At 43.5% G+C, this 57,671-nt stretch carries 42 protein-coding genes and 1 pseudogene (1 of these 43 running past the window's edge); 13 read left to right on the top strand and 30 right to left on the bottom strand.

Going from position 1 to position 57,671, the window contains the following annotated elements; translation table 11 throughout:
- Positions 1–187: 187 nt before the first annotated feature.
- The 3 genes from DWZ47_RS03945 to DWZ47_RS03955 all read right to left on the bottom strand — a co-directional run bounded on the left by DWZ47_RS03945 (position 188) and on the right by DWZ47_RS03955 (position 7,277).
- Positions 188–2,293, bottom strand: a complete 2,106-nt coding sequence (locus tag DWZ47_RS03945; RefSeq protein WP_004296868.1) for a sensor histidine kinase — start codon at positions 2,291–2,293, stop codon at positions 188–190.
- Between the two features lie 84 nt (positions 2,294–2,377).
- Positions 2,378–3,910 (bottom strand): RagB/SusD family nutrient uptake outer membrane protein, encoded by a 1,533-nt coding sequence (locus DWZ47_RS03950; protein WP_117512359.1) that lies wholly within the window; start codon positions 3,908–3,910, stop codon positions 2,378–2,380.
- Positions 3,911–3,914: 4 nt separating this feature from the next.
- The gene (locus DWZ47_RS03955; protein WP_117512360.1) at positions 3,915–7,277 is read right to left on the bottom strand and encodes a SusC/RagA family TonB-linked outer membrane protein; all 3,363 of its coding nucleotides are present in this window, start codon (positions 7,275–7,277) and stop codon (positions 3,915–3,917) included.
- Between the two features lie 429 nt (positions 7,278–7,706).
- Between DWZ47_RS03955 and kduI the strand changes: the two genes are divergently transcribed.
- The 3 genes from kduI to DWZ47_RS03975 all read left to right on the top strand — a co-directional run bounded on the left by kduI (position 7,707) and on the right by DWZ47_RS03975 (position 10,849).
- Positions 7,707–8,549, top strand: coding sequence for a 5-dehydro-4-deoxy-D-glucuronate isomerase (kduI, locus tag DWZ47_RS03965; protein WP_004296872.1), 843 nt, complete (start codon positions 7,707–7,709; stop codon positions 8,547–8,549).
- A gap of 40 nt (positions 8,550–8,589) precedes the next feature.
- A complete protein-coding gene (locus tag DWZ47_RS03970; RefSeq protein WP_004296873.1) occupies positions 8,590–9,393 on the top strand; it encodes a gluconate 5-dehydrogenase in 804 nt (267 codons plus the stop codon).
- A gap of 214 nt (positions 9,394–9,607) precedes the next feature.
- Entirely contained in the window at positions 9,608–10,849 is a 1,242-nt protein-coding gene (locus tag DWZ47_RS03975; RefSeq protein WP_008647016.1) for a DUF4861 domain-containing protein, read from the top strand.
- A gap of 241 nt (positions 10,850–11,090) precedes the next feature.
- On the opposite strand, the pseudogene DWZ47_RS31290 reads toward DWZ47_RS03975, so the two are convergent.
- The 17 genes and pseudogenes from DWZ47_RS31290 to DWZ47_RS04075 form a co-directional block, all read right to left on the bottom strand.
- A pseudogene (locus DWZ47_RS31290) lies at positions 11,091–11,552 on the bottom strand (lipocalin family protein).
- Positions 11,553–11,601: 49 nt separating this feature from the next.
- On the bottom strand, positions 11,602–12,321 hold the full coding sequence (locus DWZ47_RS03985; RefSeq protein WP_004307811.1) for a hypothetical protein: 720 nt from the start codon (positions 12,319–12,321) through the stop codon (positions 11,602–11,604).
- Positions 12,322–12,426: 105 nt separating this feature from the next.
- Complete coding sequence (locus DWZ47_RS03990; protein ID WP_004296878.1) at positions 12,427–13,062, bottom strand: outer membrane beta-barrel protein; 636 nt, start codon at positions 13,060–13,062, stop codon at positions 12,427–12,429.
- Positions 13,063–13,082: 20 nt separating this feature from the next.
- Positions 13,083–13,574 (bottom strand): hypothetical protein, encoded by a 492-nt coding sequence (locus DWZ47_RS30595; protein WP_004307812.1) that lies wholly within the window; start codon positions 13,572–13,574, stop codon positions 13,083–13,085.
- Positions 13,575–13,673: 99 nt separating this feature from the next.
- Positions 13,674–13,904, bottom strand: coding sequence for a hypothetical protein (locus DWZ47_RS04005; RefSeq protein WP_004296881.1), 231 nt, complete (start codon positions 13,902–13,904; stop codon positions 13,674–13,676).
- A gap of 695 nt (positions 13,905–14,599) precedes the next feature.
- The gene (locus DWZ47_RS04020) at positions 14,600–15,214 is read right to left on the bottom strand and encodes a polysaccharide deacetylase family protein (protein WP_004296883.1); all 615 of its coding nucleotides are present in this window, start codon (positions 15,212–15,214) and stop codon (positions 14,600–14,602) included.
- Between the two features lie 108 nt (positions 15,215–15,322).
- Entirely contained in the window at positions 15,323–18,736 is a 3,414-nt protein-coding gene (locus tag DWZ47_RS04025; RefSeq protein ID WP_117512361.1) for a DUF2723 domain-containing protein, read from the bottom strand.
- 540 nt (positions 18,737–19,276) lie between these two features.
- Positions 19,277–20,113: a metal ABC transporter ATP-binding protein gene (locus DWZ47_RS04030; protein WP_008770478.1), complete on the bottom strand. Its 837-nt coding sequence runs from the start codon at positions 20,111–20,113 to the stop codon at positions 19,277–19,279.
- 36 nt (positions 20,114–20,149) lie between these two features.
- Positions 20,150–21,079: a metal ABC transporter solute-binding protein, Zn/Mn family gene (locus DWZ47_RS04035; RefSeq protein WP_009041165.1), complete on the bottom strand. Its 930-nt coding sequence runs from the start codon at positions 21,077–21,079 to the stop codon at positions 20,150–20,152.
- Positions 21,080–21,117: 38 nt separating this feature from the next.
- Complete coding sequence (gene mnmD, locus DWZ47_RS04040) at positions 21,118–21,918, bottom strand: tRNA (5-methylaminomethyl-2-thiouridine)(34)-methyltransferase MnmD (protein WP_117512362.1); 801 nt, start codon at positions 21,916–21,918, stop codon at positions 21,118–21,120.
- Between the two features lie 44 nt (positions 21,919–21,962).
- Positions 21,963–22,442, bottom strand: a complete 480-nt coding sequence (locus DWZ47_RS04045; RefSeq protein ID WP_117512363.1) for a YqaA family protein — start codon at positions 22,440–22,442, stop codon at positions 21,963–21,965.
- Positions 22,427–23,437, bottom strand: coding sequence for a hypothetical protein (locus DWZ47_RS04050; RefSeq protein WP_009041166.1), 1,011 nt, complete (start codon positions 23,435–23,437; stop codon positions 22,427–22,429). The genes DWZ47_RS04045 and DWZ47_RS04050 overlap by 16 nt, the downstream gene beginning before the upstream one ends.
- A gap of 114 nt (positions 23,438–23,551) precedes the next feature.
- Complete coding sequence (gene purD / locus DWZ47_RS04055; RefSeq protein ID WP_117512364.1) at positions 23,552–24,826, bottom strand: phosphoribosylamine--glycine ligase; 1,275 nt, start codon at positions 24,824–24,826, stop codon at positions 23,552–23,554.
- 68 nt (positions 24,827–24,894) lie between these two features.
- On the bottom strand, positions 24,895–27,093 hold the full coding sequence (locus tag DWZ47_RS04060; RefSeq protein WP_117512365.1) for a S9 family peptidase: 2,199 nt from the start codon (positions 27,091–27,093) through the stop codon (positions 24,895–24,897).
- Between the two features lie 14 nt (positions 27,094–27,107).
- Complete coding sequence (locus tag DWZ47_RS04065; RefSeq protein ID WP_004296702.1) at positions 27,108–27,668, bottom strand: ORF6N domain-containing protein; 561 nt, start codon at positions 27,666–27,668, stop codon at positions 27,108–27,110.
- 145 nt (positions 27,669–27,813) lie between these two features.
- Positions 27,814–29,253: a class I SAM-dependent RNA methyltransferase gene (locus DWZ47_RS04070; protein ID WP_087321068.1), complete on the bottom strand. Its 1,440-nt coding sequence runs from the start codon at positions 29,251–29,253 to the stop codon at positions 27,814–27,816.
- Positions 29,254–29,269: 16 nt separating this feature from the next.
- Positions 29,270–30,175, bottom strand: a complete 906-nt coding sequence (locus DWZ47_RS04075; RefSeq protein ID WP_004296704.1) for a serine O-acetyltransferase — start codon at positions 30,173–30,175, stop codon at positions 29,270–29,272.
- A 123-nt stretch (positions 30,176–30,298) separates the two neighbouring features.
- On the opposite strand from DWZ47_RS04075, the gene DWZ47_RS04080 reads away from it, so the two are divergent.
- Positions 30,299–32,350, top strand: a complete 2,052-nt coding sequence (locus DWZ47_RS04080; protein ID WP_117512366.1) for a tetratricopeptide repeat protein — start codon at positions 30,299–30,301, stop codon at positions 32,348–32,350.
- A complete protein-coding gene (locus DWZ47_RS04085; RefSeq protein WP_004296706.1) occupies positions 32,347–33,126 on the top strand; it encodes a LytR/AlgR family response regulator transcription factor in 780 nt (259 codons plus the stop codon). Before DWZ47_RS04080 ends, DWZ47_RS04085 begins: the two co-directional genes overlap by 4 nt.
- An 88-nt stretch (positions 33,127–33,214) precedes the next feature.
- On the opposite strand, the gene DWZ47_RS04090 is transcribed toward DWZ47_RS04085, so the two are convergent.
- Positions 33,215–33,610 carry a DUF3836 domain-containing protein gene (locus tag DWZ47_RS04090; RefSeq protein ID WP_004296707.1) on the bottom strand — a complete coding sequence of 132 codons (396 nt, stop codon included), beginning with the start codon at positions 33,608–33,610 and terminating at the stop codon, positions 33,215–33,217.
- Between the two features lie 390 nt (positions 33,611–34,000).
- Positions 34,001–36,850: a DNA polymerase I gene (gene polA / locus DWZ47_RS04095; protein ID WP_117512367.1), complete on the bottom strand. Its 2,850-nt coding sequence runs from the start codon at positions 36,848–36,850 to the stop codon at positions 34,001–34,003.
- Between the two features lie 88 nt (positions 36,851–36,938).
- Between polA and DWZ47_RS04100 the strand changes: the two genes are divergently transcribed.
- Entirely contained in the window at positions 36,939–37,913 is a 975-nt protein-coding gene (locus DWZ47_RS04100; protein ID WP_004296710.1) for a polyprenyl synthetase family protein, read from the top strand.
- Here the strand turns inward: DWZ47_RS04100 and DWZ47_RS04105 are convergent, their stop codons facing one another.
- The 8 genes from DWZ47_RS04105 to DWZ47_RS04140 form a co-directional block, all read right to left on the bottom strand.
- On the bottom strand, positions 37,914–38,594 hold the full coding sequence (locus DWZ47_RS04105; RefSeq protein WP_008023795.1) for a DUF1266 domain-containing protein: 681 nt from the start codon (positions 38,592–38,594) through the stop codon (positions 37,914–37,916).
- 396 nt (positions 38,595–38,990) lie between these two features.
- A complete protein-coding gene (gene deoC / locus DWZ47_RS04110; RefSeq protein WP_009001400.1) occupies positions 38,991–39,893 on the bottom strand; it encodes a deoxyribose-phosphate aldolase in 903 nt (300 codons plus the stop codon).
- Positions 39,880–40,218 carry a nucleotide pyrophosphohydrolase gene (locus tag DWZ47_RS04115; protein WP_004296714.1) on the bottom strand — a complete coding sequence of 113 codons (339 nt, stop codon included), beginning with the start codon at positions 40,216–40,218 and terminating at the stop codon, positions 39,880–39,882. The genes deoC and DWZ47_RS04115 overlap by 14 nt, the downstream gene beginning before the upstream one ends.
- 19 nt (positions 40,219–40,237) lie before the next feature.
- Positions 40,238–40,690 carry a D-aminoacyl-tRNA deacylase gene (gene dtd, locus DWZ47_RS04120; protein ID WP_008023798.1) on the bottom strand — a complete coding sequence of 151 codons (453 nt, stop codon included), beginning with the start codon at positions 40,688–40,690 and terminating at the stop codon, positions 40,238–40,240.
- 170 nt (positions 40,691–40,860) lie between these two features.
- Positions 40,861–42,696 carry an excinuclease ABC subunit UvrC gene (gene uvrC, locus DWZ47_RS04125; RefSeq protein ID WP_117512368.1) on the bottom strand — a complete coding sequence of 612 codons (1,836 nt, stop codon included), beginning with the start codon at positions 42,694–42,696 and terminating at the stop codon, positions 40,861–40,863.
- Positions 42,697–42,765: 69 nt separating this feature from the next.
- On the bottom strand, positions 42,766–43,296 hold the full coding sequence (locus tag DWZ47_RS04130; RefSeq protein WP_004296718.1) for an adenine phosphoribosyltransferase: 531 nt from the start codon (positions 43,294–43,296) through the stop codon (positions 42,766–42,768).
- A gap of 50 nt (positions 43,297–43,346) precedes the next feature.
- Positions 43,347–45,233 (bottom strand): tRNA uridine-5-carboxymethylaminomethyl(34) synthesis enzyme MnmG, encoded by a 1,887-nt coding sequence (gene mnmG, locus DWZ47_RS04135; protein WP_022199980.1) that lies wholly within the window; start codon positions 45,231–45,233, stop codon positions 43,347–43,349.
- 787 nt (positions 45,234–46,020) lie between these two features.
- The gene (locus tag DWZ47_RS04140) at positions 46,021–46,659 is read right to left on the bottom strand and encodes an HU family DNA-binding protein (RefSeq protein WP_117512369.1); all 639 of its coding nucleotides are present in this window, start codon (positions 46,657–46,659) and stop codon (positions 46,021–46,023) included.
- Between the two features lie 309 nt (positions 46,660–46,968).
- Between DWZ47_RS04140 and DWZ47_RS04145 the strand changes: the two genes are divergently transcribed.
- The 7 genes from DWZ47_RS04145 to DWZ47_RS04175 form a co-directional block, all read left to right on the top strand.
- Positions 46,969–48,279 carry a VapE domain-containing protein gene (locus tag DWZ47_RS04145; RefSeq protein ID WP_004298019.1) on the top strand — a complete coding sequence of 437 codons (1,311 nt, stop codon included), beginning with the start codon at positions 46,969–46,971 and terminating at the stop codon, positions 48,277–48,279.
- Positions 48,280–48,647: 368 nt separating this feature from the next.
- The gene (locus DWZ47_RS04150) at positions 48,648–49,217 is read left to right on the top strand and encodes an RNA polymerase sigma-70 factor (RefSeq protein WP_004298021.1); all 570 of its coding nucleotides are present in this window, start codon (positions 48,648–48,650) and stop codon (positions 49,215–49,217) included.
- A gap of 244 nt (positions 49,218–49,461) precedes the next feature.
- Complete coding sequence (locus DWZ47_RS04155) at positions 49,462–50,676, top strand: FecR family protein (protein ID WP_004298022.1); 1,215 nt, start codon at positions 49,462–49,464, stop codon at positions 50,674–50,676.
- A 51-nt stretch (positions 50,677–50,727) separates the two neighbouring features.
- Entirely contained in the window at positions 50,728–54,084 is a 3,357-nt protein-coding gene (locus DWZ47_RS04160) for a SusC/RagA family TonB-linked outer membrane protein (RefSeq protein ID WP_004298023.1), read from the top strand.
- A 14-nt stretch (positions 54,085–54,098) separates the two neighbouring features.
- Positions 54,099–55,622 carry a RagB/SusD family nutrient uptake outer membrane protein gene (locus DWZ47_RS04165; RefSeq protein ID WP_004302963.1) on the top strand — a complete coding sequence of 508 codons (1,524 nt, stop codon included), beginning with the start codon at positions 54,099–54,101 and terminating at the stop codon, positions 55,620–55,622.
- A gap of 21 nt (positions 55,623–55,643) precedes the next feature.
- A complete protein-coding gene (locus tag DWZ47_RS04170) occupies positions 55,644–56,390 on the top strand; it encodes a DUF4843 domain-containing protein (RefSeq protein ID WP_004298027.1) in 747 nt (248 codons plus the stop codon).
- Between the two features lie 18 nt (positions 56,391–56,408).
- Positions 56,409–57,671, top strand: the 5' portion of a protein-coding gene (locus DWZ47_RS04175; RefSeq protein ID WP_022199979.1) for a PKD-like family lipoprotein. Its footprint extends 411 nt past the window's final position; 1,263 of the gene's 1,674 nt are visible here — the first part of the coding sequence; it begins with the start codon at positions 56,409–56,411; the stop codon falls past the right edge of the window.

A 57,671-nucleotide genomic window follows, 5' to 3' on the forward strand; every position in this document is an offset into this window, starting at 1 on the left:
AGAACTGTAAAATATAAAAGAGGTTGTGCCAACGTTTTGACACAACCTCATTCGGTTCTTCCATATATGGAAATATATGTTTTGATAATGTGTTATTATGTCTTGATTTTTATATAACTCATATTGCTTTTTTCTTTTTCTGTTCCTCAAAGATACAAAATAAAAAGAGGAAAGTCAATAGCTAATCTTATTTTAATGGAAGTATAAGCAGAAAACGTGCACCATTGGTGTAGCTCTTGTCTACTTTGACTTCTCCATGTAATCGTTCGGCTATGGTGCGGCATATATTCAGTCCCAGTCCTGATCCCTGTTTGAACTCATCCAACTTCTTGAAGCGTTCGAATACACTATCCATCTTATCGGCAGGGATGCCCGGCCCGGTGTCGCTGACAGAGAACGTGATTCTGTCGGGATACTCGGTCAGTGAACAATGCAGATGGATTTCCCCTTTTTCTGTGTGCTTCTCTGCGTTGGTAAGGAAGTTGATAAGCACTTGTTGCAGGCGTTGTTCATCTGTGGTGATCTGGAAATCGTCTGCCACTTCGGAGGTATAATAAAGCTTCACTCCTTCCGCTTTTCGATCCATTACGGTAGAGAGTATGAGCCTGCACATTTCGTTGCAATGGCAGGAAGTCAGGTTCATGGTGTATTTGCCGCTTTCCAGTGCGGAAAGGTCAAGAATATCGTTGACAAGCGTGGTGAGCAGTTCGGAGTTGTGTTGGACGAGCGAGCTGAATTCTAGCTTTTCCTCATCTTCCAATGGCAGATCCGGGTTGGATAATAATTGTGAGAATCCTACGATGGCATTGAGCGGGGTACGGATTTCGTGGCTCATGTTCTGCATGAAATGAGTCTTCATCTTGTCTGCCTGTTCGGCACGGTCGCGGGCAATCGTCAGTTCTTCGTTCTTCTCTTGCAGTTGTCTGATTGATTTTCTGCGTAGATAAAGGTAGAGCGTGAGGGCTATGGCAAAGAAACAGAAGAATATCAGGATGAATTTCAATATCATCAGCTGGCGTTCGGATTCTGCCTGTTTAGCTACCATAAGACTCTGTGTACGTTCGGTTTCCGCTTTGAATTGTGCGAGCTCCAGGTTACGGTTTTTTAGTAGTAGCTCGTTATTTTCGGCGTTCATCTTCTCGATTTCCACTTGCGATTTCGTTTGCTGCAGTTCGAGCGTTGTCTTTTGCAGGTTTAATTGTGTGTTTTCCAGCTGCAAGGCTTGCGCTTTTCTTTTCAGTTGTTCGTTGCCGATACGCACATTCAGTTCCGACAGGTCGGCAGTCTGTATGAGTTGGTTCAGAGAATCCTGTAAACTCTGGAGCTTCTGAAGCGCTTGGTAAGCGTCTTTGTACTTCTGCTCTTTTGCGTAAATATTTGCCTGAAAAGCTATTCTCTCATGTAAGATAGAGGTGGAGTCGGCGAGAGCATGCGCTTTATCATATTGTTGGTTGAGTATATAATTGTATATCTTCAACTTATTCAGTTCATTCCTTCTGGTTTCACCATGTTTTTCGGTCGCTTTTAAACATTCCTGATAATAGCTTTTGAATTCCTCCTCCCTGTCGAGCGCGTATAAAAGTGTGCATTTGCGCAGCATACAGGCATATTTGTTGGTTGAAGTCTTGGCACACTTGATTCCTTTCTCGGCATTTTCGTAGGCTGCTTCATATTGTTTCAGGTTTTGTTGGAGCATGGATATGTTCCAGTATATATAAGATATATCCTGCTCAGGGAGCTTCTCCTGTGTGTATACCAGTGATTGTTGGTAGTAATCCAGTGCCGTCCGGTTTTCCCTGCGCGCAAAGTAAATGTTTCCCATCATTCGCAGGCAAGTGGAGATACCGTAGGGATAGTCGTCGGCAAATGCCTGTTCTTTAGTCAATTCAGCCTCCTGGAGCGCACGCAGGGTATTACCTGTGTTCATCAGGTAATTAACTTTGTAGATGCTGCCAAAGTAGTAATATTGCAGGTAGTTGTTCTTTCGGGATATCTCCTGAAGCCTGCTGATTGCTTTCTCCAGTAATTCCGTTTTCCCATTATTGAAATAGTAGATTACCGGAATGGTAAGAGCGAGGCATTGTGCCTTTTTATCGTTGATCCGGATGGCTTTGGTATAGATAGTATCAGCTATTTCCAGTCCGGTTGCGTTGTTACGGTGTTTAGTTGCCTCCTCATAAAGTAGATAAAGAGAGTGGTCTATCTTGTACGGATTGTCCTGCGCCTTGGTTGGAAGGAGAGATCCGATAAAGGTGAACAACAAACATATACTGATGTACCTGACTATTTTCATCTTGATAACTATGGATTTACAGTGTTCTTATTGTTTATTTATGGCATTGTTATATTCGTATTCTTTGGCGGGAATCACCCACATCTAGTTGTTGGCGTCTTCCGGGTTGATAGTTACGGCTGCGTTGGTCATGTAGTTTCCTCCATCTTCGAAGGTGTGGCGTACGATGGTGTCTTTGCGCCGTTTGAAGTCAAACCAGCTGAATCCTTCGCCCCATAGTTCGATGCGGCGGTAGAACTTTATTTCGTCGAGCAGTGCCTGACCGCTCTTGTCGCAAGTATATTGAGGGTCGCGTCCGCTGTCGCGGATCAGTTCTTTCAGTAATTGCCTTGCTTCCGCTTCTTTTGGAGGCGTCAGGTGGCAGTTGGCTTCTGCTTCGATGAGATACATCTCCGAACTGCGGAAAAGGTTGAAAGGCATGGCACCTACTTTGTCGATACACTTAAATTTGAACGACATATAAGCGTATATTTTTGCCGAAGTATTCAAGTCGGGATACACCCCTTGGGCGTAACTGGTGAGTGCACTTCCGCCCAGACCATTGTTTGTTATACCACCCGTGTTATAAGTATATTCGAGCGGATCGAGAAAAAGTCCCCTGCGGATATCACTTTCCGGTAATGCATCGTACAGTTCACGGTTGATACAGGCCGGATAAGTGCATACAAGAGTAGAGGAGGAGTTGTATGCAAGGCGTGCGGCAAGGGATGAGTTTCCCAGCGATTCTTCTTCACTGTCATAGATACTCCATATCCATTCGCGGTTGACGGTACTGAATCCGTCGAAATATTCATCGGCATTCATAAGCGGATAACCGGCACGTGCCAGTGCAGCGTAATGGGCGGCAGTACTCCAATCCTCACGGGTGAGTGCGGCACGGGCATAGGTGGCGTAAGCGGCATTCACATTGATTTTGTGATTCTCGTCTTCTTTGCGGGCAATTCCGGATGCCTGATAATAGGTGATGGCCTGGTTAAGGTCGTTGTAAATCTGTTCGTAACAGGCCAGCATAGAAGAAAGAGGACAGTCGCCGGTAGAAGATGTATTGAGCCGGAGAACCACCCCTTCAGCACTGCCGTTTTGCGAATCACACCAGCGTGGCGAGTAGAACTGCAGCAGTTGCAGGTAACAATAGGCACGGTAGGTTAGTGCCTGCGCATAAATATATTTGAATTTATGACTACCTTCAGGGTCGACATAATTTATAATAGCGTTGGCATTACTGATTACTTTGTAGTAATAATGCCACATATACTCCGTGTAACTACTGGTAGGTATGGCATGAGAAGCCCCGTTGAATATCGTATAGAAATTGTTGCGGGGACAATACATGTCAGCCCCCTGATACTCGGCATACATCAGTTTGACAGATCCTTCACCGTTGAATGACACGCCATCGAGTTTATTAGTGGGATAAGTGGTTTTCATCAACTTCTCCAATCCGTTGACAGCATAGGCAGCGTACGCTTCATCCTTGAATAAATCGGCAGGAGATACCTGATTGGTAGGGGCGGTATCCAGATAGTCGCTGGCGCAGGAGTAACACAACAGCGTCAGGAGCAGGCAGAATCCTATGGAGTGATTCAGGAATTTCATGTGTATGGCTTTTTTCTTCATAAGGCTATAAGTTAATGTTGACTCCGAACGAGAAAACACGGGCGATACTCGTATAATTGTTGACGATTCCGTCAAAGGTTTGTACCGGGTTCAGCCCTTTGCGTTTGCTGAACAGGGCGACATTCTCTATGGCAGCATGTAAGCGGATGCCGCCGAGTGTCAATCGTTTGCTCCATGTGGCGGGCAGGCGATAGGAGAGGGTGATGTTCTTGATGCTTAGATAGTCACCGCTTACAATATAGCGTGTAGATGCTTTCTGGCTGTTATATCCATTGATCGTTGCATCCAGATTCACTTGCGGAATACCCGATGGATCGAGACGGTTGGGCGATGTGGGCGTCATGCCTTCAGGGATTGCTGTCCATGCATTCAGTAAATCGGGAGTCAATGAATGTACGCCTACCGATGTCAGAGTCTGATAAGGCTGGTCGAAGACTTTGGAACCGCAACTGAAAATCATCAGGGCGGACAGAGTCAGGTCTTTCCAGCGGAGAGAGGTGGTGACCGAGCCGTTTATCTTCGGTAATGAACTGCCCGACCAGTCTTTGCGTGCATATCTCGGGTCGCCTGTATAATATTGTCCGTTGATGTCTACCCAACTGTCTGTCGGAATCGGATTTTTACCTTCGGTGCTCTCTTCTCCGTTTACGGGTGTTTTTCCATCCTCTCCGGCAATGTAATAAGCGTTGAAGTCCGGCAGATATACACTGCGACCTGTCATCTGGTCTACGCCAGCATACTGGTACAGCCAGAATTCATAAATGCTGTGTCCCTCTTTGAACTTCTGGAAATCTCCGTTCGTAATTCCCTCTTCCCGATCTTTATCCGGCAGTTTTCCGATCTTGTTTTTCACTTTGGAAAGGTTCAAACCTACATTCCATTCCCATTCCCGGTTGCGGATGATATCCCCGTCGGCAGAGAATTCCCATCCTTTATTGGAAACATCTCCAATGTTTCGCCAGACGGTGGAAAGGCCTGTCGATGAGTCAGTGGCACCGGCAGATAGTGGTTGGATAAACTTGAACAGCAAGTCGTCCGAATGCTTGTTATAGTATTCGAAACTTAGGTTCACACGGTTGAAAAGACGAGTTTCCAGACCGATATTCAGCGAAGAATTCGTTTCCCATTTCAGTTCCGGGTTTTCGTTCTGCACTTTGTAGTAAGCGGCTTCTCCACCGTTGACGGCAGAGCCGTAGAGAGACATCCACTGGTACAGGCCGTTGCTGCTTCCGAAGTTATCGTTTCCCACTTGCCCGTAAGAAACCCGTAACTTGAGGCGGTTCAGCCACGACACGTTTTTCAGGAACGCTTCGTTGGAAAGCATCCAGCCGATACCTACGCTCCAAAAGTTACCCCAGCGATGGTCTGTATGGAAGATGGAGGAACCGTCGCGCCGGAAAGAAGCTTCGGCAAAATAAGTTTCGTTGTAGTCATACCGGGCCCGTGTGAAGTGACCCTCTGTACGATAGGTGTCTTTATATCCCTCACTGTAAGTTGTGGTGGTGAAATTTGAAAGTTCGTCTATTCCGGGAAAGCTCTCATTCTTTTTCTGTATGGCGTCGAAATTAAGCTTGTAATCATAGTTCTCGTGCCCCACCATCCATTCTACGAAATGCCTGCCGAACTGGTGTTTCCATGCCAGTAGCTGTTGCAGGGTATATTCCTTGTATTCCTGATCGATCTTGCTGATAAAACCAGTGTCCTTGTAAGCGCCTATTTCCGCATTTCCGTATTGGCTGTCCTCGATATTGCGCAGGCTGATATTGCCTTTCAATGAGAATGTAAAATCGCGTAGGAAAGAAACGTCCACATAGGCATTTCCTTGCAAGGTATTGGCAGCGTTCCACAACTTGTTCTTTTCGCTTTCCCACAGTAGATGGCGTCCATTGCTGGCGGCATCCGATTCCGAACGGCTTTCCGAACCGTCATCATATTGTTTTCCGCCTTCTTCGTTCAGGATATAATCTCCTTTGGAATGAAGCAATGAGCCGTCGCTGGCAAATACATCCTCTGTATAGTGGAGGTGCACCGGATAGATAGGTGCTATTCTCCGTGCAAAGTAAAATGCATTCGACAGGTTATTGGATTGCGCACTTCCGGCGGCTCCTATATCCCAGTTCGTTTTCTGGTGAGTGCCTCCGAGCGACAAGCCCGTTTTTAGCCATGGGCGTGGGGTGAAGTCAGCGTTGAGTGAGCCGCTAAGACGATTGAAATCACTTTTCCTGGTATATCCGTCTTCATTAAGATAGCCTAGCGAGAAACGGATCCGGTTCTTTTCATTGCCGGATTCTCCGCTTAGGTTGTATTCCTGGCGGTGACCGTTACGTGTGTAGGGAGAATACCAGTCGAGATCGTCCTTATATCCGTCCAGTATCCGGGCGTCGGATGCCAGATGACCGTTTGCATCGAAAAGGGCATTATCGGCTTTGTTATAGATGTTGATTCCTACTTTGCTGATAATGTCATTGTTGGTGGCGATGGTCGCTTCTTCGGGACTACTGCCGTTGCTGATAAGCTGGTTGCGATACCCCTGCCACATCGTTTCCATGAATTGATTGGCATTCATACGTTCGTAATCACCCTGTCCACGCGCGCTGAAGCCGTGGCGAATGTCCAGTTGAAGAGAAACTCCCTGTTTCTTCGCCTTTTTGGTGGTAATTAAAATCACACCATTCGAAGCCCGGCTACCGTACAATGCGCATGAAGCAGCATCTTTCAGTACGCTGACGCTTTCTATGTCTGCCGGATTAAGATCGGTGATCCATCCCGTATAGGGCATACCGTCTACCACGTAAAGCGGCTTATTGCTTCCGTTCACCGAACTGTATCCCCGGATCCGGACTTCCGCTTCGATTCCAGGCTGCCCCACTCCGTCAATTATCTGTAGCCCCGGTACCGCTCCGTTGAGCACGGAGATAACAGAACCGATCGGACGCATTTCGATTTGCTTACTGTCCACTACGGAAACAGCCCCGGTAATTGATCTTTTGAGGGCAGTGCCATACGCCACCTGCACTACTACTTCATCCAGTTCGTTTACGTTCGGACGCAACCGGATTTCCATCATATTATGCCGGGCAGGCACTTCGATGGTTTGGTATCCTATGTAAGAAATAACCAGCATTTGCTGTCCGGGGAGGGTTGGTTGAAGACTAAACTTTCCATCCAGATCTGAAATACAGCCTTGCCGACTGCCTTTCACTGTGACGGAAGCACCTGTCAATGGTTCCCGGCTTTCCTCATCAATGATGATTCCTGTTATATTTTTTATTTGGGCATAAGTTAGGTTAATGGATAGAAGCATGTAAATGCATATCACTCCTATCTTTATTAAAGTATCTTCTGTCCGTCTTTTAATAATTGTCATAAGTTGTATATCTTGACGTATTTGTTGATTTTGCTTGCTATTTAAACATTTACAAAACTAATATATTATAATTAGTGTTATAATACATTGCCTCCTATTTATGCAATTTTAACGGTGTAGACTGCTAATTATTAGCTGAATTGGCAAACTAGATACTTTTTCTTGTTCTATATTTTATATTATTTGTTCTTGCGGCTCGAGAGATAGAGGCTTCTTTCTTTTTTTCATTGCATTAAGTAGAAATCTCTCCCAAAACGTATTATAGTTCGTTAAAAAAGTATACATTGCACGGATTCTGGACATTTTTGGTGGATAATTGGAACAAAATTGCAAGGTAAACCCGTTTTCTTTTGCTATTTTTGCATCGTGTACGTAAACGAAGTGCACGTAGAATAGAGAACTTATTCAATAACTATAAATAAATAAAGTATGAAAACGAACTATGAAATTCGCTATGCTGCGCATCCGGAAGATGCAAAAAGTTATGATACAACAAGAATTCGCAGAGATTTCTTAATCGAAAAGATATTTGTCCCCAATGAAGTAAATATGGTATATTCCATGTACGACCGTATGGTGGTAGGTGGTGCGCTTCCGGTAGGAGAGGTGCTGACGCTCGAAGCGATTGATCCGCTGAAAGCTCCGTTCTTCCTCACCCGTCGCGAAATGGGTATCTACAATGTTGGCGGTCCCGGTATTGTGAAAGCAGGCGACGCAGAGTTCGAACTGGACTATAAAGAAGCTCTTTATCTGGGTTCGGGCGACCGCGTAGTGACTTTCGAAAGCAAAGACGCTGCTCATCCTGCTAAATTCTACTTCAACTCACTGACTGCACATCGCAACTATCCCGACCGTAAGGTGACGAAAGCCGATGCCGTAGTAGCTGAAATGGGTTCTTTGGAAGGTTCCAATCACCGCAACATCAATAAGATGCTGGTGAATCAGGTGTTGCCTACCTGCCAGTTGCAGATGGGTATGACGGAACTCGCTCCGGGAAGTGTGTGGAACACGATGCCGGCACACGTACACAGCCGTCGTATGGAGGCCTATTTCTATTTCGAAATTCCCGAAGATCATGCTATCTGCCACTTCATGGGTGAGGTAGGCGAGACGCGTCACGTATGGATGAAAGGCGATCAGGCCGTTCTTTCACCCGAATGGTCAATCCACTCGGCTGCTGCTACCCACAACTATACCTTTATCTGGGGAATGGGTGGCGAGAACCTCGACTACGGCGATCAGGACTTCTCGTTGATTACAGATTTGAAATAACAACTACAATAGTTTTCCTAATTTAATAACAAAAAGAATTATGAATCAGTTTTTGAATTTTTCTTTGGAAGGTAAAGTAGCTCTCGTTACAGGTGCTTCTTATGGTATCGGATTTGCTATTGCTTCTGCATTTGCAGAACAAGGCGCTAAAGTTTGTTTTAACGACATCAATCAAGAGTTGGTAGACAAAGGTATGGCTGCTTATGCTGCAAAAGGTATCAAAGCTCACGGTTACGTATGCGACGTGACAGACGAGCCGGCTGTTCAGGCGATGGTTGCTACGATTGCAAAAGAAGTAGGTACAATTGATATCCTTGTAAATAACGCAGGTATTATCCGTCGTGTTCCTATGCACGAGATGGATGCTGCTGATTTCCGTCGTGTAATTGACATCGACTTGAATGCTCCATTCATCGTTGCTAAGGCTGTTTTGCCGGCTATGATGGAAAAACGTGCAGGTAAGATCATCAACATCTGTTCTATGATGTCTGAATTGGGTCGTGAAACTGTATCTGCTTACGCTGCCGCTAAGGGTGGTTTGAAGATGCTGACTCGCAATATCTGTTCTGAATATGGTGAATACAACATCCAGTGTAATGGTATCGGCCCGGGTTACATCGCTACTCCGCAAACTGCTCCTCTTCGTGAGCCGCAGGCAGACGGAAGCCGTCACCCATTCGATTCATTCATCTGCGCTAAGACTCCTGCCGGTCGTTGGTTGGATCCGGAAGAACTGACAGGTCCTGCCGTGTTCCTTGCTTCTGAAGCTTCTAACGCTGTTAACGGTCACATTCTCTACGTAGATGGTGGTATTCTTGCTTATATCGGAAAACAACCGAAATAATAGCTGATAGAAGAAATTCCGGTAAGGTGATAGAATGGCAAAGAGCATCCTCTTTTCATCTGTCACCTTATTTTTTATTATTCCCTTTGCAGGAGCTATATGGCCGATTTATTGGACATATATGCCCAACGTGTTGAACATATAGCTCCAACATGCCGAATATAATAGCCTCTGATTTGCAAAGTATATGTTATTCATTCAATGTAGACTAATTATGAGAAAGATATTAATTCTGTTTGCTGTAGCCTTGATTGGTTTTGCTTCTTGTGCCGACAGCAAGCAGTCAATGACAGTCACAGTGACCAATTCTTTGGCTCTTGAACGGGCAGGGGAGATGGTTGAAGTGCCGATGAGCGATGTGGTCGCTAAATTGAAACTGGCGGATACGGCACAGATTGTGGTGCTTGACGTCGACGGTCAGCAAGTGCCTTATCAGGTGACGTATGATGAGAAGGTGGTCTTCCCCGTTACGGTAGGGGCAAACAGCGCGGTTACTTATACCATTCAACCGGGCACACCGGCACCTTTTGATGTCATTGCTTGCGGTAAATACTACCCCGAACGTCTGGACGACGTAGCCTGGGAGAATGATCTTGGCGGATTCCGTGCTTATGGTCCTGCTTTGCAGGCTCGTGGAGAACGTGGTTTTGGCTATGATCTTTTTACGAAGTATAATACTACGGAGCCGATTTTGGAATCTCTGTATGCTGAAGAGCTTAATCCTGAAAAGCGTGCCAAGATAGCCGAACTGAAAAAGACAGATCCGAAAGCCGCTTCCGAATTGCAGAATGCCATCTCTTACCATATCGATCATGGATACGGTATGGATTGCTATGCCGTAGGTCCTACGTTGGGCGCCGGCGTTGCCGCTTTGATGGCAGGTGACACTATTATCTATCCTTACTGCTATCGCACACAGGAAATCCTTGATAATGGTCCGCTGCGTTTCACGGTGAAGCTGGAGTTTAATCCGCTGGTGGTCCGTGGAGATTCTAACGTGGTGGAAACACGCGTCATCTCCTTGGATGCAGGTTCTTATCTAAATAAAACAGTTGTTTCATATACCAATTTGAAAGAAGCAATGCCGGTAACTACAGGACTTGTATTGCGTGAACCGGACGGTGCGGTTGTGGCAGATGCTGCAAATGGCTATATCACTTACGTAGATCCTACAACTGACCGTAGCGGTGCAAACGGTAAGATATTTGTCGGTGCTGCATTCCCAGCACAGGTAAAAGAGGCGAAAGTGGTTCTTCTTTCCGAAAAGGAAAAGAAAGATCGTGGTGGAGCCGACGGTCATGTGCTGGCTATCAGCGAATATGAGCCTGGTTCTGAATATACTTATTACTGGGGATCTGCCTGGGATAAGGCGGCTATCAAGACTCCGGATGCGTGGAATAAATATATGGCTGAATATGCGCAGAAATTGCGTACTCCGTTGGCGGTGGCATATTAATTAATGTGCTGAATTGCTTATACAGTCAAAAAAGAAGGATTGTCGGGGTGTGACGAAACGCCCTCTTTAATTTCTTTTGCTCACTGAATACGCGATTCATTATTGAATATCATGCGTCTTTTCTAATAGATGAAGCAAAGGTTTCTTTTTATCAAAGGAACCTTTGCTTATTTTTATCTTTCTGAAAAAGAAAGAGAATTAAGAATGTGTCTTTCTGGAAAAGAAAGATAATGTCCTTGAGCTATCTTGTAAAAGCGTGTTGTTCGTAATATTCGTATGTCGTTCCGTCTTCTTTCTCTTTTTCTCGAAGTTCATAGACTAATTCATTCTCTGTCATTGTGGTCACTGTCCACACTTCTGTGTAATTATCCTCTTCAGTGTCGATGAGAGTCAGCTTATTACCGGAGTAGCTCCATGTACCGTGATAATAATTAGTACTTCCGGAGGAGTTGTAGACATCTTTTTCTACATACGTACCATCTTCCTTGAACTCTATGGAATAACGGTTGGTTCCATTTACAAAATCTTCTTTAGAGTCACTTACCTTTTCACCATCTTCCTATTCTTGTGAAAGATAATACACTCCATTCCATGTTCCTAACAATAAATCGCGTGAACCGACAGCGTCATCGTCACAGGAATAAATGCTGAACGACAGTAATACTGCAACTATGCAAACGGTTGCTTTCCAGATTGTTTTCATAATAAATTGTTTTAATTGTTTGATTTTGAGATGATTTGTTTTTATGGGATTATTTGATAATCGTTTCCACATGTCCATTCTTGAAGAATAGGTAGAACGAGCTGGAATACATCCATTGCACTTCTCCATTTGATTCTTGAATAGTCTGCGGTTTGCCGAAGGCCAGCAGACATTCATCTTCCGTCATGCCTTTCACCGGCTTGTTGATACTGATTTCATTCCAGTGAGTGATTGGTGAAAGTTGGTTCGTTACGATGAAGTCGAACATTTTATTCAATACTTGCGATTCCACCTGTACGAAGTCATCCATGATTTCTTTGTGAGATGCTTTCTTGTCCGGTTGCAGCTTCTCCATGGGAGTGATTTTTTTCATTATCACTGCTGATGATTCTATCCGTATATTGGAAAGATAGTAGACCAGCTTGCCGTCTTTTACTTGAAACAGGGCTTTGCAATAGTAAGTATTCTTTTGATTTGAGTCTGCTTGCGAGGCAAGTATCAGATCGCAACTGAAGTTTTTAGCCGGCGCGTTTACCTCCGTTATCCCTTCCCGTAGCTGCGGACAGACATTTTTGACGGTCCATAACAGTGCATTAGCGTAGATGTTTACATCTTGCATACCACTGAAAGGGGTAAATCCGCTGACCACATATTTATTGCCGTCTGTACTGACGGGATAGCTCTTTTTCTGTTCGGTGAAAGTCTGTGCTATCAGCGGGATAACTCCCGTCAGCAGATACATGATTGCCAGAAATTGTCGTTTGGTCATCATATTCCGTTATTTTTAAGAAAACAGCATCCACGGCCCTTTTTGCGAAGAGAAAAGATCGTGGACGCTGAATAAATAATATGGTTTATTGAGGTTTGGTTGTCCTTAGAAAGCAATACCTAGACGAATCATAAAGTTACTGGTCTTGAATCCGTCGGCATCGCTGAATGTATCTATGAATCCGCGCTGATAGGTGAGATCCAGGTTGAAACGGTCGTACCAGACTCCTACACCGATATTCATACCGGCATCGAAATGATTGTAGTCAACTTCCATGTAATCTGCGTAATCTCCCCAACTGATGCTCTCTCCGTCTGCTTTCATTTTGCTCGTGTAATCGTAGCTGGCAAAGACTCCTACATGCGGGTCGATATGAACATTGTCCGCCACTGCAAATTTCCATCCGAATGTGAACGGAGAGTATTGTATATTATGAGCCATGCACTTCGTGTCTTCCACTTTGAAACCACGGGAGCCGAGTCCAAATTCCATTCCCCAGTATCCTCCTGTGCTGCCTAAAGGCTTCTGGTAGCCAAATGTTGCGTTATATCCGATGTTTGAGTCAGCTCCTTCGGCTCCGTCACCGGAGAAGTTCATGATATTCAAACCTGCACGCAAGAACCATTGTGTGCTGCTGGCTTGCTTCTCTGTTTTGACGATTGCACTTCTGGATGATACGATTTGCGCTTGAGTTCCTACGCACAATAAGAGTGCGGCAATCATTGATAGTACTTTTTTCATTGTTATTTATGTTTTAGTGATTAATTCTTATTCTTAACGACAGGTGCTATCTGGCTTTTTCCATCCGTGGGTGATAACTTCTGCAGACGTATCCATTCATAATCGTCCTGGGTGGCAGGATGCCAGTTGACGAAGATGCCGGGATAACCTACTACTGTAACCGTGTATCCCCCTGTTTTTTCATTATCTTCCACTTTGAAAGTGGCTCCCATGATGACATCGCAGTTGTATTTGATGGTGGACAGATACGTCCCCCATGCACGGATGTTGTCAAGTTCTCCTTTCATGGCGATCTCCACTTCCTCTTTGCTTAGTGTCCATTCATCCTTGATTCGTCCCTTATCTTCCAGTATTTTCACCTCGACAACTGTGGGTTTGACACAAACTTCAGTAACTGCATCGCCTGCACGTGCCTGTGCATCACGAAACTTGAAGACCGTCTTTTGCGCATGGGCTCCGACGGCACAACCGACAACCAGAGCAATAATCAGAAATAGTTTTTTCGTTTTCATGTCCTTTTGTGATTATATGTTAATATGCCTGCAAAGGTATGCGAAAGGAGTATACTACCGGGTGAAAGCATAGTTCCAAGAACGATACGGAATTGTATCCTATTTGGATACACTGGGGAAGTTTCCGGTATTGATGCTGTCGGAAAGATCGCGGAAAAAATCATGGCCGAGGATGCAGGAGATGCGCCAGAGCAGGTGGATGTCGATATTCTCTTTTCGGAATATCTTGTAAACATTGGGGCGTGTGCAGCATAGTTGGGTAGCGAACCAGGTGACGGTGCGTCCCTGTTCGTGAAGCGTGCGTTCAATAAGTTGTCCCGCATGAATCATGTGCCTATTCTGCTTATGTGTGTCCCCCAGACTCCCGTTGGGCGGACAATTCAATCTATTGTTGACAGGAATATATAGAAAAGGCGTGGGAATCTCTCACCTTCGTCCGTTCCGTGTTCAAGGCCTTCGCAATGCCAACTATCGGGAACGAACAACGCAGAAAGCCCACGCCGATATGTACAACACCCGTAGCCTCCCTTTGTTTTCCAAAGTGAGGCACGGATGTATATAAATACACATCAGGAGGACGTCTTTGTTGCTGTTAGTCATTCCGATAGGTCAAAGTTTGCGAAGTTCTGAACACAAATGACAAACGCTTGTAAACGTCTTCTCAATATAAACGTCTCTCCCTCGCCACCCGGAGGCTTTCTGCGGAAGAGACCGTTGCAAATGTATAAAAAAATACGGTTGGAAATGGTAATGTGAATCAGAAACTTTTTGAATGCAGGTTGTTTTGCCCTCTTTTTGCCTTTTTTTGCCCTTTACCAGGCGAAATGCGGTTGCACTGGCATCTTGTAAGAAAGAGGAGGGATCTTTCAATTTTGGGCACGAAACGGGCTTTAAACTACAAAAGCCGGGGCATAATACCTCGGCTTATATTTTTTTTCTTATCAGGGAGCTTTTTTATTCATCAGAAACCTTTTCTTTCTTATCAGGAAGCTCTGCTCTTTTCGAAGTTTCTGTTTTTTCAAAGATTATAACACCTTGAATTCATAACCTTCCTCTTTCAGGAACTCGATGGCACGGGGAAGTGCGTATTGCAGGTTACCGTTGTTCCATGACTTCAGCGAATCGTGGAAAGTGATGATAGAACCGTTTCGCGCATAGCGTTTCACGTTGTTCAGCACTTGTTCCGGGCGCATCCGCTTACTGTAATCGCGGGTCACGAGATCCCACATAATGATGCGGTAATGATAGCGCAACGTATAATACTGCCTGAATCCCATGTGTCCGTGTGGTGGACGGAAGAGATCGGAATGAATAATATCATCTACCTTTCTGGCATTTGCCAGGTAATCCGGATTGGAATATTCAAATCCACGGATGTGGTTGAAAGTATGGTTACCGATGCGGTGTCCGTGCTCTACCACCATCCGGTATTCATCCGGGTGTTTGCGTATATTGTCGCCTACCATGAAAAAGGTAGCTTTAATATGATGCTTTTCCAGTATTTCCAGTACCCAGGGAGTTACTTCGGGGATGGGGCCGTCGTCGAAAGTCAGATAGACTGCCCGCTCATTCGGGTCCATCCGGAAGATAGCTTGTGGATACAACGCCCGGAAAAGCCAAGGTGGTTGTTCTATAAACATAAGAGTCTGTGTTTTGAAGTATTAGGAAATAAGTATTAAGTATTATACCTTACGGAAAACATGCCGGAAGCTACGTTAATACTTAATACTTATTACTTCATACCTAAATTATTTCCCTTTCATTCTCGTCACGTACTCGTTGTATAGCTGATCGAGTTGCGTAGAGTAATGTTTTGCGAGTTCTTCTGATTTGTATTTTTCCATTAGGCGGACTTCGGCGTCAAGCAAACTGGCGTTGTACACGAAGTTTTCGCTGGCAATGGCAAGCTGGTTATCGTTCAGGCTAAGATACCAGATCATGTATTCGAGCGACTTGTTGGCAAGCTCGTCGATAATCTTGTTGGCTTTCTCGTTCTGTCCCAGTTGATAATAAGACTCTGCCATTTGGAAGGCGCCATTTGCCCAGTCATACGGTACGTTGATTGCCGGAATCATCTTTTCGGCGTAATCGAGTGCAGCGAGTGCCTTGTCCTTCTTACCTTCTTTGATAAGCTGTCCTACGAGCTGCGTGAAGATACGGCGGTGCGTGTAGCACATACGCATCACGTTCTCGTCGATATAGATACCCGGTTTGTCGATACCGCCGAACTTGAACTTGTTCATCAGGTTGTCGTACATCTTTTCGCTGTCTATCTTGCTGTCCAGTTTGTCCGTATCGAATGGTGTGAAACGATAGGCAAGACCTTCCTGCATAAAGTGGTTGCCCATGCCCAGATGGTTTTCGCTTCCTACGGTGATTGCCATGTAGATAGGACGTTCCCAGTTGGCATTGGCAAGCATTTCGAGCATCATCAGTTCACTCTTGTAGAGGGCGCGTTTCGGGTTGCCGTTGGCGTCTCTAAGGGTGATTGTCATGTATTCGGGGATAGAGTCGCCCAGAGCTTCCGGTATCTTCATGCCGGAGCGGCGTACGGCTTCTTTGTCCACCTTCATTACGATGCTGTCCGTAGGGATAAGCGGCAGTTGGATATCTTTTCCAGTCTTTTTGAGAAGCTCTTTCAACTGGTCGTTCTTACCGAGCATCCAGCGGTTGATGATTTCCTTCAATTCGTATGGATTCTCACCGAAAATGGAGTGAACGAGTGATAATATGGTAGTGTCTCCCTGTGCAGCCAGTTCGTTTGCCTGTTTGAAATAGCTGTCGATGAAGGCCTTCATTTCCGTATGGATAGGGATATATTCATTTTGTCCTTCCACATATTCCACACGGTCCCAAGTGATAGGAAGCGACGGGGAATCGTAGGCCGGACGTTTCATTTGGTCGATATACCAGTCTGTTTGCAAGTAACTTAGGTTACAGGTGCGAGCATCTGTACGGAAGCCTTCTGTTTCTTGGTTGTACCACAATGGGAAAGTATCATTATCACCATTGGTATAGATAATCGGATTTCCTTTTTCCTGTAAGGTCATCAGGTAGTTCTGTCCGAAGTCGCGGGCAACGAAGCGTCCGCTACGGTCGTGGTCATCCCAAGTCTGTCCCGCCATTTGGATGGGGACGAACAAACAGAGCACTGAAGCCAATACGGCTGCCGGAAGTTCCTGCATCTTACAGTATTCTCGCAGCATACGGATGATACCTGCCACTCCCATACCTACCCAGATGGCAAAGGCGTAGAATGAACCGGCATACGCGTAATCTCGTTCACGGGGCTGTGCAGGGGTTTGGTTGAGGTAGAGCACGATAGCGATACCTGTCATGAAGAACAGGAAGAAGACCACCCAGAATTGCTGGATACCCCGCTGGCTATGATAAGCCTGCCAGAAGAGTCCGATTAAGCCGAGAATCAGCGGCAGACAGTAGAATACGTTGTGTCCTTTATTGTTTTTGAGATCCTGCGGAAGCAGTTCCTGATTACCTACCAGTAAGTTGTCGATAAACGGAATACCGGTGATCCAGTTGCCGTGTTCAATTTCTCCGCTACCCTGTATGTCGTTCTGCCGTCCGGCAAAGTTCCACATGAAATAACGCCAGTACATGAAGTTCAACTGGTAGGAGAAGAAGAACTTGATATTTTCCCATTGGTTAGGCATGTTCACCATTACCATTTCTCCGCATTGGTCGTAAGGAACGTCGTGTCCTTTGATGTCTACCCATTGCTTGTAGAGTGGTGCGTGTGACGAGCTGTACATACGCGGGAAAAACATATTCTGTGCATATTCGTATTCCACACGTCCGGGAAGTTCGATATAAGAGTCTTTTTCGTCGGGAGAAGTCTTTTCCTTGCGGACAAACTTGCTTCCTGCTTCCGACTGGCGCGGAATACAATAGCCGTCTTTTACGTCGAGTGCCACTTTCGAAGAGAAAGCAGGACCGTAGAAGAGCGGACGGGTTCCGTATTGTTCACGGCCGAGGTATTCGCCCAGGGTGAATATATCCTCCGGTGAGTTTTGGTCCATCGGAGTGTTGGCAGTAGAACGGATAACGATCAGTGCGTAAGAAGAATACCCGATTACGATCATCATGGTGCACAGCAAGGCTGTGTTCATGGTGCGGGCGGTGATATGCCATCTCTCTTTGATTTTAGCCTGTACACTCGGAGCAAGATAAAGTCCCAGTGCGGCAATAACCAAAATACCGATGATGATACTGCTGGCTCCGTGTCCGTAGAATGGGATACCCAGCAAAGCGATCGTCAGGATAAAGGAGATAGCCATGCGCGTTTTGTTCTTTTCGGTGTAACTTTCGTATACACCCCAAATCAGAGCGGCTGCAAGCAGAATGATATAAACCACTACGCCCGAATTGAATGACATTCCGAGTCCGTTGACGAACAACAGTTCAAACCAGCCACCTACTTTCACGATACCCGGTACGATGCCGTAAAGCACGGCTGCAACGAGCACCATTGAACCTAATAGCGCTATTAACGAACCTTTGGCGGTAGCATTCGGTGTTTTCTTGTAGTAGTATACCAATACGATGGCAGGCAGACAAAGCAAGTTCAATAAGTGCACACCGATACTCAATCCGGTCAGATAGGCGATGAGGATAATCCAACGGTCGCTGTGCGGCTGGTCGGCTACGTCTTCCCATTTCAGAATCAACCAGAAAACAACAGCGGTAAACAGGGAGGAGAAGGCATATACTTCACCTTCCACGGCCGAGAACCAGAATGTGTCACTGAATGTATAAACCAGTGCACCGATCAGTCCGCTACCCATCACTGTGATAAGCTGTCCTTTGGTGATATTGTTTTCGTCAGTGATAATCAGTTTGCGTACCAGGTGGGTGATGCTCCAGAAAAGGAACAGGATACAGGCGCCACTCATGAGGGCACTCATGTAATTCACCATTTTAGCAACAGTTGTTACGTCGGAAGCAAATTGAGAAAACAGATTCGCCACTAGCATGAAGAAAGGCGCGCCGGGCGGGTGTCCGACTTCCAGTTTATAGCCGGTGGTTATGAACTCCGGGCAATCCCAGAAACTTGCGGTCGGTTCTATTGTCAGGCAGTAGACGGTTGCCGCAATGATGAATGTAAGCCAACCCATAAGGTTGTTTACGGTTCTGTACTGTTTCATTAGCACTATCGTAGTTTATTCGTTAAAAACAAATTATGAGGTCGCAAAGATAGTGATTTGTAAGGATAATGAGGAAGAAAGTAAGAAATATTAAGTAACGGAGGGGTGATTTACTATCTCTTTCACTCTTCCGGAAGGCGGGAACTTGTGTGTTGGCAAGTAAGGAATTTGTTTTTAGCCCTTTAATAAATAAGCTCTGGTGTATTAGAGATAAACTTCCTTTATCCTGTTAGTGAACTTCTTTTGCCTTAATAACAAACTTCCTTTTCATTAATCATAAACTATAATTGCAAGTTTTGTTTTTATAAATGAAACTTGCAATTATAAAAACAAAGCTTTCAATTTTATAAACGTAACTTGCGTTTATAGATTATCCTTAGTCAAGCATAACTTTCCTGTTAGAGAAGAGCAAGTTTACTATTAATAGCTTGGACGTTAGGTGTTAACACTTGTAATATCAGCTGTTAATGGTTGAGATTTCAGGTATTAATACTTGGGTTGCTGTATATATATGTTTGGGATATTGAATATGTGTATCCTTTAATGATGGTGATGATGTTCCCCTAAAACCCGATGAGGCAGTGTGCCGTGTCCCAATAGCTCGATGGGGCAGTTGAAGTTTCTTTCCAGCCATTCGGTAGTGACGCCCGTGTCCGGATGGTAATCCAGTGTTTCATTGACACAGGCGATGGATTTTACCTGTTGCAATACAGTGCCAATGTCGTGACTGACAAGGATAATGGCACATTCTTTATTGATTTCAGCCAATAACTCATAAAGGCGTGCTTCGAAACGTTTGTCGATATACGTGCTGGGTTCATCGAGAATCAACACTGCAGGGTCCGAGATGATGGCACGTCCTAACAAGGCACGTTGCAGTTGTCCACCGCTTAATTGTCCGATAGAACGGCTTTCGAGCCCTTCTAATCCCATGCGGGCGATAATCTGTTTGCCTTTCTCTCTCTGTTCGGGAGTGAACCGGGAGGTGAGCGACTTCTGTATGCTCAATCCGGACAGGATCACTTCTTCCACGGAAATAGGGAACTTCCGGTCTATGGTGCTATATTGCGGCAGGTAACCGAGGAAAAGCTGGGATTTCGCGGAAGAACTTTGGTGGGAGTTTTTGGCAGATGTTTCTGTCGAAGTCCCTTCCGTAGATGTTCTTATGGGAGCCTTCTCGGGAGTATGGAATATAATTTCCCCTCCGGTTGGTTTTAACAAACCGAGGATGCACTTTATAAGCGTTGTTTTGCCGCCTCCGTTCGGACCTATAATACCTAGAAAATCCCGTTCGTAGATGCTTAGATTAACATCGTGGAGAACAGTGCGACCGTCATATCCGGCGGAAAGATTCTTTATTTCGATTATCGGTTTCATCATTGGAAAGGGCTTGATTGGTCTTTCTTTATACGTTTATTTGGTGGCAGCTTGCGGCGCAAGGGCTTTGGCTACATTCAGCATCTCTTCCTCCCAGTCATAACTTAACGGGTTGATAGGGACCACTTTCGTTCCGGTTTGCTGTGCGATGGTTTCCGCATTGCGTTTGTCAAACTCCGGTTGAACGAAGATAACGCCTACATTTTCCGCCTGACAGACGTCTATCAGGTCTTTCAGATGGGCGGGAGAGGGTTCTTTGCCTCCTTCTTCGATCGAAATCTGATGCAATCCGTAGTCGCGGGCGAAGTAGGAGAGGGCCGGATGATAAATCATGAAGGCTTTGGCTGCTTCGGGGGTGGAGAGTTGCCGGCGAATCAGGCTGTCGGTGTGCTGGATGCGCTGACAGAGAGAATCGTAACGGTTTCTATAATATGGTTCGTTTGCTTTATCCAGTTGACTAAGGGCCTTGTAGGTGTTTCCGGCGATGATTAAAGCATTACCGGTAGAATTCCATACGTGTGGCTCTACGGCGTGGATATGGCCGTCGTGACTGTTGTGGCCGTGGGCATGGCCATGGTCATCATTATTGAGTATGAGGTCGATTCCTTTCGAGGTGTCGAACACTTGGATATGGGGAGTATTGTTCATTAGGCGGTCCATCCAGGTTTGTTCGAAACCGATGTACCCGATGCGGAAATAGGCTTTGCTGTCTCCTAAAGAAACAAGTTGCTGGGGGATAGGATCGTATGTCTCCGGACTGGAACCTTTGGGCACCATGCTGACTACTTTGAATTTATCTCCGGCAATAGCCTCGGTGAAATAACGTTGCGGTTCCAGTGTGACGGTTATCACCGGCTTTGTCTCGTCATCGTTACTTGCCTGGGAGGAACGTCCTGTGCAGGCTGCTATCAGGAGGCAGGTACCAAGAAGGAAAAGTGTTCTCATATCTTTTAGTTGTTGTTTCATGATTTTTTCTGTTTCGGGGTTTCAATCTTATCTTGTTTCTACTCTTGTTTCCGGGCCCGTAATATTTCCCGTTTACCACCCGGAGGTCCGGGGAGGCGTTCTACTGTGAATCCGGCTGTCTGCAACATTCGGCGTACTACACCTTTGGCACAGTAGGTAGTCAGAATTCCGTCTCTATCTAATAAAACATAGAGGCGGTTGAATAGTTCTTGCGACCACATTTCCGGTTGCTTTTCCGGGGCGAAGGCGTCGAAATAGATGGTATTAAACGGAGTATTGGAAGTTGAGTATTGAGAAATGACTGCATTGTTGTTGGTGCTGTTCATTTTTGACTCTTCCTTCTTTCCCGTTATCCATTGATTGACGTCCGTTTCTATTTTTCGTAAGGTGAAGTGTGGCGTAAGCTGCACGTCTTTCTCCCAGGGCGATGTATGAAGCTGCTTAAACAATTCGATAGCCGGTTGTTGTTCTTCATCATTCGGGGTAAATTGCTCATCGGTTGCTGTCTGCTTCCGATGTATGGTAAGCTGCTCATCGCTGGAGATATACCCTAGCTGTTCTACTGTCTGCCAGTCTAGTGGATAGAGTTCCAGTCCTGTATAGTGTATATTTCGTCTGCTTCTTTCCGCTTCTTCAAGGGTGAGCCAAGCGTTTAATCCTGTCCCGAAGCCGATTTCAAGAACACGTGGAGTAGCGGCAGGAGAGGCTTTCAGCCCCATATCGATGAAAATATGTTGAGACTCCGTGCGTGCCCCTTTCGTCGAATGATAATGTTCATTCAATTCCGGAACAAACAGAGTAGCGCTCCCGTCATCGGTTCTCTCAATTATTCTTTCCATCACTCAATCTTTAATACCTAATACTTAATACTTAAAAAAGACCTCTACCCCGCCATAGCATCCCAGGCACTTTCGAGCACATACAGGAGAAGGATATAACGTATCAGTTTGCCGACAAACATGGAAACAATAGTAAGCCATGTGTTACTTCGCATAAATCCTAGTGCAATGGCGATCACTTCGCCAATGGCAGGAAGAAAGGTGAAGAATGCCATCAATGCCCCTTTCCCTTGCAGGAATTTCACCATTTTGTCTACCTTTTCTTTCTTTACCTTGAAGTATTTCTCAATCCAGCTAATTTTGCCCAGGCGCCCCATGTAGTAACAGGTCATTCCGCCCACTGTATTGCCCAGAGTGGCGGATATCAGACAGGCTATCGGGGGCAAGCCGAGTTTCACCAATGCCACCAGTACCAGTTCGGAACTGAAAGGCACGATGCTCCCAGCCAATAAAGCCGAGATGAATAATCCCGGAAGTCCCCGTTCTATGAGGAGTTGTATCATTGAATCTACAAAAGCGTCCATATATTAAAAGCAAATAAGAGGATGAGGCCGACCAATGAAATGATAAAGAACACATTCGAACTTTTACTATTGGTCAGTACAAAGAAATGCCCGATCAGGATGCTGTTGCTTATGATAAGCAAAGGCAGCAGGGCACTGCAATATATCGGTTGCAAGGCAATCAGCAGGAACAGGAAGAGCGTCAGGTCTATCAAGAACTGGAGATAGGCACGTGTGCGTATCTTATCCTCAAATCCGGCAGCGATGCAATGAACGGCACTGACGATAAACATCACGAGCAGATAGCCCAGTATAGCCAATTCCCAGGGTTGAAGGATTTGTAAGTTAAAGACTTCTCCGAAAGCTAATAGCTGGTTGAAAGGGCGGTAGAACAACTCCATCTCGTTATAGAAGAAGGCGTGTCCGAACAGCATCCAGTAGGGCAGCATCCATCCGAGCAGCGCGCCGCAGAAACTACGCGGAGTGAGCGACTGGAAACGGTAGGCTTCGAGCAACCAAAGCACCGAGAGGATGGTGAGCTGTGGGAAAAGAATACTTCCCGCTCCGATAAAGAAGAAGGAATAGAATAGATAGCCCGCAGCTTGAGCTTGCTGATAGCTTTTAAACAGAAAATAAATGGAAATAAGAGAACCGAGGGCGACAATGTCTCCTATGTATAGTAAATGCATTCCCGGACAAACGGTGACTAGCAGGAAATAAATAGCTGTCTGCATGGAAGCCCTCATGCGGATAATGCTGAACTGGTTGTTCAGCTCTATCAGAAAATAGCCGATGATTGCGTAAACCAGAAAGCTGACAATTCGTTCTGCCCATCCCGGAAGCAGTAGATCGCGGGTGGATTGCAAGAAAGAAGAGCTGTCCTTGGGTGTTGTTGAGGCTATGGAGTCGGGAAATAAAAAGTAAGTCAACACCCAGCATAGGGCGCAGATAAAGATAACGGCAGGCAGGGTCCACCGTCCTGCCGTCACTTGACTTTGTAGTCTTTTATTTCTCATTTGTCTGTCAGTTCTTTTGCCGCCCGGCGGGCATATATCATCGCTTTGTAGGATCTATATGCTGTGCAAATAAGGGATTTATGCCTGCCGTGGCGTATCATTACAGGTTGTTTCTTACAAATCGAATCCGATGTCGCGGCGGAAATACTTCTTGTTGAAGTCGATCATGTCTGCCACTTTGTAGCTCTGTGCCAGTGCTTCTTCTTTCGTTGCACCGTAAGAGCAAACGGCAATCACACGTCCTCCGTTCGTCACCACTTGTCCGTCTTTTATGGCTGTTCCGGCATGGAAGATGATGCTGTCGGTGGCGGCAGCCTGTTCCAGCCCGCTGATAGGGAATCCTTTTTCGTAGGCTTCGGGGTAACCGCCGCTGACAAGAATAACGCAGCCGGCCGAACGTGGGTCCATCACCAGTGTTTTCTCGTTCAGATTGCCTGCCGCTGTGCCTTCAAGCAACTCTACGAAGTCGCTTTGGATGCGCAACATCACGCTTTCTGTTTCCGGGTCGCCCATGCGGACGTTGTATTCGATAACCATCGGTTCACCTTTCACCTTGATAAGACCGAGGAAGATGAAACCTTTGTAGGTGATCTTTTCTTTTTTCAGACCATTGATGGTCGGTTCGATGATGCGTGTGCGTACTTTCTCCATATATACTTCATCAGCAAACGGAACCGGAGTAACGCTACCCATACCGCCTGTATTCAATCCTTTGTCGCCTTCACCGATACGTTTGTAGTCTTTCGCCACAGGGAGGACTTTGTAGTTGTCTCCGTCTGTCAGTACGAATACAGAGCACTCGATACCGCTCAAGAACTCTTCAATCACAACGGTTGCCGATGCGGAACCGAACATGCCGCCGAGCATTTCTTTCAGTTCTTTCTTCGCTTCATCCAGCGTAGGAAGGATGAGAACTCCTTTCCCGGCACAAAGGCCATCAGCCTTCAATACATAGGGAGCTTCCAACGTTTCGAGGAAAGCGAGACCTTCTTCGAGATTTTCGGAAGTGATGCTTTTGTAGCGGGCTGTCGGGATGTTGTGGCGCATCATGAAGCCTTTGGCAAATTCCTTGCTGCCTTCCAGTTGCGCTCCTTGAGCCGAAGGACCGATCACGGCAATATGCTTTAGCTCCGGACGGTTTTGGAAGTAATCGTAGATTCCTTTTACCAACGGATCTTCGGGACCTACTACTATCATTTGGATGTTCTCTTTTAGAGCAAAAGCACTGATTGCTTCAAAATCGGTTGCTTTGATGTTGACATTCTCGCCTACGGCAGTTGTTCCGGCATTTCCCGGAGCAATGTATAGTTTTTCAACTTTCGGACTTTGGGCAATTTTCCATGCCAGTGCATGTTCGCGGCCGCCCGAGCCTAGTAATAATATCTTCATCTTTGTATTGTTATGGATTTATACTGTTATCTATGATTCGTATGGATACGGTGGTGTCTTTGTCAGTTTTATAAGTTCTGCTCAAAGTACCGGGTGATTTTCTCATGCAGATGTACACGGTCGCGTCCTGCTACGTTGTGCTTGTGGCACGGGTAGATAAACAGGTCGGGATAAGTGCGGGCATCTACACAGGCTTTCATGAACGACAGGGTGTGTTGTGGCACGCAGGTGTCGTCGTGGTCGTCGTGAATAATCAATAGGTGACCTTTCAGTTGGCCGGCAAGATTTTTCAGATTACATTCTTTGTAGCCTTCCGGGTTGCTTTCCGGTGTATCCATATAGCGTTCGCCGTACATCACTTCATAATACCCCCAGTCGATTACCGGGCCTCCGGCAACGCCTACTTTGAATATTTCCGGGTAACGGAGCATCAGGGCGGTAGTCATGTGTCCTCCGAAGCTCCATCCGTGTACGCCGATGCGTTCGCTGTCTACGTAGGGGAGGGATTTCAGGAATTCAACGCCTTTTACCTGGTCTTTACCTTCTTCGATGCCAAGACGGCGGAAGGTAGCATTTTCAAATGCCAGTCCACGGTTGCTGCTGCCACGGTTATCGATGGTGAACATGATATAGCCTTTACCTGCCATGTATGTGTCCCATCCGCGTGCGCCGTTTTGCCATCCTCCGGTGACGCATTGCGCGTGAGGACCTCCGTAGACGTATACGATGACAGGATATTTTTTGGCCGGGTCAAAGTTGGCCGGTTTCATCAGGCGATAATGCAGGTCGGTGGTGCCGTCTGCCGCTTTGATTGTTCCGGTTTCGATGCTTGGCATTTGGTAGCCTTCGTAAGGGCTTTCAGCAGCCAGCAGATTGGCTGTTTCTTTGAAGTTTTTGGTGTCTACCAGGTTGATGATGCGAGGCTGGTCTTTTGTTGAATAACGGTCGATAAGATAAGTGCCGGAAGCGCTAAGCATGCCGCTATGTTCGCTTTCTTTGCAGTTCTCGAACGGTTGGCTTATCTTTCCATTGCTCACGTTTACAGCGAAATGTCCGCTTCTCAAGCCTTCTACGGCTGTGAATATGACTTCTTTACGCTTTGTGTTGAATCCTAGGACGTCGCTGACCAGCCAGTTGCCTTTGGTCAGTTGTTTGACTTTGCCGGCCTGGAAATAAGTACCACCGTTGGCACTGTTATAAGTTTCACCTTTCATGTTGGCTGCATCGGCATCAAAGAGATAAAGATGGTTGTAGCCGTCACGCTGACTTTGATAGATGAATTTGGTAGGGTCCCACGGCAAAAATATGATTGCGTTTTGTGGCTCCACGTATTTAGGATGCATTTCTTCGTAGAGAACGCCCATCGGCTCTCCTGTTTCTGCGTTGTACCGGCAAAGTTTGGCGTGGTTCTGGTCACGGTTTACTTCAATCAGGTAGAGGCTTTTTTCATCCGGTGACCAGCTGATATTGGTGAAATAACGGTCTGTGGGATCACCTGCGTTCAGATAAATGCTTTTGCCTGTGGCAGGATTGTAAATACCCACTTTTACCTGATGGCTCGTCATGCCTGCCATCGGATAACGTACATTATTCACTTCACCTACACGTGCTGTGATGTCTACAAGCGGGTATTGTGTCACCATGCTCTCGTCCATACGGTAGAAAGCGAGTAGGTTGCCTTTCGGGCTCCAGAAAGTGCCTTTGTTGATACCGAATTCATTCCGGTGTACAGTCTGTCCGCAAACGATGCCTTCGGGTTCATTAGTTACCGCTTTTTCGTTTACATACAGATTGTTACCTATCGTGTATGCCACGTTTCCACTGGCTGCACAATAGTCTTCATTATCTGCTCCGTCTTTGGGTTTGAGAGTGCTGACAACTTGATTGCTCTTGAAATCATATACAATGAACTTTCCTGCTATCTTGAATAGCATTTGTGGCTTATCGGCCCATGGGAAACTGACGGAATACAGGTGTGATAACTTTCCTGCCTTGTTCTCTTCAAGCACTTTGTTGATCTGTTCACGAGTGATAACCATTGTTTCTTTCCCCGTTTTGGGTTGGATAGAATAAAGGGTATCTACGCCCGGCTTGATACATTCGTCACCCCACCATTGCAGTCCGTACAGGTTGTCTGCATAGCGGTAACTCTCGCCACCCGGAATCAATTCTTCCAGTGTCGGCTTTTTGGTTTCTTGTGCCATAACATTGAATCCGATTGGTAGTGCCAACAATAAAAGCATGGCTCTTTTTCCAATTTTACTCATTGCTCTTTTCTTTATTATTTGTTTTTAAATCCTTCTATTTTTACTCTGTCCAAGGGAGTCTGTCTTGATTGGATAATTGCACTTATTTTAGCAAAGGCATTAAATAGGTCGTCAAATTGTTTTTCGTAACTTTCCCTATCAGAGGTAATATCTTCTTCGAGATATTCGATGCGTTGTTTTAATTCTTCCAACTCCTTTTTAGGTATATTGGATAGAAGATATTGGCGCATACGTACAAAAGCACGGATAATATTGATATTTACTTCCACAGCGGTCTTGGATTTGAGGACGCTAGATAACATAACTATACCATATTCAGTAAATGCAAACGGAAGATATTTGATGTTATATCCTTGTCCTGTTTTCAAGGTCGCAATTTGCGACCTTGAAATTGCAACTTCTTCCTTTGTTAGCTCGAACATGAATTCTGCAGGAAAGCGTTCAATATTACGACGTACTTGTTCTTTGAGGCGTTTAGTCTCAACTCCATACATTTCTGCCAAATCAAAGTCAAGCATAACTTTTTGCCCTCTGATTTCGTATATTTTGTTTTCTATAATGGCTATATCATCCATCTTTTTTTCTTTAGACAGGTTCCAATTTGTGACTGAACATTAGAACTATGATGTAAACTTGAAGTTCCAATTTGGAACTTCAAGTTTTTAATTAATTATTAACTAGTGAATTACAGGGTGAATAAGTTGTTGGAATTAGAATGGTTTATTCCTCTTCCTTCTTCGGAATCCTCGGCTCCCGATTTCCTTTAAACTCTCTCGGGCCTCTCGAATCTCTTCCTCCGCGGAATTCTCCCCGTGGCTTTCTATCTCTGTCACCACCTTTGAACTCACCACCTTCTCTGCGTGGCTTGTATTCTCCCTCTCTGCGAGGTCTGGATTCACCATCCCGACGCGGTTTGAACTCACCTTCGCGGCGTGGCTTAAATTCTTTTCTTTCTCTAAATCTTGGAGCCTGTTCTCCTTCAGCCTCTTTCTTTTCTTCTCCCTCTTCCTGGCTCTTGAACTCTTTGTATTTTCCGTCAAAAATCTCATATTTGCGGAACTCACACTCCAACGGTCCATTGAACAAAGGAACTTTCTGACTTGCTTTCAGACCAATCTGGTCGAAACACTCTTCCCGATAAGAAAGCACCCATGCCTCGTTTCCTACAAACGCATGTTTCAGACGTTCACCGATCATCTGATAAAGTCCAAGCAAATCATTAGTGGAAATACGTTCACCGTATGGCGGGTTAGTGATGATAATCGACTTCTCCTGCGGCTGTTCAAACTGCTGGAACGGTTGCAGCTTCAACACGATGTCTTTCGATACGCCGGCAGCTTTTATATTGTGAGTCGCAATCTCATTAGCTTTCGGATTGTTATCATATCCGTAAATCTTATGAGCAAATTCGCGCTCCTGACTGTCATCATTGTAAATCTCATCGAACATATCCGCATCGAAATCTACCCATTTCTCAAAAGCAAATCCTTTACGGAACACTCCCGGAGCGATATTCTTAGCAATCAGTGCCGCTTCAACAGGGATAGTACCCGAACCACACATCGGGTCGATCAAATCACATTCTCCGCGCCATCCGGTCATTAGAATCATGCCGGCAGCCAATACCTCATTTAACGGGGCTTCTACTGCTTCCTGGCGATAACCGCGACGGTGAAGTGATTCTCCGGACGAGTCCAAAGACAACGTACAGGTAGTCTGTGCAATATGAATATTCAGAAGTACATCCGGATTGTTGATACGTACCGACGGACGTTTCCCTGTTTTATCACGGAAATAATCCACAATCGCATCTTTCACCTTATACGAAACGAATTTCGAATGGCGGAACTCATCGCTGAATACTACTGCATCGATAGCGAACGTCTTGTTCACATCGAGATATTCTTCCCATGGAATAGCCTGTATCTGATTATAAACCTCATCGGCATCTTTGGCTGTAAAGTTTTTAATTGGTTTCAGGATACGGATGGCGGTGCGAAGGCAAAAATTCGCCTTATACATCATACGTTTATCTCCTGTGAATGAAACCATGCGGCGTCCTATTTGAATGTCGTTGGCTCCTAATGCTGTCAGTTCTTCTGCAAGTATCTCTTCCAGTCCCTGGAAAGTCTTGGCTATCATCTCGAATTGTTCGCTCATATAGATTCTTTTGATTTTATTTTTTTGCTTTAGTTTGTACGATTCTTGCTCCTGCAGGAACATTCTCCGTTACCCAGATATTACCGCCTACGGTTGCGTCACGTCCGATGGTGATTCTTCCCAAAATAGTGGCGTTGGAATAAACAATCACATTGTCTTCCAAGATCGGATGGCGGGGGATTCCCTTGATTGGTTTTCCGTCGGCATCCAGCGGGAAACTCTTGGCTCCTAGGGTGACGCCCTGATATAGCTTGACGTTATTTCCGATAATACTCGTGGCACCGATAACGACACCCGTACCATGGTCGATAGTGAAGTGAGTGCCAATCTTTGCGGCCGGATGGATATCAATTCCCGTTTCGCTATGCGCCATCTCCGTGATGATGCGGGGAATCAAAGGAACACCCAGTTCCAGCAGTTCATGTGCGATACGGTAATTGCTGATCGCTTTAATGGCCGGATAGCAGAAAATCACCTCCCCATAACTTTCGGCAGCCGGGTCACCGTTATAGGCGGCTTCCACATCGGTTGCCAGTATTCTTCTCATGGCAGGTAGCTTACTGATGAATTTAGCAGCAAGACGTGCAGCCTCTTCCCGTTTCGAGTCGGAGCAGACGTTGCATTTTCCCTCTATGGAAGTGCTAAAACACAATCCGGCCAAGATTTGCTCACAAAGTAAGTCAAACAATTTTTCAATGTTGACGCCGATGTGATAATTAATTGTCCGGCTGTTAATAGTAGAATTTCCGTAGTATCCGGGGAAGAGAATGGAGCGTGAAAGCTCAATAATTTCATACAATACTTTAGCAGAGGGCAGTGGTTCGCCATCTTTGTGCTGATGAAACAGTCCTTTATAAGATTCGCTTTCCGATAGCTCATCGACTGCCTGTGTCAAAATGTGGGTGAAGTTCAGTGGACTCATTAGGTCAGTTACTCATATTTATATGGGCACAAAGGTATTAAAAAAAATAATAAAATTCGCTGGGATTCAGGATAAATAATGTATTTTTGTCACATTCAAAACATGACATGAATAAGGGGACTGATGAATCAGAAGACTGCTATGAAACTATTTGGACTGTTGGGGTTGTTGATGTTGTTGAGTTGCGGATATGCTGATAGACACCGCAATAACTCTTCGTGCGAACAGGTGTTGGTTGATTCTCTGGAGGTTCGTGTACAGGATTCTTTGTTTTCCAATGTGCATTATTCCCGCTCACAGGTGCTTGACGCACTGACACAGACGCAAGATTCCCAGGTCTATTATCGTCTGCTTGCCCTTTATGGGAAAACATTCTTTGTCTCTTCCGATTATGATTCTATACTCTATTACAACCGCCGGGTAAAAGAATTTTCCCGCAATGCTTCCCAATCTTCTGAATCTCTCCAATCTCCACAATGGAATGATGTATTATCCGATGTTTATAATATCGAAGGCAACGTGTGGATGCAACTGAACCGCCCTGATTCTGCAATTACCGACTATAAGAAAGCCTACGAATATCGCCTGAAAGGAAAGAAACTGCACCTGCTCCCGGATATTTGTATCAATATTGCTGATGCCTATCTGCATCGCAGTGACTTGGCGCACACTGCTTCGTATTACCGGCGCGCCCTGTTTCTCTGTGATTCTTTGAACTTGTCCGAGCACACGAAATTTCCTGTCTACTACGGATTGGGGCAGACTTACATGGAACTGCGCGATTTCGATTTATCCAATCATTACTATGAATTGGCCGGGCAGTTCTTCGATGAAATGAACGTGAGCGAGCAATGGACCTATCTCAACAATCGCGGCAACCATTATTATTACCGGAAAAACTATCAGGAGGCTTTGAAATATATGCGCAGGGCCAATGCACTCGTATCTTCTTATCCGCAGATGGTGTTTGAACAGAACTTTATCAAAGTAAACCTGGGAGAATTGTACTTGCTGACTGACAAACTGGACTCCGCACAGATCTGCCTGGACGAAAGTTATCGTTTCTTCTCCGATATACAGCATAACTCGGCTGTTCATTACATTGAAACCCAGATGATTGAACTGGCATTGAAGAAAGGTAATATAGCCCAAGCGAAGACTATGATCGCCCGGACTGCTCCTGTGGGGCATCTTGACGCCAATATGTTGACTATACGCAATCAGTATCTGCAACATTATTTTGAGCATACCGGTGATTACCGCCGTGCCTATGAATACCTGAAACGTGATTGCCATCTGGACGATTCCATCCGGAGCGAACGGATACAGATGCGTGTTGCCGAATTGGATATGCGTTACCGGCAGGATACGATAGTGCTTCGTAAGGAAATGAAGATTCAGCGACAGGCGGCAGAGATGAGAGTGCTCAAGTTGAGCGTATCTATCTGGGTACTTGTCTGCGTGTTGCTTGTGGCAGGGGTAGTGGTAGTTGTCTGGTATATGCGTAAAAAGAGGGAGTTTCTTCGCCAGCGTTTCTTCCAGCAAATCAACCGTGTCCGCATGGAGAATTTGAGAAGCCGGATTTCTCCTCATTTTACTTTTAATGTACTGGGACGTGAGATCAATCAGTTTAACGGCTCGGAAGAGGTGAAACATAATCTGATGGAACTGGTGAAATATCTCCGTCGTAGCCTCGAACTTACCGAGAAATTGAGCGTATCTTTGCAAGACGAACTGGATTTCGTCCGTACATACATCGAACTGGAACGTGGACGTGTCGGAGAAGATTTTGTCGCAACAATCACGGTGGAGGACGGTTTAGATGCAACCCGCATCATGATTCCATCTATGATTGTGCAAATTCCGGTGGAGAATGCTATTAAACATGGACTGGCGGGAAAGGACGGAAAAAAGGAGCTAATGGTATATGTTTCCCGTGAAACAAATGGGATTCGCATAACGGTTACCGACAACGGACGCGGGTATCTCCCGCAGGTAGTTTCCGCCACACGGGGTACTGGTACAGGATTGAAAGTGTTGTATCAGACCATTCAATTACTGAATACAAAGAACAAGAGTGATAAAATACGTTTTAATATAACCAACAGAAGCGATGGACAAACCGGTACGGAAGTGTCGGTATATATCCCGTTTCGTTTTTCTTATGATTTATGATGGAGACAGAAGAAAAGTATAAGGTAGTCATCGTTGACGATGAACGTACAGCGATTGATGCTTTGCGCCGAGAGTTGGAGCCCTATCGTGAATTTGAAGTAAAAGGAATCGCAGGGAATGGTGCAAAAGGTAAAAAGATGATTATGGAGTTGCATCCGGACTTATTGTTTCTTGATGTGGAACTTCCGGATACGTTGGGACTCAATCTATTAAGTGAAATCAGGGAGGATATTTTGTGGGATATGAAGGTTGTGTTTTACACCTCTTATGACAAATACTTGCTTCAGGCGTTGCGTGAGTCGGCTTTCGACTTCCTGCTGAAGCCTTTTGAAGCAGAAGACCTGAAAGTAATTATGGACCGTTACCGGAAGGCTATGACCTCTACTTCGCTTCCTCTTTTGCCTTCTTTTGCTTCTTCTATTAGTGCATTGATGCCCCAGCAAGGCATGTTTATGATTAGTACAGTGACAGGCTTCAAACTCTTGCGACTGGAAGAAATCGGCTTTTTTGAATATCTGAAAGATAAACGTCAATGGCAGGTGGTCTTGTTTAATCAAACTTGTCTGAATTTGAAGCGAAATACAAAAGCAGAAGATATTATCAGTTATTCACAAGCTTTTGTACAGATTAGCCAATCTGCTATTGTAAATGTTAATTATCTGGCAATGATTGATGGTAAATGCTGTCAACTTTATCCGCCTTTTCACGATAAGAACGATTTGATTATTTCCCGAAGTTATCTAAAAGAACTGCAAGAGCGTTTCTTTGTTTTGTAATGTAGACCTCATATTATGAAATACGCCACTTCTTCAGCAGAAGCGGCGTATCCTTTTGTTAGAATATTAGAATGAGAGAGAGTTTATGTTACATGTTTGTATTATCCATCGTAACGGTCATTTCGGGTACCAGTACGTAGGCTTGTTTTTTAGCGTTCCATTTATAATAATTCGTAGTAACGGTCTTGCCTTCATAAGTGTAATTGATACGTAGGTCTTTTTCCCATGCGTCTTTGCTATTGTTCCATTTCAAGGCCTCGCTTTCAATCATACGTTTGTTGTCATCGTACTTGTAGTTGTACTTCATGTAGTTGGCAAGTGTATTTCCGTCCATTTTGTAAACGGTTTGTCCCACTGTCATGCCATTCTCTTCGATTGGATTATAAATCAATTGATTATCGTAGCTACGTGCAGAAGTAGCAAGCGATACAACAAGAAGAGCTGCAGATAAAACGAACATTTTTAAAGATACTTTTGCTTTCATGGCTATTTAAGTTTTTGGGTTATACTTTCATTTGTCTACCAAATGCATTGATTTTACGCTGCAAATCTACATATTAATTTGGTATTTATGCATTTTTGAAGATAAAAGATTGTCAAAATGTCAAGAGTGAAGGTGGGTGATAACTAGCTTTTTGCCAATATTGGTGACAAAAAAATATCCGGCAGTCAATCTGCCGGATATAGAATGAATCACTTCGTCGAAAAAGGAATCTTTTTTCTAGCTTTCTGGATACAGAGTTAAATAATGTTATTACCCAGACTTGCCTCCATTTTGTAAGCGGAGGTCCCTGATAAGGTGGAGTCTCCTTGTGTAATTAGTGTCTAAAAGATAGCAATTCCTTATTGAGGTAGTCTTTATTCACTTGATGGTTTAATGTGCCTCAAGCCAGTTTCTGCCCCATCCGCAATCTGCTTTCAAGGGGACGTGCATGCGGTATGCTTTCTCCATTTCTTCGATGACGATTTCTTCTACACGCTCTTTTTCATTGACAGGAACGCTGAAATTTAATTCGTCATGTACTTGCAGGATCATTTTGGCTTGTATTCCTTCGGCCTGAAACCGTTGATAGATACGTGCCATTGCTACTTTTATAATATCTGCCGCACTTCCCTGGATAGGGGCGTTGATGGCATTTCGTTCGGCATATCCGCGTACAACGGCATTCCGGGAATTGATGTCCGGCAAGAAGCGTTTCCGGTGGAAGATTGTTTCCACATAGCCTTTTTCCTGGGCCACCTGGATACTTTTATCCATATATGCTTTTACTCCCGGATAAGTTTCAAAGTAACCGTCGATTAACTCTTTGGCTTCTTTGCGGTCTACATTCATTCGTTCGGCAAGACCAAATACGGATATGCCATAGATGATACCGAAATTGGCAGTCTTAGCTTTACGGCGCATGTCGGAACCTACGTCTTTCAGGTCGGTCTTATAAATTTTGGCAGCAGTGGCCGCATGAATATCGTGATTGCTAAGGAAAGCATCAATCATATTCTTATCCTCGCTAAGGTGTGCCATGATGCGCAACTCAATTTGCGAATAGTCGGCAGAGAAGAAGAGGCAGCCTTCATCGGGGATGAAAGCCTTGCGGATTTCTTTTCCGTTCTCGTCGCGGATAGGGATATTTTGTAAATTCGGATTGCTTGAACTAAGGCGTCCTGTAGCGGTTACAGTCTGGTTGAAAGAGGTGTGTACCCTTCCTGTACGTGGATTGATGAGCTGGGGGAGTGCGTCGATATACGTGCCCAATAGCTTTTTCAGTCCGCGATGTTCCAGAATCTTTTCTACTACCGGATGTTTGTGCCGGAGGCTTTCGAGCACTTCTTCCGAGGTGACGTACTGGCCGGTCTTAGTCTTTTTTGCCTTCTCTACGATTTTCAGTTTGTCAAATAGTACCTCACCGACTTGCTTGGGCGAAGCGATATTGAAAGTCTCACCGGCCAATTCGTAAATCTCTTTTTCGATTTGCTCCATCTGGGCGGTGAAATGGGCGGACGACTGCTTCAATGCTTCCGTATCCAGCAATACCCCGTTCCGTTCTATATTAACCAATACGGGAACTAGCGGCATTTCTATATCATAGAACAAACGTTCTGCGTCATTTTCTTTCAGTTCTTTCTCCAATACATTTTTCAGTTTCAGAGTTACGTCTGCATCTTCGCAGGCATATAGATATACATCTTTCGGGTCGAGATCGCGCATGTTCTTCTGATTCTTTCCTTTGGGACCTATCAGTTCGTCAATGTGGATAGTCTGATAGTGCAGGTAAATTTCCGCAAGATAATCCATGCCATGACGAAGTTCCGGTTGAAGAACATAATGAGCGATCATCGTATCGAAAAGTGGACCTTTTACTGTTGCGCCATAATTTTGAAGAACAATCATGTCGTACTTGATATTTTGTCCGACTTTTAACGAATTCTCATTTTCGAAGACCGGACGGAACTCATTTACGATTTTTAACGCTTCGTCTTGGTCCGATGGTACGGGAACATAAAAAGCTTCATTCTCTGCAATCGAAAAGCTCATTCCGACTAATTCGGCATCCATTGGTTCGGTTCCGGTGGTTTCCGTATCTAACGAGAGAATTTTCGATGTAAGTAACTTTTGAATAATTCCCTGCCTTTTCTCCTCTGTATCAATAAGTTGATAGCTATAAGTGAGCGATTCTAACGTCTCTAGGTTCGATTTTTTTGCTTCACCCGGTTCATCGGGCGTGAAATTCGCAAATAAATCGCCTTGCATTCCGCCTCCTTCTTCGGGAAAAAGTGGAAGAGGAGAGGGGGCACTTTTTCCAGTAGCAACTTTGCTTCCGGTGGCAGAGGTTATTCCGTTTCCGGAAATATCTTTTTTGAGCACCCGGTCGATGAGTGTTCTAAATTCCAATTCCTCGAAAATGCTGCGGAGTGAATTCTCGTCTGCTTCTTCGCGGACAAGAGCATCCATCTCAAGTTGGATAGGGACATCGATTTTAATGGTGGCGAGAAATTTCGAGAACGTAATCATTTCCCGATTGGTTTCCACTTTTGTTTTCAATGCTCCTTTCAGTTGGTCGGTATGTTCCAATAGGTTCTCGATGCTTCCGAATTCGGAGACCAGTTTTTGAGCAGTCTTTTCTCCTACTCCCGGACATCCGGGAATGTTATCTGAAGAGTCGCCCATCAGTCCGAGCATATCGATCACCTGTGCCGGAGACTGAATGTCAAACTTGGCTTTCACTTCCTCAACGCCCATCACTTCGAAACCTCCTGTGTGTTTAGGGCGATACATAAATACTTTGTCACTTACCAGCTGCCCGTAATCTTTGTCGGGAGTCATCATATAGGTAGTGATACCCTGGCGACCGGCTTCGGTAGCGAGCGTACCTATCACATCATCGGCTTCGTAGCCTGCCACTTCCAGAATGGGGATGCGGTAGGCGCGTATAATATCCTTTATAATAGGTACGGAAAGACGAATTGCTTCCGGAGTTTCTTCGCGTTGTGCTTTATATTGTTCAAAAGCCTCGTGGCGGAAGGTGGGACCTGCGGGGTCGAAGGCTACTCCTATATGAGTGGGATTCTCTTTTTTCAGTACTTCTTCGAGGGTGTTCACAAAACCCAGTATGGCTGAAGTGTTGAATCCTTTGGAATTGATTCTTGGGTTCTTAATAAAGGCGTAATACGCCCGATATATCAATGCATAAGCGTCTAAAAGAAATAATTTATTACCTGAATCCATAGATTTAATTAATTTTTCATGGTAAAAGTACAAAAAAATACGGTATTAAGCGTTTTATTATTACTTTTGTGCTCAAATTGTGTAATAAATGGACAGTATCTCACTTATCAGAACTCCGATTGAAGCGGAACTGGGCGACTTCAAAGAACTTTTTGATAGTTCTCTCTCCAGTTCAAATGCATTGCTCGATAGCGTCGTATCTCACATACGGCAGAGGAATGGTAAGATGATGCGGCCTATTCTTGTTTTACTCGTGGCACGTCTTTATGGAGCTATATGTCCTTCCACTCTTCATGCGGCTGTTTCACTGGAACTCCTTCATACGGCCAGCCTGGTACATGATGACGTAGTGGATGAAAGTTCCGAACGTCGTGGACAGCTCTCGGTAAATGCTATCTTTAATAATAAAGTAGCGGTGCTGACGGGTGACTATTTATTGGCAACCAGCCTTGTACACGCCGAACTGACAAACAGTCATCGTATTATTCAGCTTGTGTCCACTCTTGGACAGGATCTTGCTGACGGTGAGTTGCTTCAGCTTTCAAATGTAAGTAATCACAGTTTTTCCGAGGAAGTCTATTTTGATGTAATCCGCAAGAAAACTGCTGCTCTTTTTGCTGCCTGCACAAAGGCTGCCGCTTTCTCGGTAGGTGTGGGTGAGGGGGAAGCTGAACTTGCCCGTTTGCTGGGCGAATATATTGGGATCTGTTTCCAGATAAAGGATGATATTTTCGATTACTTTGATAATAAGGAGATTGGTAAACCTACGGGTAATGATATGCTTGAAGGTAAACTGACATTACCTGCTTTGTATGTGCTGAATACGACGAAAAACGAGGAAGCGCAAGAAATTGCAATCAAAGTAAAGGAGGGTACGGCTACTCTTGATGAAATAGCTCATTTGATTTCGTTTATTAAAGAAAACGGAGGTATTGAATATGCGGTTCAGACTATGAATGTCTATAAGCAAAAAGCTTTTAATCTATTGGCTTCTTTGCCGGATTCTGATATCTGTGCAGCTCTCCGGGCTTATCTGGATTACGTAGTAGACCGCGAAAAATAGTTACTTCCGGTATTTTGCCAGAAGTGAATAGCACAATAATAACCGGTCCCAATCTTCTATCTTTTCCGATTTCATCGCTTTTCCTAAAAGGAAACTCTTGTCTATTTCTTCTGCTGTATGAAGATCTAAAGAACATAATTTGGCGGCTTGCTCTATGTAGTCCCAGGCTTTCTCTTTGGTGATGTGACCACATGCTTGGGAGGCGCGCGCCAGGCTCACAAGCAGTCCCATATCCCATCCGATAATGCCTTTTTCCAAGTCATTTATCCATATAATAGGGTCCCTTCTTTCCTCTGTATATTTCACAAATTTGTATAGATTCTTTCCTTGACGGATAAAGCGTTCCACTCCGAAAAAACGCTTTTGAATGATGTTTTCGAACTCGTTGATGTTCTCTGTAGAGAGTAAATAGGGGAGCATAATCTGGTAGGAGACTCTGTCGCCTTCGTTGATAAGGAACTGGAATAGTCCGGTGGCGGACTCATTATCGGTGCAGTGAAACTCCTCTGTTAGCAGTTTGGATAGCTTTTGCGGATGGATTCCGGTCTCCATGGAGTTGAGATAGAAGCCTTGCAGTCCGGCTTCCATATAACCGATGCGTAGCCCCTTCTTTTTCTCTGCTCCGAGGATGAGGTTCAGAGGGTTGTGATTGAATCTTAAGGTTCTTGTATATGCGTCCATCCTAATATACCTCCAAAGGTTCATGAAAAGCGTGAGAACTGTTGCCATGTATTTTCCTGAGGCTTCGGCAAGCCGTTATGAGTATACAAGCAACAGTCCCACGCTCCATTCGATATATAACAAAAGTATATACATGAAGGTGCGTGAGACCCGTTTGCTTATTACCATTCATAACTTTGAATTTTGCCGAATTCCAGGAATTGGTAATAAATGAAACGTTCTCTAATATAACTAATTAGCTATATTTTCATCGCTAAACCTTTTACAAAGATAAGTATTTTTCTGAATTCTCCTATAACTATCTTTAGATTTTCTTAAATAAAAAATACCGCGTCGGTTCCCGGAGTACGGGAATCGCGCGGTAAGGCGTATTTGATTGCTAATGTAGCCTTTAGCTTAGAAGAACTTGATTTCTTCCCCTTTGATGTCAGAAAGAAGGAGGTTGGCTAAGCGGCTGGTTCCCAGGCGGAACAGTTGATTATCCAGCCATTCTTCACCCAATAGCTCTTTTACAATTGTGTAGTAAATAATCGCATCATTAACGGTATTGATGCCACCCGCCGGTTTGAATCCAATCTTGATTCCGGTCTTCTGGTAGTATTCTTTGATGGCTTCACACATCACATAAGCGGCTTCCGGAGTAGCGGCAGGCTGTTGCTTGCCGGTGGAAGTTTTGATGAAGTCTGCGCCCGAGTACATGGATAGGATAGAGGCTTTCTTGATGTTGGAAGCACTCTTTAGTGCACCAGTTTCGAGGATCACTTTGAGGTGGCGTTCCTTGCAAACTTCCTTTAATTCCTGTATTTCTTCACACATTCCTTCGTAGTCTCCGCTTAGGAATTTGCCGATGGAAATGACAATATCTATTTCATCTGCACCTTCTGCGATTGCTAATGCTGTTTCTGCCACTTTTACTTCTATAAATGTCTGTGAAGAGGGGAAACCTCCTGATACACAGGCTATATTGACTCTGTCTACCTCCAGCGTATTCTTAACGATGGCTGCAAAATTGGGGTATACACAGATTGCTGCAACATTTTTCAGATCAGGATATTCGTCGTCAAACTGATTGACTTTTTCGGTAAAGTGCATCACACTTTTGTCACTGTCTGTACTATTCAAAGTAGTCAGATCAATACAGTTGAACAGGAACTTCTTAACATCTTCCGTGTTGTTTTCCGGCACTTTTTTCTCAATCAATTCAGCTACGCGAGCTTGAATATCTGCATCGCTCAGATTGGTATTATACTTTGCCAATGCGGCATTGTACTTGTTGGGCTGTGAGTTATTCTCTTCCATGATCTTTCAGTTTTGGGTTGTTGATATGTCTTTTATTATCTCGTTTCGTTTTCTTATCCATGCTTTTCTGGAAAGCAGTGGTTATGTCTACACCTGTCTGGTTGGCAATGCAGAGAAGCACCCATAAAACGTCTGCTATCTCTTCATCTATATTATCTTTCTCTCCCTCTTTAAAGGATTGATCTCCATATTTGCGGGCCATGACACGCGCCAGTTCTCCTACTTCTTCCGTCAGAACTGCCATATTGGTCAACTCGCTGAAGTAGCGGACGCCGTATGTTTTCACCCATTGGTCCACTTGTTTCTGTGCTTCTTCCAGAGTCATAATTGTTGATGGTTGGTTATTATTCTTTGTTTTTTGTATCCATGCATATAGTAACGGGACCGTCGTTTAAAAGTTCAACTTTCATGTCTGCCCCAAAGATGCCTGTGCCTATTTCTTTTCCCAATGCACCGCTTAAATCTTTGCAGAATTGTTCGTAGAGTGGGATAGAGACATCCGGCTTGGCAGCTTTGATATAGGAGGGGCGATTTCCTTTCTTGGTAGAAGCGTGTAGCGTGAACTGGCTGATAACCAGAATCTCACCTCCATCTTCTAAGATAGATTTGTTCATTACACCATTCTCATCATCGAAGATACGTAGATTTACAATCTTCTTGCAGAGCCAGTCGATATCTTCCTGCCCGTCTGCTTCTTCAATACCGACTAATATCAGCATCCCTTTCCCAATGGACGACTTACAGTGTCCTTCAATGGTTACTGACGCATGGCTTACCCGTTGTATGACTATTCTCATTGTTATTTATTCTATTTCATGATTAGGAAAGGCAAATTTACAAAATTCAGAAGAGAAAACGGTGTGTTGGTGGGAAAATATTGTGAATTCGCCCCGTAGTCAATAGGACTATTCGTTATTATTTGTTGTCAATTCGCTATCTTGGATGCCGCCTTGGCTGACGTATTTCCTTATTGTTGTTCGTTATCTAAACCTTCTTTTACAGTCTTGGCTTTCGCTTCTCCAATCACAGCGGAAATCTCCTCAAAAGAGGCTTCTTTGATCCGTTTTACGCTCTTAAATTCTTTCAGAAGCGCTGTTTTTGTCTTTTCTCCAATCCCTTTGATATTGTCTAATGCCGATGCTACCTGCCGTTTGCTGCGTTTATCACGATGGAAACTGATGGCAAAGCGGTGCACTTCATCCTGAATCTGTATCAGCAAACGGAATAACGGGCTTTGCTGTTTGATACCGATAGTCTGCGGAGGAAATCCAAAAAGCAGTTCCGATGTGCGATGGCGATTGTCCTTTGCCAGTCCGGCAATCGGGATTGTTAAGTTCAGCTCATCTTCAATCACCTCTCTAACGACCTCCATTTGGCCTTTTCCACCATCGGTGATAATCAGGTCGGGCAGAGGGGCGTTTTCTTCAATAGCGCGCTGATAACGTCTTCTGACGACCTCTTTCATGGATGCATAGTCGTCAGGTCCTACAACCGTCTTTATATTGTATTTCCGATAATCCTTCTTTGAGGGTTTAGCCTTTTTAAAGACAACGCAAGCGGCCACGGCATCAGAACCCTGTATGTTTGAGTTGTCAAAGCATTCAATTTGCAAAGGCGGTCTGTCCAGATGCAGCTCTTGCTGTATCTCTTTCATTAATCGCATACTTCTTTGCTCCGGATTCAGCTTTTCCGCCTGTTTTAGACGGTCGGCTTTGTATTGCTTCACGTTTAGAATCGAAAGATCCAGCAATTTCTTTTTATCTCCCCGCTGTGGAACGGTAAATACGATGTTGTTTAGCTCCAAATCAAGTTCAAAAGGCACTATAATCTCTCTGGATTGACTCTTATAGCGTTCCCGCATTTCGATAATACCCAGTGTCAAAAGCTCCTCTTTTGATTCATTCAGCTTCTTTTTATATTCGAATGTAAACGCCTGGTTAATGGCGCCGTTTGTAATATGCAGATAGTTGATGAAAGCGGAATTGGACTCGTCCTCTTCAATAGAAAATACATCTATGTTGTGCAATACAGCGCTTACTACCTCCGATTTGGAACGGTAGTTTTCTATCAGAAGATATTTCTCTTTCACCTTCTGTGCTTCTTCAAACTTCATCTCACCGGCTAATGTCTGCATCCTTTCCAGTAGCATACGGCTGATTTCTTGTGTGTTTCCTTTCAGGATCTCTTTGATTTCATCAATGTTTTTGAGATAATCCTCCTGTGATTGTAGCCCGATGCATGGTCCTGCGCAGTTCTTTATATGATATTCCAGGCATACGTTAAACTTACCAGCCCGTATATTCTCCGGAGTTAGGTTTAAACTGCAAGTTCGCAAAGGATATAAATGCTTTATCAGATCCAGTACCGCATACATGGATGGTATGTGACTATACGGTCCATAATACGAAGAACCGTTCCTGATAATCTTCCTTGTTCTGAAAACTCTGGGAAAATACTCGTTTTGTACGCAAATAGAAGGGTATGTCTTGTCATCCTTTAATAGAACGTTGTAGCGCGGCTTATATTTCTTTATCAGATTATTCTCCAGCAATAACGCATCTTCTTCCGTGTTGACTACAATATAACGAATATCGGCGATTTTGCTGACCAGCACTCGTGTCTTTCCCGGTTCATGCTCTTTGCTGAAGTAGGAGTAGACTCTTTTCTTTAGATTTTTAGCCTTTCCAACGTATATAATTGTGCCCTCCGTGTTCAAGTATTGGTAAATACCCGGTTTCTCGGGAAGGTTGGCTACAATCCCTTTCAAATATTCATTGGCTCTGCTTTCTGGTTCTGTATTCATAATTGTTAGGTACGAAAGATCGCTAGCTGCTTACTTTTGACACATTCTCTGCAAATAGAGGCAAATCCTTTATAAAGACAATACCGATTCTACTTCTACGTCATCTCCGAACAAAGATTTTCCATTCAGTTCTTTCAATTCGATGATGAAGTTTACATATACCTTTTTAGGCTTTAGTCTTTTCACCAATTCGCAAGCTGCTTTCATGGTGCCTCCTGTTGCCAGCAAATCATCATGTAGTAGAATTACGTCGTTTTCGTCCAGTGCATCTTTGTGAATTTGCACCGTGTCTTTGCCATACTCCTTATCGTAGCTTTCTTCAATCGTTTCTGCTGGGAGTTTGCCCGGCTTGCGGATTGGAATAAAACCGGCGTTCAGACGGGTTGCCAGAATCGGTCCCATAATAAAGCCTCTTGATTCTATACCCACCACTTTGGTGATTCCTTTATCCTTATACATATCGAACATGATATTGGATAATTCCTGCAAGCACCATGGATCTTTGAATAGAGTAGTGACGTCGTAGAACAGGATTCCGGGAATCGGAAAATCGGGTACTTCCCGAATGCTTTTGATTAGTGTTTCTTTGCTCATAATCATTGAATTATATCGTTTCTTTAAATGCTTTGTTTCACGTGAAACGTTGCCGCTTATCGTCCCGAAAGCACCAGCAGCACGTTGATGTCGCTAGGAGAGACTCCCGGAATTCTGCTCGCTTGCGCGATTGTTTCCGGATTTATCTTTGCCAGCTTTTGCCGAGCTTCGGTGGAAAGGGATTGAATGGTGGAATAGTCAAATTTTCCTTTAATCTTAATACTCTCCAATCGTGCTAGTTTTTCAGCTATCATTCTCTCTCTATCAATATATCCTTGATACTTGATTAGGATTTCGGCAGCTTCGAGAATCTCTTCTTTCCGGTCTTGATCCGAACTCGTCGCTTTTTCCAGTTCGCGTTGAAACGCCGGAACATATTCTGCTATATTTTCTATTGTCACTTGCGGGCGGTTCAGAATCTCTATCAACTTACAACCTTGACGTAGGGGCGTTGTCCCTATCTTTTCGAGAGCATTGTTGATTAGTGCCGGTTTCATCGAATAGTTGCGCGCGAAAGAAATGATTTGTTCCACGGCTTCTTTCTTGCCTCTTACTAACTGATATCGATCTTCTTTTGCCAACCCAAGCTTAAATGCTTTCTCTGTTAAGCGCATATCGGCATCATCCATGCGAAGCAGAATGCGGTATTCCGCACGCGAGGTAAACATACGGTAAGGTTCATCCACACCTTTGGTAACCAAATCGTCGATTAATACGCCAATATATGCTTCATCGCGAGCCAAAGTAAATGCTTCTCCGCCGTGGCAGTTAATGTGTGCATTGATACCGGCTATCAATCCTTGTCCTCCTGCTTCCTCGTATCCGGTGGTTCCGTTTACTTGTCCGGCAAAGAACAAATTTTTGATAATCTTCGATTCCAACGTATGTTTTAATTGAGTCGGATCGAAATAGTCATATTCGATAGCGTATCCCGGGCGGTAGATAACCAGATCTTTGAAAGCCGGGATTTGTTTTAATGCTGCAATTTGTATTTCCATCGGAAGCGAAGAAGAGAATCCGTTAAGATATAACTCTTGTGTCGTTTCTCCTTCCGGTTCGAGAAATAACTGGTGCTGATCTTTATCCGGGAAAGTGACAATCTTGGTTTCGATGCTCGGACAATAGCGTGGCCCGATACTTTGAATCTGTCCGTTGAACAGGGGAGAATCCGGCAAACCTTCACGCAGAATCCGGTGTACTTCTTCATTAGTGTAGCATGTCCAGCATTGAAGTTGCTTTAAGTGGTGCGTGCTAGTATTCATGAATGAGAACTTGTGGAAGTCCGATTCGCCGTCTTGTGTTTCCATCTGGTCAAAATGAACACTACGTGCGTCAATTCGTACCGGAGTACCGGTTTTCATTCTTCCGTAGGTGATACCGTGGCGGGCGATGGATTCGGTCAACTGATAGGAAGCCAGTTCGGCCATTCTTCCTCCCGGTAATTTATGACGTCCTACATGCATCAGTCCGTTGAGGAAAGTTCCTGCGGTGAGCACAATGCATTTCGCTTTGAAGGTGACGCCCCATGCGGTGACCAATCCAGTGACCTCACCGTTTTCTACGAGCAGTTCACATACGGTATCTTGCCAGATATGAAGGTTGGGTGTATTTTCCAGTTTCTCTCGCCAGGACCAAATGAACTTAGCCCGGTCGCATTGGGCGCGGGGGCTCCACATGGCTGGACCTTTCGAGCGGTTTAGAATTCGGAATTGAATGGCAGTCTCATCTGTCACTAATCCCATCTGTCCACCCAATGCATCTATTTCACGTACAATTTGTCCTTTGGCGATTCCTCCTACAGCCGGATTGCAACTCATCTGTCCAATCTTGTTCATGTCCATAGTGATGAGACAAGTTTTGGAACCTAAATTAGCAGCGGCTGCCGCTGCTTCACAACCAGCATGTCCGGCACCAATTACAATTACGTCGTACTTAAAATCCATTCCTATCTTATTTATTATCAAACGCTGCAAAGTTACAGAAAAGTTGTGAGACTTGTATCTTCAAGCTGTTTTTGCTTCTGAAAATCCGAGGAGGAATCCGGCTTAACTGAAAAAACGCCGTAATTTCGGGTTAGAAATATGCAGATTGTTCGAAAATAGACCGCTTATTGGCTTTTGTGATTGTATATTTTGGGATGGAATGGCAATAGTTTGTCTTTTCAATCCCTTGTTTTGCTTTCTTTTTGTTAGTTGTGTGCTTGCTCAATTATGAGTGCAACTAGAGAGTAAAAGGAAAGATTTGTTGAAAATGCGGATTGTTGTGAAAATAAACGTGAGGTTTACACTCAAAATCTACCCTACGTCTTGACATAAGTCAAAAAAATAAGTCTGAATGTAATTTTTTGTATGATGGCTTTTGCTGTTTTCGCAAACAGCTATACCTTTGCAGTGTAGTTGTGAAACTACTTATATTTTAGGTATTAGAAAAAGGTAATAATTAAAAGGTATTAGTTTATAAAACTAAGGTATTAGATTTTAAGATTAGTTTTTAGGAAAAAGATTGTTTTGATTAGGTATTAGGAAAAAGACGTTTTCAGGTAAAGAGTAAATGAAAGATGAAGAAAAAGAAGAATCCCATTTATGGGGATTCTTTAAAGGTGGAGCGGAATGATTCGCTCTTTTTTTGTGCCCTTTGTTCATTCTCTTCACATTGAGATAAGTCTCAATTTATCAGTCTTTTTACGTGATTCGTTGAGTGAAAATACCTCTTTCATATCCTTCACAGTCATTACCGTGAAGGATGTGCCGCATCTCTGGATACGCCATAATAACCGGGAGCAGGCACATACATCGGCTGATTGCGCAAACCGATATTCACCAGCTTTCCTTCTCCACGCAAACGTACCAAATGCGTTTTGGCCGTAGTACGTGCCAAACCACACACTTCCTGAAAATCACGGCGGGTCATCATCTGATGTTCGGCAAAATATTCTTTCAACAGCATATCAATCTCCACCTCTGACATCTTCTCCGAATGACGGACATACTTGGACTGATTGGCGCGGACACCCACAAAATGTCCTTTCAGATTACTGTCAGGGCGAAATCGGACAGTTTTGAAAGCCACCTTATTAGTCTTATGCGGAGTGCTACGAGTCACTTTCCCCGTAGCAGCCAAAGTGGGATAAAAATAGCCGATCCCCTCGATATGTACTTCTTTTCCCTCTCGCAACGACTCGCCGAGAATCTTCGATAAGTTATCAAGCACATTCTTTACATCGCCCACAGTCAACGAACTGTAGTCATGAATCTTGTAACAAAGAGTATCCGTATCCACTTTTCCATTCATAAAGATACGCGGATGCAACGCCGCTTCTTCTTCCGAAGAAGCATTAGGATTTTCATACCAATCAAACACAATAGCCATTACTTCTTATCAATTTAAATGTGTAACTTCATCATAGGACAACTTTAATCGGCTATTCGGACGATTGGAATCGGCTGTTCAGTCAACTATTGTCAGCCAACCGGACAACTCCAGTCGGCTTTTCCTAAACAAGCACTAAAGATACGACAAAGTAACGATATATCAGCATAGGAAAGCTTGTTTTTCGTTTCAGAAGAAAATAAATATTTTCTTAGTTAAATACTTGCAAACCCCATATTTCATGTTATACCTTAGCAGCATCAACCGGTCGAAAAAACAACATTTATTCATTTAAAAAACAAGAAAAATATGAAGACATTAGAATATAACTCGAAACGTTTGGCAAAAAGAATACAAGCATTGATGAAAGAATCGTCAAACGTCATCGTTTCACCGAACACTTCAAAGAACGTACCGAAAATGCAAGAAATAGATGAACAGGAAGCATATAAACAAGAAGTACATAAACACCCCGTCCTTCTAACACGACAAGTGATTGACTTTTTGAAAGTACGATATGACTTCCGCTACAACTTACTCACCGAAGAAACCGAATTTCGCCCCTCCGGGCAACGAGAAATTCCTTTCTGCCGCATAGACAAGCGAGAACTGAATACTTTCTGCCTGGAAGCCCACAAAGAAGGAATCAACTGCTGGGACAAGGACCTTCAAAGATACATTTACTCTACCCTAGTGGAAAGCTACCACCCTTTCCGGCTTTATATGAACGAACTACCTGCCTGGGACGGAACGGATCGGTTGAAGCCCTTGGCGAAGCGAGTATCCGACACTCCTATATGGATAAAAAGCTTTCACACCTGGATGCTCGGACTTGCCGCCCAATGGCTGGGAGTGAATCAAACACAAGCAAACAGCGTAGCCCCGATACTTATCAGCGAAGAACAGGGACGCCATAAATCCACTTTCTGCCGTATGCTGATGCCGCCACAACTAGCCCGTTATTATTCGGATAATCTGAAACTAACCGCACAAGGCAATCCCGAACGTCTCCTAGCCGAGATGGGGTTACTAAACATGGACGAATTTGATAAATTCGGAGCACAAAAGATGCCGTTACTTAAAAATCTGATGCAAATGTCCAGCCTCAACATCTGCAAAGCCTATCAGAAAAATTTCCGGTCGCTGCCTCGTATCGCCTCTTTCATCGGAACAAGTAACCGGACTGACTTACTGTGCGATCCGACAGGCAGCCGCAGATTCATCTGCATTGAAGCGGAGCATGATATTGACTGTACCGGAATTGAACATTCACAAATCTACGCCCAACTGAAAGAGGAATTGCTTGCAGGTGCCCGTCACTGGTTCAACAAGGAGGAAGAACATGCTTTGCAACGTCATAATAGCGCATACTATCATGTCAACCCCATAGAAGACATTGTGTGCAACATATACGCGCCTGCCATGTTGGATGAACCGGATTGTCTGTCACTCTCCGCCGCTATCATTCATCAAGAATTGAAAAAGAGGTTTCCGGCTGTACTTCGTAATTGTACTCCTATCCAATTGGCGCAGATTCTGACTGCAACGGGTATCAGTCGACAGCATACGAGATTGGGCAATGTGTATTTGGTGAAGAAAGTGAAGGGCTGTGAAGAGTGAGAATGATACTACCTGTTCACATAAGATATCTGTGAATAAGATGGTTACGCCTCTGTGACGACTGTGAATGACAGCATATATCATAGCAATCAGAAAGTAGTAAACAATCAAGTCCCGAACATATTTTGATTGGTAATGATTTTATTGCAAATAATGTTATTACTAATCGAAGTATTTCTTATTTTTATATTCCTCTTTAAAGCTTGCGCCTTTTGTGCCCTGTTGCATTTTATTTTTTATTTTGTAAGTCGGCAAGGTCTGCGTTTCTGAAAAAAACAATATATTTGCATTCATAAATATCGCAAAAGTAAGTAGTTACGGTGATTTTTATAAATTTTGTTCTCTTTTTTCGCAGGAAAAGTGACAGTATGAACGATAAAATTGACATCATAGTAGCGGGAGTAAACCGGAAGGATAAAAAGATGTGGGGCGATTTCTACGATCGTTTTTATACTGCTTTATGTGTTTATGTTTCCAAGATATTGCCAGTCCCCGATGCGGTGGAAGATTTGGTACAGGAAGTTTTTATTTCTGTATGGGAGGGGAAGCGTACCTTTTCTGATATTAAAGAACTTACCAATTATCTTTATCGTGCCTGCTATAATAATGCCTTATTATATATACGTAATAATCAAATTCATGATACTATTTTAAGTTCTTTGGCGGAAGAAGAAAGTATGGTGGACGAAGATACGATTTATGCACTGACAGTAAAAGAAGAAATTATCCGGCAACTCTATTGCTATATCGAAGAACTTCCTGCCGAACAACGTCGGATTATTTTAATGAGAATTGAGGGACATACATGGGAAGAGATAGCGGAACGTCTGGAGATAAGTATCAATACTGTCAAAACCCAAAAGACTCGCAGCTATAAATTCCTCCGTGAAAGGTTGGGGGATTCCATTCATTCCATAATTCTTTTTTTATTTTTCTAAAAATAAAAAAACATTCTGATACTTCTTTGTCTTTTTATTGATTGATTAAAATTTATTCTATTTGTTAAAATCAAATCTTTTTCTTCTATATAATGACATTATGATATATTTCTACCTCTAAATTCTGATTCATTATTCTTTTATCTCAAAAAGATGTCATCTTTTTGTCACCCGTTTTTATGAGTTGTGTATATCTATAATAAAGATGAATTAAACAATTGTTTAATTAAAAAAACGCAATAAGATGAAGAAGTTCGAAAATGTATATCAAGACGCTGCTTTAATGAGAAAGGTTCTTTTGGGGGAGGCTGATGAAGTGGAACAAAAAGATCTTGAGAAACGGTTGGCAGAATGTCCGGACTTACGAAATGTATACGAGCAGTTACAGAGCGGGGAGACTTTGAAAGTCGCCTTTGGAGAATATCAAAAATATTCGTCAAAGAAAGCTTATCAGTCTTTTCTTCAGAGTATCGGGCAGATGGAATCGAAAGGCCGGAAGAGTCGTTCTCGTCGGGTGGGGTGGTACGCTGCTGCGGCTGTCGTTACTTTAGCCGTTGCTCTTTCTTTCTATATGTCGAATTATATCTCATCGGAAAAAGAAGGGAAAACTTTGATTCAGCCGGGAACGCAGCAGGCACAATTGACTTTGTCCGATGGCAGCGTGATTGATGTGCATAGAAAAGAAGTAAGCGTAGTAGTAGATGGCGTTCAAGTAAAATATAAGAAAGGAGTGCTGTCTTATCAGCCTACCGTCACGACACAACATGAGGAGAAAAACATTGAAGAACAATCTGGCAAATCAAATGAACTGGTAATACCGCGTGGAGGTGAAAATACTGTAATCCTTGCAGATGGAACGACAGTACATTTGAATGCCGGTTCTAAATTGACCTATCCGGTACGTTTTGCCGGTAAACGTCGAATTGTGCGTTTGGAGGGTGAAGCTTATTTTGATGTAGCAGGAGATGAGAATCATCCATTTGTGGTACAAACTCATCTCGGGGAAATAACTGTACTTGGTACTGAATTCAACGTGAATGCTTATGCCGATACCCCTGTTTGTTATACAACCCTAGTACATGGAAAAGTGAAATTCTCTACATTAAATGCGGAAACGGTTACTCTCTCACCGGGTGAACAAGCTGTTGTATTTGCCAATAGTTCAACGAAACGCAAGGTGGATTTGGAAGAATATGTTGGTTGGGTAGATGGTATGTACATCTTTAATGACCGTCCCTTGGGCGATATAATGAAGACATTCGAACGCTGGTACGACATACAGGTTTATTACGAAACCCCTAACCTGCGCGACATTACCTATAGTGGTAACTTGAAACGCTACGGAACAATAAATTCATTCCTGGATGCACTGGAACTGACAGGAGACCTTACTTATAAAATCAGTGGCAGGAATATATTGATATATGACAAAGTGGAAGAACAGGAATGGAAAAGATAGAATATTAGAATAGTTAGAATATTAGGTACACAAAAGTTTAATTATTAATTTATGAGAGAAAAACGATGGCTGCTATGTTTTCTAGTGGCAATGTGCTGTACGTTTAGTGCATGGGCATTACCGTCACAAGACAAGACGGTGACTTTGAAACTGCACAATGTCTCTATAGAGACTGTCCTGGATGCAGTGAAAAAACAGACAGGTGTGAATATGTTATATAATTCACAAATGTTCAAGGGTGTTCCTTCGGTATCACTTGATGTGAAGAACGAGAGATGGGATACAACTCTTAAATTAGTGTTGAATCCTCAAGGGTTTGACTATGTGATGAAAGACGGTATTGTTGTCATTCGAAAACAAAAGCGTGAAAACCGTGTCCGTGGTATGGTGACAGACTCACATGGAGAGCCGATTCCCGGAGCTAGTATTATTGTTAAAGGTACTCGTACAGGTACTTCTACCAATATTGAAGGTGAATTTACTTTGGACGTAAAAAGTGATAAGGTGGTGTTGGAAGTTTCTTTTATAGGTATGAAGAAGCAAACTGTCCAAGTGGATGCTACTCGTCGGAAAACGGTTGAAATTACATTGGTGGATGATGTCAAAACATTGGAAGATGTGGTTGTGACCGGATATAGCAATGTACGTAAATCCAGTTTTACGGGTAGTTCGACTCAGATTTCGGGTGATGACTTGCGTAAGGTGTCACAGACAAATATAATTGGGGCGATCCAGTCATTCGATCCCTCTTTCCGTTTGGTAGATAACGTACAATTTGGTTCTGACCCGAATGCTTTACCAGAAATGTATATTCGTGGACGTTCCGGTTTTGGCGTTAAAGAACTGGATAAAGATCAGCTTTCAAAATCAAATTTGGAGAATAATCCTAATTTACCAACTTTTATCATGGACGGTTTTGAAGTAAGCATTGAGAAGGTATATGACTTGGATCCTACCCGTATTGAGAGTTTGACGGTTTTGAAAGATGCTGCTGCTACTGCTATGTATGGTTCACGTGCTGCTAATGGAGTGGTGGTAATTACTACTGTTGCTCCGAAAGCAGGAGAGGTTCGTGTCTCTTATAACTTTACAGGAACGTTGGAAATGCCCGATTTACGGGATTATAATTTGGCAAATGCATCGGAGAAGCTGGAAATAGAGCGTCTCGCAGGATTATTTGATAAAGGACAAGCTAACATTCCATCGACTGCGGTAGGGATGAACAACTATTATAAGAAATACGCTTTAATTCAAAAAGGAGTAGATACGGATTGGATGTCTATTCCACTTCAAAATTCTTTCAATCATAAGCACAGTATTTACTTAGAGGGAGGAACACCTAATTTGCGTTATGGTGTGGACGGTTCATTTAATATAGCAGATGGTGTGATGAAGGGTACAGAACGTAATCGCTATAGTGCAGGCTTCTCTTTGGATTATCGCATCAAGAATTTGCAAGTAAGAAACTATGTATCTTTCGGGCATACGAAATCGAAAGAATCTCCGTATGGTTCGTTTAGTGATTTTAGCGGACTACAGCCTTATGACTCTCCTTATAAAGATGATGGAACACTCCGGGAGAAACTCACATATTCGAAAATTAGCGGACGTGACAATAATAATCCGCTATATGAAGCAACTTTGGGTAATTATAATTGGAACTCTTATGATGAGGTTATTGATAATTTGAGCTTTAACTGGTACCTGAATGATTACTGGACGGTTAAAGGGCAGTTCAGTGTAACGAAGAAATATTCCAAATCAGAGAAGTTTATTGATCCGCTTTCAAGTAAGACTAGTGTTACAGGTTCAAAAGATAATAATCTTGCCGGTGATTTGTATACGACGAATGGAGAAAGTTTGGATTGGAATTCCAATGCTTTTTTATACTATACACGTAGCTTTAACAAGCAGCACAATTTGAATGTTTCAGCAGGTTGGGAAGCAGCTTCAGGTACCACTGAGAGTACCAATGCTCATTATCGTGGATTTCCGTCGGGTGAGTTTCACTCTCTGAATTATGCGGCGGAAGTATATAAGAAACCTACTCGTACTGAGAATACCACACGAAGGGTTAGCGTATTAGCTTCTGCCAATTATACGTGGAATGATATTTATTTGGTAGACGCTTCTGTACGTTTCGATGGTTCGTCAGAGTTTGGGGCGAATCAGAAGTGGGCTCCTTTCTTCTCTGGAGGTTTGGGTGTTAATATTCATAACTATGATTTCTTCAAAAGTAACGGATATATCAATAAGTTAAAATTACGTGCTTCTTATGGGCGTACCGGTAAAGTTAATTTCCCGGCTTATGCTGCAACGACGATGTATGAAACTTTATTTGATGAATGGTATATAACAGGTTATGGGGCTGTATTGAAAGCTTTAGGTAATAAAGATTTGACTTGGGAAAAGACGGATAAGCTGAGTGTTGGTATCGAAACAAAAACGTTCCATGATCGCCTGACTGTTGATTTCGAGTATTACTATAATAAGACAATTGACTTGGTGAATGATGTCACTCTTTCCCAAACTTCCGGTTTCTCTACTTACAAAGATAATATGGGACAAGTTGCCAACAAAGGCGTAGAATTAAAACTTCGTGCGGATATTTATCGTGACAGAAACTGGAATGTGGCGTTATGGGGAAATATGGCGCACAATAAGAATGAGATTCTGAAGATTTCCGACTCTCAGAAAGCATATAATGAGAGAGTGGCCGCTTATTATAAAAATGAAGCACTTTATCAAGAAACATTAGGGCTGTCTCATGGTGCGGAATATTCGGTACCACTGCCACAGTATGAGGAAGGAGCTTCTCTGACTTCAATTTGGGCTGTACGTTCATTGGGCATTGATCCTACTACGGGTAAAGAGATCTTTTTGAACCGTGATGGCTCTATAGCTGATAAGTGGAATGCTGCGCAGGAGGTTGTAGTTGGAAATACAGAACCTAAATGTAGTGGTGCTTTCGGGTTGAACCTGTCGTATAAGAATTGGACTCTGTTTGCTTCATTTCTTTATGAGTGGGGTGGACAGGAATACAATCAAACATTGGTCAACAATGTGGAAAATGCGGACTTAGTGAACAAGAATGTCGATTTACGCGTATTGACGGACAGATGGAAAAAACCGGGTGACATAGCTCAGTTTAAAGATATTAAAGACCGGGGGATGACTACTTTGCCAACATCACGTTTCGTGCAGGATAAAGCATTGGTTCGATTGAATTCATTGAATGTCAGCTATGATTTTAACCGTGACTGGATAAAAAAACATCTCCGCATGAATCTGCTTCGTCTGGAAGCTTCTACGAGCGACTTGATAAACTGGTCCTCTATTAAACAGGAACGCGGATTGAGCTATCCGAGATCTTGGAAAGTGGAATTCTCATTAAAAGCACAGTTCTAAAAAAAGAAGAAAAAATGAAAAAGATATATACAATAATATTTGTGTCATGTCTAGCAGCTATCTCGTTCAGTTCTTGTAGTGACTGGCTGGACGTGAGACCTGCGGATGAGATAAAGGAAGAATATTTGTTTGAGACAGGAAATGGTTATCGTACAGCTCTGAACGGTATATACCGGAAGTTGGCGACTTTCGATTTGTACGGTAGTAATCTGAGCTGGGGGTTGATAGATGGCTGGGGACAGGTATATGACTTGGACAAAGCCCCCGACAGCGGTGGTGGTAAAGCTATGAAGAAATTATCGAAGTTTTTGTATAAGAACTCTGAACTTACTCCTACAACAGATGCTATGTGGAGCGCAGCGTGGAATATCATAGCCAATTGTAATAACCTTGCACAGCAGGTGGCAGAGGAAGATACAATGCTGTTCTACAAACGTACGCAGGAGAAAAATATGATTTTAGGAGAAGCTATTGCCTTACGGGCGTATATGCATTTTGATTTGTTACGTATATATGCGCCGTCTTTGGCTATGAATCCGGGAGATAGGCTTTTTATTCCTTATGTGGACAAATATCCATCTTATTTATCCGATCGACAAACAGTCGGTTACTGTTTGGAACGCATCATCGCTGATTTAGTAGAAGCGCAAAAGATTTTGAAGGATGTGGATAAGTCATCAGAGTTTACTTCGGGTAATCGTTTTACTAAGTCTCCTTCCGGAGAAGAACGTTTTGTGTGGTACAGAGGATTCCATCTTAATTATCATGCCGTAACTGCGGAGTTGGCTCGTGTTTACTTATATGCAGGACAATCGGAAAAGGCCTATGAAACAGCGAAGTTACTAATAGATATTAATGCTGATAAAGGTTATTATAAGGCAGTAACAAGTAGTTATAGTGGACCTATGAATATAGAGAATGGGAATATAAAGATGTATGAAGACATTATATTTGCATTATATTCTACAGATCAGACTGATTGGGATTTGGAGATTAATCATGCAAGTGATAATGCTACCAAACCGGATGATGAAAAGTATCTGGCTTTGAGTGATGCTGTGATAACGAAATTCTTCGGTACCGAAAGCGATAAAGACTGGCGTCTTAAGTATCAGTTAGGACCGAATACTTCTTCTTTTTATCGTTCATTGAAGTATAAAAAACAAGATGAAGGTTCTGGTTTTGGTAAAGTGAATAGTACAATGGTGCCTATGATTCGTATGTCTGAAGTATATTATATAGCTGCAGAGGCTATTTATGATACAGATAAGGAATTGGCCAAGACATATCTTAAAACTGTGAAACAAGGGAGAGGTATTAGTTCTCCTGACCTTAGCAAATCGGGTACGAAGCAAGACTTTATTAATCTGATTGTTGATGACGCCCGTCGCGAGTTTATTGGCGAAGGACAGACTTTCTTTTTATACAAGCGTTTGAAACGGAACTTGGAAGGGTCGGATGAAAAGCAGTCCGTAGAATATCCGGCGATTGAAGATAATTTGGTGATGCCATTGCCTGATTCGGAAAGCAATATTTAAATTTTGAAAGATTGAAGATATATGAAAAGAATAAGTTTTTATATAGTCATTGTATTGTTGGGAGTCTCCTTCTTTACTTCTTGTGAGGAGCAAGGATTACTGACCCATACAAATGATGTGTCATATATTGCATTTGAGAAAAATATGACAACAGATACAACAGGTGTATCTTTTAAGTTTTACAATGAAGGTGAAAATGCTAAGATATTATTAGGAGTTACCATTTCTGGAAAAGTACAGGATAAGGATTTGGAGTTTACGGTCAGTGTAGATCCGGAACGAACGACTTTGCCTGCTACCCAATATGAATTGCCAGAGAAGTGCGTAATTAAAGCAGGAGAACTAACCGGAGAAATATTGGTGGTTCTGAAGTATTACGAAAAATTGGATACGAAAGCTGAACTGCTGACGTTGCAAGTGAATGACGGTGGTGAGGTTCGTCAAGGTCCGAGTGTCTATTCACGTGCTATTATTTCCGTATCTAATTTGTTGTTTGCACCTGAGTGGTGGACTAGAAACGACGGTGATGTGAATAATCCCTACAACATTGTTGAAGAATGGTATTTGGGGAGGTATTCGGAAAAGAAATATTTAATGTTTTTGGAAGAATTGAAAAAAGACGGGGTGGTATTTGACGGAAAAGATATGTTTATATTGCGTAAATATGCACTGCGTCTGAAAAATAGAATTAAAGATTATAATACTCAACATCCGGATGAACCCATGAGTGATGAGTATGGTAAAATGGAAATTCCTGTTGCCGGATAATTAAAAAACGGAAGAAGTATGAAAAAGATAACAGTTTATATTTTATTACTACTTTTATTGAGTAGCATTTGCAGTTGCCTGGATGATAAAAACAATTATGATTATACACCGATTAATGAACTGAAAGGCACTATTAGTAATATTGAAAAAAACTATAGTGTTGGGATAGATGAAGACTTAGTTATAACACCTACGTTTGAGTTTACAATTGATAAAACAGATCCGGATGTGAGTTACGAATGGAGACTAGACGGAGAATTGTTGAATGTAAAAGCACCTTCGTATACTTTCAATTCTCATAAGATCGGATTGTTTGAACTCACATTTTCCGTCATCGACAATAAAACAGGGGTTAAGTACTCTGCTTCAACAGACATTTTGGTTCGTTCTCCTTATCAGAGAGGATGGGTGGTTTTGTCTGACGTAGATGGAAAGTCAACACTTTCATTTATCAAGATTAAGACCTTGTATGGTGTGTCAGAAACTGTGAATATCTGGGGTGAGAAAGTGGTACGTGATTCTATCGCATATCATTCTGTCGAAAAGTATTTAGTCAAAGATTTAGGAACCAACCCCAAAGGTGTTTTTGAGCATTTGGGTTATCCTAGTACTTTCGGACAGGTAGAGACTGTATATGATGAACTGGTAGTGATGCAAGATCGTTGGGTGGAGCTGAACGGTAATACTTTGGAGCGTGAAGTATATACAGAGGATGAGTTCTATGGGGATTTGCCGGTGGGAGGCTTCAAACCTGTAGAAGCTGCCATGTCTTACTCTGCAAAATTTATTCGTGATGAAAATGGATATATTTATATGCACACGAAGCCGGTTGCAAATGATTTTCATGCTGGAGCCTATATGTCTATTCCACTGTGGAATTATACTAAATTCAGTGCTTTATATCCTGTACAGAAGTTTAAGGACAGAAATATGGATGCGGTTCTGGCTCTCCGTGAAGAGGATAACTCATTGGTAATTATTCGAAATGGAGGTGGGGTGAAGAATAGTTCCAATGATCCGACATTTTATGATAATACGGTGAAGGATACCGGAGAAATAGTTGAATTTGAAGGAGAGGATGCTAAGAACTTTCAGAATATGCGTGATGAAAGTATTGTAACAATGAAAACTGCGTCAGTTAATGTGAATGGCGACATGATGCAAGCATGGGTTGCCTTGATGAAGGGTAACGATATGTCTTATCAATTGCGCTATTTCAGAATGAAGAATAAAAAATGGGATATATATGATTATTATGAAAATGACTTGACGTCATTGAAA

This window comes from Bacteroides sp. AF32-8BH (assembly GCF_003435205.1).
Lineage (GTDB): Bacteria > Bacteroidota > Bacteroidia > Bacteroidales > Bacteroidaceae > Bacteroides > Bacteroides ovatus.

Excerpts from the sequence above, each read along its gene's own strand:
- DWZ47_RS04075 (WP_004296704.1), bottom strand. The coding sequence starts at position 30,175 with ATGAGTCCACTGAACTTCACCCACATTTTGACACAGGCAGTCGATGAG.
- purD (WP_117512364.1), bottom strand. The coding sequence starts at position 24,826 with ATGAAGATATTATTACTAGGCTCGGGCGGCCGCGAACATGCACTGGCA.
- DWZ47_RS04060 (WP_117512365.1), bottom strand. The coding sequence starts at position 27,093 with ATGAGTAAAATTGGAAAAAGAGCCATGCTTTTATTGTTGGCACTACCA.
- DWZ47_RS04100 (WP_004296710.1), top strand. The coding sequence starts at position 36,939 with ATGGACAGTATCTCACTTATCAGAACTCCGATTGAAGCGGAACTGGGC.
- DWZ47_RS04145 (WP_004298019.1), top strand. The coding sequence starts at position 46,969 with ATGAAGACATTAGAATATAACTCGAAACGTTTGGCAAAAAGAATACAA.
- DWZ47_RS04020 (WP_004296883.1), bottom strand. The coding sequence starts at position 15,214 with ATGTTTATAGAACAACCACCTTGGCTTTTCCGGGCGTTGTATCCACAA.
- DWZ47_RS04085 (WP_004296706.1), top strand. The coding sequence starts at position 32,347 with ATGATGGAGACAGAAGAAAAGTATAAGGTAGTCATCGTTGACGATGAA.
- DWZ47_RS04130 (WP_004296718.1), bottom strand. The coding sequence starts at position 43,296 with ATGATTATGAGCAAAGAAACACTAATCAAAAGCATTCGGGAAGTACCC.
- DWZ47_RS04005 (WP_004296881.1), bottom strand. The coding sequence starts at position 13,904 with ATGATTCATGCGGGACAACTTATTGAACGCACGCTTCACGAACAGGGA.
- DWZ47_RS04030 (WP_008770478.1), bottom strand. The coding sequence starts at position 20,113 with ATGAAACCGATAATCGAAATAAAGAATCTTTCCGCCGGATATGACGGT.
- DWZ47_RS04170 (WP_004298027.1), top strand. The coding sequence starts at position 55,644 with ATGAAAAGAATAAGTTTTTATATAGTCATTGTATTGTTGGGAGTCTCC.
- DWZ47_RS03955 (WP_117512360.1), bottom strand. The coding sequence starts at position 7,277 with ATGACAATTATTAAAAGACGGACAGAAGATACTTTAATAAAGATAGGA.
- DWZ47_RS04090 (WP_004296707.1), bottom strand. The coding sequence starts at position 33,610 with ATGAAAGCAAAAGTATCTTTAAAAATGTTCGTTTTATCTGCAGCTCTT.
- mnmD (WP_117512362.1), bottom strand. The coding sequence starts at position 21,918 with ATGGAAAGAATAATTGAGAGAACCGATGACGGGAGCGCTACTCTGTTT.
- DWZ47_RS03950 (WP_117512359.1), bottom strand. The coding sequence starts at position 3,910 with ATGAAGAAAAAAGCCATACACATGAAATTCCTGAATCACTCCATAGGA.
- DWZ47_RS04155 (WP_004298022.1), top strand. The coding sequence starts at position 49,462 with ATGAAGAAGTTCGAAAATGTATATCAAGACGCTGCTTTAATGAGAAAG.
- kduI (WP_004296872.1), top strand. The coding sequence starts at position 7,707 with ATGAAAACGAACTATGAAATTCGCTATGCTGCGCATCCGGAAGATGCA.
- DWZ47_RS03985 (WP_004307811.1), bottom strand. The coding sequence starts at position 12,321 with ATGACCAAACGACAATTTCTGGCAATCATGTATCTGCTGACGGGAGTT.
- DWZ47_RS04140 (WP_117512369.1), bottom strand. The coding sequence starts at position 46,659 with ATGGCTATTGTGTTTGATTGGTATGAAAATCCTAATGCTTCTTCGGAA.
- DWZ47_RS03945 (WP_004296868.1), bottom strand. The coding sequence starts at position 2,293 with ATGAAAATAGTCAGGTACATCAGTATATGTTTGTTGTTCACCTTTATC.
- DWZ47_RS04045 (WP_117512363.1), bottom strand. The coding sequence starts at position 22,442 with ATGGACGCTTTTGTAGATTCAATGATACAACTCCTCATAGAACGGGGA.
- dtd (WP_008023798.1), bottom strand. The coding sequence starts at position 40,690 with ATGAGAATAGTCATACAACGGGTAAGCCATGCGTCAGTAACCATTGAA.
- DWZ47_RS04070 (WP_087321068.1), bottom strand. The coding sequence starts at position 29,253 with ATGAGCGAACAATTCGAGATGATAGCCAAGACTTTCCAGGGACTGGAA.
- DWZ47_RS04025 (WP_117512361.1), bottom strand. The coding sequence starts at position 18,736 with ATGAAACAGTACAGAACCGTAAACAACCTTATGGGTTGGCTTACATTC.
- deoC (WP_009001400.1), bottom strand. The coding sequence starts at position 39,893 with ATGGAAGAGAATAACTCACAGCCCAACAAGTACAATGCCGCATTGGCA.
- DWZ47_RS04080 (WP_117512366.1), top strand. The coding sequence starts at position 30,299 with ATGAATCAGAAGACTGCTATGAAACTATTTGGACTGTTGGGGTTGTTG.
- mnmG (WP_022199980.1), bottom strand. The coding sequence starts at position 45,233 with ATGGATTTTAAGTACGACGTAATTGTAATTGGTGCCGGACATGCTGGT.
- DWZ47_RS03970 (WP_004296873.1), top strand. The coding sequence starts at position 8,590 with ATGAATCAGTTTTTGAATTTTTCTTTGGAAGGTAAAGTAGCTCTCGTT.
- DWZ47_RS04115 (WP_004296714.1), bottom strand. The coding sequence starts at position 40,218 with ATGACTCTGGAAGAAGCACAGAAACAAGTGGACCAATGGGTGAAAACA.
- DWZ47_RS04050 (WP_009041166.1), bottom strand. The coding sequence starts at position 23,437 with ATGAGAAATAAAAGACTACAAAGTCAAGTGACGGCAGGACGGTGGACC.
- uvrC (WP_117512368.1), bottom strand. The coding sequence starts at position 42,696 with ATGAATACAGAACCAGAAAGCAGAGCCAATGAATATTTGAAAGGGATT.
- polA (WP_117512367.1), bottom strand. The coding sequence starts at position 36,850 with ATGGATTCAGGTAATAAATTATTTCTTTTAGACGCTTATGCATTGATA.
- DWZ47_RS04035 (WP_009041165.1), bottom strand. The coding sequence starts at position 21,079 with ATGAAACAACAACTAAAAGATATGAGAACACTTTTCCTTCTTGGTACC.
- DWZ47_RS03990 (WP_004296878.1), bottom strand. The coding sequence starts at position 13,062 with ATGAAAAAAGTACTATCAATGATTGCCGCACTCTTATTGTGCGTAGGA.
- DWZ47_RS04105 (WP_008023795.1), bottom strand. The coding sequence starts at position 38,594 with ATGGACGCATATACAAGAACCTTAAGATTCAATCACAACCCTCTGAAC.
- DWZ47_RS30595 (WP_004307812.1), bottom strand. The coding sequence starts at position 13,574 with ATGAAAACGAAAAAACTATTTCTGATTATTGCTCTGGTTGTCGGTTGT.
- DWZ47_RS04160 (WP_004298023.1), top strand. The coding sequence starts at position 50,728 with ATGAGAGAAAAACGATGGCTGCTATGTTTTCTAGTGGCAATGTGCTGT.
- DWZ47_RS04150 (WP_004298021.1), top strand. The coding sequence starts at position 48,648 with ATGAACGATAAAATTGACATCATAGTAGCGGGAGTAAACCGGAAGGAT.
- DWZ47_RS04165 (WP_004302963.1), top strand. The coding sequence starts at position 54,099 with ATGAAAAAGATATATACAATAATATTTGTGTCATGTCTAGCAGCTATC.
- DWZ47_RS04065 (WP_004296702.1), bottom strand. The coding sequence starts at position 27,668 with ATGGATGATATAGCCATTATAGAAAACAAAATATACGAAATCAGAGGG.
- DWZ47_RS03975 (WP_008647016.1), top strand. The coding sequence starts at position 9,608 with ATGAGAAAGATATTAATTCTGTTTGCTGTAGCCTTGATTGGTTTTGCT.